At 73.4% G+C, this 56,197-nt stretch carries 50 protein-coding genes and 1 tRNA gene (2 of these 51 only partly in view); 22 read left to right on the top strand and 29 right to left on the bottom strand.

Going from position 1 to position 56,197, the window contains the following annotated elements; translation table 11 throughout:
- A protein-coding gene (locus ACFYNX_RS30620; RefSeq protein WP_388666069.1) for an MFS transporter crosses the window boundary here: on the top strand, positions 1-947 show its 3' portion. 592 nt of this gene lie to the left of the window's left edge; the window shows 947 of its 1,539 coding nt (coding positions 593-1,539); the start codon falls outside the window, past its left edge; its stop codon occupies positions 945-947.
- Between the two features lie 169 nt (positions 948-1,116).
- Here ACFYNX_RS30620 and ACFYNX_RS30615 read toward each other — a convergent pair whose 3' ends face one another.
- The 3 genes from ACFYNX_RS30615 to ACFYNX_RS30605 form a co-directional block, all read right to left on the bottom strand.
- Positions 1,117-2,139 (bottom strand): cellulose-binding protein, encoded by a 1,023-nt coding sequence (locus tag ACFYNX_RS30615; RefSeq protein ID WP_388666066.1) that lies wholly within the window; start codon positions 2,137-2,139, stop codon positions 1,117-1,119.
- Between the two features lie 145 nt (positions 2,140-2,284).
- On the bottom strand, positions 2,285-5,005 hold the full coding sequence (locus ACFYNX_RS30610; RefSeq protein ID WP_388666063.1) for an SUKH-4 family immunity protein: 2,721 nt from the start codon (positions 5,003-5,005) through the stop codon (positions 2,285-2,287).
- Positions 5,006-5,012: 7 nt separating this feature from the next.
- Positions 5,013-6,011, bottom strand: a complete 999-nt coding sequence (locus ACFYNX_RS30605) for an SMI1/KNR4 family protein (RefSeq protein ID WP_125668511.1) — start codon at positions 6,009-6,011, stop codon at positions 5,013-5,015.
- Positions 6,012-6,283: 272 nt separating this feature from the next.
- Here ACFYNX_RS30605 and ACFYNX_RS30600 point away from each other — a divergent pair, with 272 nt between their 5' ends.
- Positions 6,284-6,796: a YwqJ-related putative deaminase gene (locus ACFYNX_RS30600; protein ID WP_388666058.1), complete on the top strand. Its 513-nt coding sequence runs from the start codon at positions 6,284-6,286 to the stop codon at positions 6,794-6,796.
- 10 nt (positions 6,797-6,806) lie between these two features.
- Positions 6,807-7,295: an SUKH-3 domain-containing protein gene (locus ACFYNX_RS30595; RefSeq protein WP_125668513.1), complete on the top strand. Its 489-nt coding sequence runs from the start codon at positions 6,807-6,809 to the stop codon at positions 7,293-7,295.
- 60 nt (positions 7,296-7,355) lie between these two features.
- Here ACFYNX_RS30595 and ACFYNX_RS30590 read toward each other — a convergent pair whose 3' ends face one another.
- The gene (locus tag ACFYNX_RS30590; protein ID WP_388666054.1) at positions 7,356-8,666 is read right to left on the bottom strand and encodes a sensor histidine kinase; all 1,311 of its coding nucleotides are present in this window, start codon (positions 8,664-8,666) and stop codon (positions 7,356-7,358) included.
- Between the two features lie 129 nt (positions 8,667-8,795).
- On the opposite strand from ACFYNX_RS30590, the gene ACFYNX_RS30585 reads away from it, so the two are divergent.
- The 7 genes from ACFYNX_RS30585 to ACFYNX_RS30555 all read left to right on the top strand — a co-directional run bounded on the left by ACFYNX_RS30585 (position 8,796) and on the right by ACFYNX_RS30555 (position 14,498).
- Positions 8,796-9,668 (top strand): hypothetical protein, encoded by an 873-nt coding sequence (locus ACFYNX_RS30585; RefSeq protein WP_388666052.1) that lies wholly within the window; start codon positions 8,796-8,798, stop codon positions 9,666-9,668.
- A gap of 11 nt (positions 9,669-9,679) precedes the next feature.
- Positions 9,680-9,750, top strand: a tRNA-Gln gene (locus ACFYNX_RS30580).
- 109 nt (positions 9,751-9,859) lie between these two features.
- Positions 9,860-11,308 carry a bifunctional UDP-N-acetylglucosamine diphosphorylase/glucosamine-1-phosphate N-acetyltransferase GlmU gene (gene glmU, locus ACFYNX_RS30575; protein WP_388666049.1) on the top strand — a complete coding sequence of 483 codons (1,449 nt, stop codon included), beginning with the start codon at positions 9,860-9,862 and terminating at the stop codon, positions 11,306-11,308.
- Between the two features lie 121 nt (positions 11,309-11,429).
- The gene (locus tag ACFYNX_RS30570; RefSeq protein ID WP_365545013.1) at positions 11,430-12,404 is read left to right on the top strand and encodes a ribose-phosphate diphosphokinase; all 975 of its coding nucleotides are present in this window, start codon (positions 11,430-11,432) and stop codon (positions 12,402-12,404) included.
- A 241-nt stretch (positions 12,405-12,645) separates the two neighbouring features.
- Positions 12,646-13,266 (top strand): 50S ribosomal protein L25/general stress protein Ctc, encoded by a 621-nt coding sequence (locus ACFYNX_RS30565; RefSeq protein WP_365545016.1) that lies wholly within the window; start codon positions 12,646-12,648, stop codon positions 13,264-13,266.
- A 111-nt stretch (positions 13,267-13,377) separates the two neighbouring features.
- On the top strand, positions 13,378-13,974 hold the full coding sequence (gene pth / locus ACFYNX_RS30560) for an aminoacyl-tRNA hydrolase (protein ID WP_365545019.1): 597 nt from the start codon (positions 13,378-13,380) through the stop codon (positions 13,972-13,974).
- A gap of 80 nt (positions 13,975-14,054) precedes the next feature.
- Positions 14,055-14,498: a hypothetical protein gene (locus tag ACFYNX_RS30555; RefSeq protein WP_365545021.1), complete on the top strand. Its 444-nt coding sequence runs from the start codon at positions 14,055-14,057 to the stop codon at positions 14,496-14,498.
- An 80-nt stretch (positions 14,499-14,578) separates the two neighbouring features.
- Here the strand turns inward: ACFYNX_RS30555 and ppc are convergent, their stop codons facing one another.
- On the bottom strand, positions 14,579-17,308 hold the full coding sequence (ppc, locus tag ACFYNX_RS30550; protein WP_365545024.1) for a phosphoenolpyruvate carboxylase: 2,730 nt from the start codon (positions 17,306-17,308) through the stop codon (positions 14,579-14,581).
- A 272-nt stretch (positions 17,309-17,580) separates the two neighbouring features.
- Between ppc and ACFYNX_RS30545 the strand changes: the two genes are divergently transcribed.
- The 3 genes from ACFYNX_RS30545 (at position 17,581) to ACFYNX_RS30535 (ending at position 21,292) form a co-directional block, all read left to right on the top strand.
- Positions 17,581-18,555: an acyl-CoA desaturase gene (locus ACFYNX_RS30545; protein WP_388666236.1), complete on the top strand. Its 975-nt coding sequence runs from the start codon at positions 17,581-17,583 to the stop codon at positions 18,553-18,555.
- Entirely contained in the window at positions 18,552-19,244 is a 693-nt protein-coding gene (locus tag ACFYNX_RS30540) for a TetR/AcrR family transcriptional regulator (RefSeq protein ID WP_030216716.1), read from the top strand. The genes ACFYNX_RS30545 and ACFYNX_RS30540 overlap by 4 nt, the downstream gene beginning before the upstream one ends.
- 314 nt (positions 19,245-19,558) lie before the next feature.
- Positions 19,559-21,292 (top strand): FG-GAP repeat domain-containing protein, encoded by a 1,734-nt coding sequence (locus tag ACFYNX_RS30535; protein ID WP_388666043.1) that lies wholly within the window; start codon positions 19,559-19,561, stop codon positions 21,290-21,292.
- A gap of 76 nt (positions 21,293-21,368) precedes the next feature.
- Here ACFYNX_RS30535 and ACFYNX_RS30530 read toward each other — a convergent pair whose 3' ends face one another.
- The gene (locus ACFYNX_RS30530) at positions 21,369-22,202 is read right to left on the bottom strand and encodes a trans-aconitate 2-methyltransferase (RefSeq protein ID WP_388666041.1); all 834 of its coding nucleotides are present in this window, start codon (positions 22,200-22,202) and stop codon (positions 21,369-21,371) included.
- A gap of 163 nt (positions 22,203-22,365) precedes the next feature.
- On the opposite strand from ACFYNX_RS30530, the gene ACFYNX_RS30525 reads away from it, so the two are divergent.
- A complete protein-coding gene (locus ACFYNX_RS30525) occupies positions 22,366-22,863 on the top strand; it encodes a MarR family winged helix-turn-helix transcriptional regulator (protein WP_125661098.1) in 498 nt (165 codons plus the stop codon).
- Here ACFYNX_RS30525 and ACFYNX_RS30520 read toward each other — a convergent pair.
- The 14 genes from ACFYNX_RS30520 to rsmI all read right to left on the bottom strand — a co-directional run bounded on the left by ACFYNX_RS30520 (position 22,822) and on the right by rsmI (position 39,742).
- Entirely contained in the window at positions 22,822-23,604 is a 783-nt protein-coding gene (locus ACFYNX_RS30520) for a response regulator transcription factor (RefSeq protein ID WP_365545035.1), read from the bottom strand. The two genes, ACFYNX_RS30525 and ACFYNX_RS30520, sit on opposite strands and share 42 nt — an antisense overlap.
- Positions 23,605-23,903: 299 nt before the next feature.
- A complete protein-coding gene (gene galK, locus ACFYNX_RS30515; protein WP_388666038.1) occupies positions 23,904-25,043 on the bottom strand; it encodes a galactokinase in 1,140 nt (379 codons plus the stop codon).
- Positions 25,040-26,011: a UDP-glucose 4-epimerase GalE gene (gene galE, locus ACFYNX_RS30510; RefSeq protein WP_365545041.1), complete on the bottom strand. Its 972-nt coding sequence runs from the start codon at positions 26,009-26,011 to the stop codon at positions 25,040-25,042. Before galE ends, galK begins: the two co-directional genes overlap by 4 nt.
- Positions 26,008-27,051 (bottom strand): galactose-1-phosphate uridylyltransferase, encoded by a 1,044-nt coding sequence (galT, locus tag ACFYNX_RS30505; RefSeq protein WP_388666036.1) that lies wholly within the window; start codon positions 27,049-27,051, stop codon positions 26,008-26,010. The genes galE and galT overlap by 4 nt, the downstream gene beginning before the upstream one ends.
- Positions 27,052-27,163: 112 nt before the next feature.
- A complete protein-coding gene (locus tag ACFYNX_RS30500; protein ID WP_388666233.1) occupies positions 27,164-27,847 on the bottom strand; it encodes a LuxR C-terminal-related transcriptional regulator in 684 nt (227 codons plus the stop codon).
- A 204-nt stretch (positions 27,848-28,051) separates the two neighbouring features.
- Positions 28,052-29,872: a PQQ-binding-like beta-propeller repeat protein gene (locus tag ACFYNX_RS30495; RefSeq protein WP_388666034.1), complete on the bottom strand. Its 1,821-nt coding sequence runs from the start codon at positions 29,870-29,872 to the stop codon at positions 28,052-28,054.
- Between the two features lie 13 nt (positions 29,873-29,885).
- A complete protein-coding gene (locus ACFYNX_RS30490; protein ID WP_388666032.1) occupies positions 29,886-31,721 on the bottom strand; it encodes a PQQ-binding-like beta-propeller repeat protein in 1,836 nt (611 codons plus the stop codon).
- Positions 31,722-31,833: 112 nt separating this feature from the next.
- Positions 31,834-33,639 (bottom strand): ABC-F family ATP-binding cassette domain-containing protein, encoded by a 1,806-nt coding sequence (locus tag ACFYNX_RS30485; protein ID WP_388666029.1) that lies wholly within the window; start codon positions 33,637-33,639, stop codon positions 31,834-31,836.
- Between the two features lie 134 nt (positions 33,640-33,773).
- Entirely contained in the window at positions 33,774-34,823 is a 1,050-nt protein-coding gene (locus ACFYNX_RS30480; RefSeq protein WP_365545055.1) for a 4-(cytidine 5'-diphospho)-2-C-methyl-D-erythritol kinase, read from the bottom strand.
- Entirely contained in the window at positions 34,820-35,692 is an 873-nt protein-coding gene (gene rsmA / locus ACFYNX_RS30475; RefSeq protein WP_388666025.1) for a 16S rRNA (adenine(1518)-N(6)/adenine(1519)-N(6))-dimethyltransferase RsmA, read from the bottom strand. The genes ACFYNX_RS30480 and rsmA overlap by 4 nt, the downstream gene beginning before the upstream one ends.
- Before the next feature lie 85 nt (positions 35,693-35,777).
- Positions 35,778-37,163 (bottom strand): ubiquitin-like domain-containing protein, encoded by a 1,386-nt coding sequence (locus tag ACFYNX_RS30470; RefSeq protein ID WP_388666022.1) that lies wholly within the window; start codon positions 37,161-37,163, stop codon positions 35,778-35,780.
- Between the two features lie 136 nt (positions 37,164-37,299).
- Positions 37,300-38,169 carry a TatD family hydrolase gene (locus ACFYNX_RS30465; RefSeq protein ID WP_125668078.1) on the bottom strand — a complete coding sequence of 290 codons (870 nt, stop codon included), beginning with the start codon at positions 38,167-38,169 and terminating at the stop codon, positions 37,300-37,302.
- Between the two features lie 109 nt (positions 38,170-38,278).
- Positions 38,279-38,695, bottom strand: coding sequence for a hypothetical protein (locus tag ACFYNX_RS30460; protein ID WP_388666019.1), 417 nt, complete (start codon positions 38,693-38,695; stop codon positions 38,279-38,281).
- Positions 38,696-38,833: 138 nt separating this feature from the next.
- Entirely contained in the window at positions 38,834-39,742 is a 909-nt protein-coding gene (rsmI, locus tag ACFYNX_RS30455) for a 16S rRNA (cytidine(1402)-2'-O)-methyltransferase (RefSeq protein WP_388666016.1), read from the bottom strand.
- 52 nt (positions 39,743-39,794) lie between these two features.
- Between rsmI and ACFYNX_RS30450 the strand changes: the two genes are divergently transcribed.
- From ACFYNX_RS30450 to ACFYNX_RS30435, 4 genes are all read left to right on the top strand, one after another.
- Positions 39,795-41,537, top strand: coding sequence for a dolichyl-phosphate-mannose--protein mannosyltransferase (locus tag ACFYNX_RS30450; RefSeq protein WP_388666013.1), 1,743 nt, complete (start codon positions 39,795-39,797; stop codon positions 41,535-41,537).
- A gap of 100 nt (positions 41,538-41,637) precedes the next feature.
- Entirely contained in the window at positions 41,638-43,290 is a 1,653-nt protein-coding gene (locus ACFYNX_RS30445; RefSeq protein ID WP_388666010.1) for a penicillin-binding transpeptidase domain-containing protein, read from the top strand.
- 139 nt (positions 43,291-43,429) lie between these two features.
- Complete coding sequence (locus tag ACFYNX_RS30440) at positions 43,430-43,921, top strand: YbaK/EbsC family protein (protein WP_388666007.1); 492 nt, start codon at positions 43,430-43,432, stop codon at positions 43,919-43,921.
- Positions 43,918-44,769 (top strand): EamA family transporter, encoded by an 852-nt coding sequence (locus ACFYNX_RS30435; RefSeq protein ID WP_388666004.1) that lies wholly within the window; start codon positions 43,918-43,920, stop codon positions 44,767-44,769. Before ACFYNX_RS30440 ends, ACFYNX_RS30435 begins: the two co-directional genes overlap by 4 nt.
- A gap of 39 nt (positions 44,770-44,808) precedes the next feature.
- On the opposite strand, the gene ACFYNX_RS30430 is transcribed toward ACFYNX_RS30435, so the two are convergent.
- On the bottom strand, positions 44,809-46,155 hold the full coding sequence (locus ACFYNX_RS30430; RefSeq protein WP_388666001.1) for a tetratricopeptide repeat protein: 1,347 nt from the start codon (positions 46,153-46,155) through the stop codon (positions 44,809-44,811).
- A gap of 852 nt (positions 46,156-47,007) precedes the next feature.
- Between ACFYNX_RS30430 and ACFYNX_RS30425 the strand changes: the two genes are divergently transcribed.
- The 3 genes from ACFYNX_RS30425 (at position 47,008) to ACFYNX_RS30415 (ending at position 49,104) form a co-directional block, all read left to right on the top strand.
- A complete protein-coding gene (locus ACFYNX_RS30425) occupies positions 47,008-47,142 on the top strand; it encodes a hypothetical protein (RefSeq protein WP_356544069.1) in 135 nt (44 codons plus the stop codon).
- Between the two features lie 2 nt (positions 47,143-47,144).
- Positions 47,145-48,320 carry a methyltransferase domain-containing protein gene (locus tag ACFYNX_RS30420; protein WP_388665998.1) on the top strand — a complete coding sequence of 392 codons (1,176 nt, stop codon included), beginning with the start codon at positions 47,145-47,147 and terminating at the stop codon, positions 48,318-48,320.
- Between the two features lie 115 nt (positions 48,321-48,435).
- Positions 48,436-49,104 carry a YdcF family protein gene (locus tag ACFYNX_RS30415; protein ID WP_388665996.1) on the top strand — a complete coding sequence of 223 codons (669 nt, stop codon included), beginning with the start codon at positions 48,436-48,438 and terminating at the stop codon, positions 49,102-49,104.
- Between the two features lie 12 nt (positions 49,105-49,116).
- On the opposite strand, the gene ACFYNX_RS30410 is transcribed toward ACFYNX_RS30415, so the two are convergent.
- The 4 genes from ACFYNX_RS30410 to ACFYNX_RS30395 form a co-directional block, all read right to left on the bottom strand.
- Entirely contained in the window at positions 49,117-49,581 is a 465-nt protein-coding gene (locus tag ACFYNX_RS30410) for a hypothetical protein (RefSeq protein ID WP_388665993.1), read from the bottom strand.
- 68 nt (positions 49,582-49,649) lie between these two features.
- On the bottom strand, positions 49,650-50,123 hold the full coding sequence (locus tag ACFYNX_RS30405; RefSeq protein WP_388665990.1) for a DUF3618 domain-containing protein: 474 nt from the start codon (positions 50,121-50,123) through the stop codon (positions 49,650-49,652).
- A complete protein-coding gene (locus ACFYNX_RS30400) occupies positions 50,120-50,539 on the bottom strand; it encodes a phage holin family protein (protein WP_388665987.1) in 420 nt (139 codons plus the stop codon). The genes ACFYNX_RS30405 and ACFYNX_RS30400 overlap by 4 nt, the downstream gene beginning before the upstream one ends.
- 105 nt (positions 50,540-50,644) lie before the next feature.
- On the bottom strand, positions 50,645-51,427 hold the full coding sequence (locus ACFYNX_RS30395; protein ID WP_388665984.1) for an SDR family NAD(P)-dependent oxidoreductase: 783 nt from the start codon (positions 51,425-51,427) through the stop codon (positions 50,645-50,647).
- Positions 51,428-51,681: 254 nt separating this feature from the next.
- On the opposite strand from ACFYNX_RS30395, the gene ACFYNX_RS30390 reads away from it, so the two are divergent.
- Positions 51,682-52,299, top strand: a complete 618-nt coding sequence (locus ACFYNX_RS30390; RefSeq protein WP_388665981.1) for a LysE family translocator — start codon at positions 51,682-51,684, stop codon at positions 52,297-52,299.
- A 22-nt stretch (positions 52,300-52,321) separates the two neighbouring features.
- Here ACFYNX_RS30390 and ACFYNX_RS30385 read toward each other — a convergent pair whose 3' ends face one another.
- From ACFYNX_RS30385 to ACFYNX_RS30370, 4 genes are all read right to left on the bottom strand, one after another.
- Complete coding sequence (locus tag ACFYNX_RS30385; RefSeq protein WP_388665978.1) at positions 52,322-53,533, bottom strand: serine hydrolase domain-containing protein; 1,212 nt, start codon at positions 53,531-53,533, stop codon at positions 52,322-52,324.
- A 143-nt stretch (positions 53,534-53,676) separates the two neighbouring features.
- Entirely contained in the window at positions 53,677-54,423 is a 747-nt protein-coding gene (locus tag ACFYNX_RS30380; RefSeq protein WP_125660028.1) for an energy-coupling factor ABC transporter ATP-binding protein, read from the bottom strand.
- A complete protein-coding gene (gene cbiQ, locus ACFYNX_RS30375; protein WP_388665975.1) occupies positions 54,420-55,184 on the bottom strand; it encodes a cobalt ECF transporter T component CbiQ in 765 nt (254 codons plus the stop codon). The genes ACFYNX_RS30380 and cbiQ overlap by 4 nt, the downstream gene beginning before the upstream one ends.
- Position 55,185: 1 nt before the next feature.
- Positions 55,186-56,197: the 3' portion of an energy-coupling factor ABC transporter permease gene (locus ACFYNX_RS30370; RefSeq protein WP_388665972.1), read on the bottom strand. 29 nt of this gene lie beyond the right edge of the window; only the last 1,012 of its 1,041 coding nucleotides appear in the window; its start codon lies off the right edge, out of view; the stop codon is at positions 55,186-55,188.

The following is a 56,197-nucleotide window of genomic DNA, read 5'->3' as shown; positions in this document are numbered from 1 at the left end:
TGGTCGAACCGGAACGGACCGCGCCCCGCGCGCGCGTACGGATCGACTGGGCGGGCGCGCTCTGCGTCTTCGCCACCGGCGTCCTGCTCCTCACCGCCCTCGTCCAGGGAGGCGTCGCCTGGCCCTGGCTCTCCGCTCCCTCCCTCGGCCTCCTCGGCGGGGCCGCCGCCCTCGGCGCCGTGACCGTCCTGGTCGAGCGGCGCGCCGCCGAGCCGATCATCCCCGGCTGGGTCTGGCGCCGCCGCACGATCGCCGCCGTCAACCTCGCGCTCGGGGCCCTCGGCCTGCTCATGGTCGCCCCGACCGTCTTCCTCCCCACGTACGCCCAGTCCGTCCTGGGCCTCGGCCCGATCGCGGCCGGATTCGTCCTGTCGGTGATGACCCTGAGCTGGCCCCTCAGCGCGGCGCTCTCGAACCGGGTCTACACCCGCATCGGCTTCCGGCTCACCGCCGTCCTCGGCATCTCCGGCGCGCTCCTCGTCCTGCTCGCCTTCCCACTGCTGCCGTTCCCGGGGGAACCCTGGCAGCCGGCCCTGCTGATGCTGCTGCTCGGCGCGGCCCTCGGCCTCTTCCAACTGCCGCTGATCGTCGGCGTCCAGTCGACCGTCCCCTACGGGGAGCGGGGCACGACCACCGCGTCCGTCCTCTTCTGCCGCCAGGTCGGCCAGAGCGTCGGCGCGGCCGTCTTCGGCGCCGTCGCCAACGGCGTCCTGGCCGCCCGCCTCGGCGGCGACGGCGACCTGGACGCCCTGGCCCGCGCCCTGGACTCCCCCGGCTCCCTGCCGCCCGCGACGACGGACCTCCTGCGCCGCGCGGTCGACGCGGCGGTGGACTACGTCTACCTCGGCGCGGCGGGAGCGGCCGCCCTCGCCCTCCTGGTCCTGCTCGTCCTGGCGCCCCGCCGCTTCCCGGTGCTGGGGGAGGGGGAACGCCGGGAGGCCCCCTAGGGGGTGGGAGCCGCCCCGCCCGGGATCGTCGGGCAGAAGGGATGCCCGGCCGGGCCCAGGAGGACGCGCCGGCGGTCGGGGCGCGGCTGGTCGGCGGGGACGGTCGCGCCCGGGGCGACGAGCCGGGCCTCCCCGCGCCGTCGCGCCCCAGGCCCGGCGCCCGGGTACGTCACCGGCCGGCCGGAGCCGTCTCCGGGCCCGGGTCCTCGTCCCGGCCGGAGACCGAGGCCGAGTCCGGAGACGGGTCCGGGGCCGGGACCGAGTCCGGGGCCGAGCCCGAATCCTGGTCCGTCTCCGCCCCCGTCCCCCCGGCGGGCGACCGCTCCGGCTCCTCCTCCGGCCCCCGGCCCGTCAGCGCCGCCAGGGAGTCGCGGATGTGCTCCATGTGGGAGTGGATCTCGTCCCGCGCCTCCTCGTGCTCCCGCAGGACCCGTTCCGTCGCGCGCTCGATCCGTTCCGCCTTCAGGCGGGCCTGCGCGAGCAGCTCCGACGCCTTCGCGTCCGCGTCCTCCTGGCCGTGCCGGGCCTGCTCCTCGGTCTCCGACAGGAGCCGCCCCGCCTCCGCGAGCCGCTCCTCCGCGCGGCCGAACAGCTCCTCGTGGCGCGCGTCGAGCTCGGCCGCCCGCGCCTCCTCCCCGCGCTCGGCCTCCTCCCGTACCGCCTTCCGCTCGGCCTCCTGCTCCGCCAGGAGCTCCGCCGCGCGCCGCTCGACCTCCTCGAAGGCCTCCCGGGCCGCCGACCGCAGCTCCTCCGCCTCGCGGCCCGCCTCCGTGGCCAGCTCCTCGGCCCGCCCCCGGGCCGTCTCCAGGGTCGCGCGGGCCTTCGCCTCCGCCGCCTCGCGGACGCCCTCCGCGTACGCCCGCGCCGACTCCGCCGCCTCCCGGGCCGCCGCGTCGGTCGCCTCGGCGAGGGCCTGCGCGTCGGCCTCGGCGGCGCGCACCAGCGCCTCGTCCTCCGCCTCGGCGAACTCCAGGATCTTCCGCGCCCGCTCGCCCAGCGACTCGTACCGCTGCGGCGGCAGCCCCCGGACGAGCTCGCGGAGCCCCGCGAGCTCCGTCTCCCGCTCCGCCACCAGGGCGGTGAGCAGCACGGCCCGCTCCCGGGCGCCGTCGCGCTCGGTGGAGAGCGCGGCGAGGAAGCGGTCGACCTGCTCGGGGCGGTAACCCCGCCCCCGCCCGACAGCGAAACTCATCCCTGGCGTCCCTTCCTCTGGCTCCCGCCGACTCCCTCTGGCCCGAACTTCCAGGATGCGCCATCAGAACGGACAAAAGGCGCCCAACGTGTACACACGCCGAGCGCCTTTCATCACATTCCGTCCGGACGGAGGCCGGAGAAGGTCAGAGCAGGCCGTCCCACATCTGCTCCAGGAGCACCGACCACCAGTTCTCCGGCGACGCGAGCGCCGCCGGGTCCAGCATCGCCAACTGCGCCTGGAAGTCCACCGTCCAGCGGCCCGCCTGCTCCGGGTTCAGCCCGAACCGCAGCCGCCACATCCGGCCCAGCAGCGCCATCGACCGCGTGAACTCCGGAAGCCCGGTGTTCACGAACTGCGGCGGCACCGACTGCCCGCCCGGACCGGCCTCCACCGGCACCGCCACGATGTGCGCGGTCCCGTACTGGACGCACAGCGCCCGCCCGAAGTCCGAGCCGAGCACCAGGTACGCACTCGCGTCCGGCGCGGCCGGGACCTGCCGCTGCGCCGCCAGCTCGGCCAGCGTCGGCACCACCGGCACCGCCGGCTGCGCCCAGAAGAACGGACCGAAGTCCGCCGGCAGCCCCGCCCACACCAGCGTGCGCGCCACCAGCTCCGGCACGCCCTGCCGCGACACCGCCCGCTGGTCGAAGCGGAGGACGCCCGGACCGAACGCCCCGGCCAGCTCCTGCGCGATCGCCTCCGGCGGGACCGGCGGCGCCGGCTGCACCGGCGGCAGCGGCGCCCGCACCGGCGCGGGCCGCGCCGGACCGTCCGCGACCTGGTGCAACTCCCCCTGATGGGTGAGCAGTTGCCGCATGCCCTGCTGCCGGCCCGCGTGATCACGACCGTACGGGGCGATGCTGGTGATCCGCGCCTGCGGCCACGTCTCCCGGATCATCCGCGCGCAGTAGCCGCCCGGCAGCTCGCACGACGCCAGCTCCGTGTGCAGTTCGAGCACCTGCTGCGGCGGCACGTTCATCGCGCGCAGCTCGTGCAGGATCTGCCACTCCGGATGCGGGGTGCCGGGCGCCGAACGCCGGATGATCTGCGCCTCGGAACCGTCCGGCGCCCGGTAGCGCAGCACCGCCTGGTAGCCGGGACCCACCGTCGGCTGCCCCGGCGGCTGCTGCGGATACCCGTACGCGGGAGGTACGGGACCGGCCGCGGGCGGCGGCGTGTGCCCGCCGTGCACCGGCGGCGCCGGAGCGGGCGGGGGCGGCGGGCCCGCCGGACCGCCGGGGCCCGGGTGCGCCAGCATCGTCGCCGCGTGCGCAACACCGCCCGGAGGCGTACCGGGCACGCCCGGCGGCGGCGGGGGCGGCGGAGGCACGCCCGGACCGGCAGGGCCGGGCTGCGCCAGCATCGTCGCCGCGTGGTGCACGGGCTGCGGCGGCGTCACCGGACCCGGCGGCGCGGGCGGCGGACCGGGCGGACCCGGCTGCGCGGGCGCCGGCGGCTGGGGGCCGTCGGGCCCGAGCTGCGACACCAACTGCGTCGGGATGTAGGCGTTGCCGCCCGACGACGCCCCCGGCACGCCCGGGGCGCTCGGCGGAGGCGGCGGACCGGCCGGACCGCGCCCGCTCTTCGGCGGCGGCGTGGCCTTGCTCGTCGCGGCGTCCGCGAGGTCCGCAGCACCCGAGGGCACGGGCGGAGGCGGCGGCACGGCGGGACCGGGCGGGGTGACGCCCGGCGGGGCCGGCGCGGCCGGGTCGAGCCGGGGCGCGACGGCGGTCGGCGGCAGCGCGCTGCCGCCCTTCATCAGGGCCGTCGGCGCGTCGGCACCCACCACCGGCGGCGGGGCGTCCTCGTCGTCCGTCCCCGACAGCGGCGGCGCGAACACGGTCGCGGGCAGCGGCACCGCCCCGCCCGCACCACCGGAACTCGCGTTCGCGTCCACCCAGGGACTGCCCGCGGGAGTGGCCGGAGTCGCCGGGGCGGGCGCGGTGGCCGGAGTCGCCGGGACGCCGTCCATCGCGGTCGGCTCGTAGGCGTCGCCGTCGGAGGCCGCACCGGGAGCCGCTCCGGAGGCGGTCCCCGAGGCGGTCCCCGACGCGGGGGTCCCCTGGGCCGGAGTCCCGGACGCCGGGGCCCCCGGACCGGAAGCCGCAGCCGAGTCCGTCACCTCCGACACCTCCGACGCCTCCGCCCCTTCCGACGCCTCCGCCGAGAACGCGACCGACGACGCGGAGGACGCGGCCTCGGCGGAGGAGGCGGAGGAAGAAGCGGGAGACGCCGAAGACCCGAAGGACTCCGAAGAAGCCGAGGAAGCCGAGGACGCCGAGGACGCCGAGGACGCGGAAGACGCAGAAGACGCGGAAGACGCAGAAGGAACCGAAGACTCCGAAGAGACCGAGGACCCGGACGACGCCACCGACACCGACGACGGCACCGGCCCCGTCCCGCCCGCCCCCTCCACCACGTCCGACACGTCGTCCACCGGACCCGACGCACCCGCGCTCTCCTGCGACGCGTGCGCCTCCTCCCGCGGCAGCCCGATCTTGTCCGCCGCGTCCTGCAACCACTCCGGCGGAGTCAGCAGGAACGACGTCTGGTTCAGATCGATCCGCGCCGCCGGCACCGCCGCCTGCGCCGGCACCTCCTCCGCGGACCCGTACTCCTCCTCGTACCGCCGGATCACCTCGCCCACCGGCAACCCCGGCCACAGCGTCGCCTCACCGCTGTCCCGCGCGATCACGAGCCGCTGACGCCCGCCGTCCGACGTCGGACCGCCCTCGCGGTCCTCCGCCCACACCACGAACCCCAGCTCGAACTCCCGCACCCGCACCTCGCGGTGCTGATAGCCCGGCAGATCGCCGTTGATCCACTCCTCGGCGCGCTCCTGCGCCTGCGCGAACGTCACCACAGCCAGCTCACTCCCCCACCGGGACCACGGGCACGGCGCGCGCGAAGCCGCCGTCCACCATCAGGTTCGCCACCGTCTCCAGCTCCGGCGGATTGCCCGCCAGACGCTGGAGGAACGCGTCGAAGTCCGCGCCGCACGGCAGCAGCAACCGCTCCACCCGCTCGTTCACCGACCAGCCCGCCGCCACCTCACCGGCGTCCCGCGCGTCGTCGTACGCGCAGAACCACACCGAACCGACCCCGCCGCCCCGCACCTTCAGGGCGATCAGACCGCCCTGCACGAACGCGACGCCCAGATAGTCCTTCGTCAGGTGGTCCCGCAGGCACTTGTTCACGTACACGAGGTCGTTGATCCCGGCCTCCTCCCGCACCGTGAAGAACGGCTGGTCCACCAGGAGCCCCAGCTCCGCGTCCAGCGCCGCCCCCACCGGAGCACACCCGCCCGCCGCCTTCAGGAACGAGCGGTACGCCCCCGGAAGCCGGTAGCCCAGGTCCTCCTCGACGCCCTGGAGCTGCTGCTCCGACACCGACACCCGGCCCTTCGGCAGCCCGAAGTGCGCCGGCCGCGTCTCCTGCAACGGACGCGTCCCCCGCTTCGCCTGGTCGACGGCCGCCGTCGCCACCCCGCCGTGGTGCCGCAGCAACGCCTTCACCTCGACCGGCACCAGCTCCATCCGGCGACTGTGCGCCACGTGGTGCCAGGTCCAGCCGTGCGGCGTCGCCACCGCCGAAATCGTGTCCCACAGCTCGTGACCGGTCGCGGCCATCGCCGCGTTCGCCGACACGTAGTCCGTGAGCCGCAGCTCGTCGACGCCGAAGCCCTCCGGCGGATCCGCGATCTCCGCCGCCGCGCGCGCGTACGGCGAGAAATCCGGATAGCCGCGCCCGTCCACCCGCACCCCCCTGGGGTGCCGGGAAGCACGGACCGGATCCGGGAAGTGCACGACCTGCCCGGCGTAGGCCGCGTTCGGTGGCGCGGTGTCCTGGCCGAGCCGACCTGTCGTCATGGCGGTTGCCCCCTGCATGGCGTCGCTGACTGCTGCTACCGACAGCCGGGCCGCTGGCTGCCGCCGACTGATGCCGCACAGCCTATGCGCTGCCACAAGAGGCCGAACCGGCCCGATCCGACGGTGACCAAACGTCACGGCCCCATGACAGACGCACCATGATTCCGACACACCGACAACGCCTTACGGCGCCCCAGCTTCCCCATATGGCTCCCTATTTGGCAGGCTGTCCCCGCAACTCGGGGGAATTGCAGGAGGGGAAGACCAGCACCATGCACGCAGCACCGACGCCCACACAGGGTGACCCACGCCTCAACTGGAGCAGCAGCGCCGAGGCCGGCCGCGCACCCTTACTGCGTCACCGCCGCGACGGAATCCTCCCCACCGTGGGCGCCGCCCTCTCCGTACGCGGCGAGACCCTCACCGGCACCGCGGGCCGCGGCGACCGCCCGCCCGCCCTCCACCCGCTCGTCCAGGACTTCCTGGACACCCTCACCAGCGGCCAGCGGGAACGGTTCACCGGACGATGTCCCGAGGCCATCCTGCTGTCCCGGCACCTCGCCGCCACCGAGGGCGGGCGCTCCAAACGCGCCCAGCGCAGACCGCTCACCCACGGCGAGGCCCGCCGCTCCCTCAAGCACGCCAAGCTCACCGCGCGGCACATCCGCGAGGACGGCGACCCGCTGCACGGAAGCTACGCACCGCCCTGCCGCTCCTGCACGGCGATGCTCGCCCACTTCGGCGTCCGCGCCGTCGACCCCACCGCACCCGTCGAGAACGGCTGACCGCACCCCCATGCCCGACCACAGCACCACCCGGTTCCCGGTCAACGTCGACGCCGCCCTCCGCGAGGCCGGCTGGCAGCCCGGCCGCTGGGACATCAAACTCGCCGAGGAGTGGGCCGATGCCCTGCGCGCCCACGTCTCCCCCGCCGGCCACCGGCACAGCGTCTTCCCCGCCGTCGTCGAGGCCTGGGCGGAGTTCGGCGGCCTGCGCGTCACCGCGCCCGGCCACGGCCGGCAGATAGCGCCCGCCGCCGTCCGCTTCGACCCCCTCGCGGGGCTCCACCTCTCCCGCACCCTCGCCGACCTCGGCCGCGCCCTGGAGACCGAACTCGCCCCCCTCGGAGAAGAGGGCGACCACCAGGCGGTCCTCGCCATGGACGCCGAAGGACGCGTCTACAGCCTCGACCACGCGGGCGACTGGTACCTCGGCAAGGACATCGACGCGGCCCTCTCGACCCTGATCACCGGAGCACAGCCGACACGCCTGACGGCGGGGTAGGACGTACGGGGTAGGACATACGGAGCGGGGCGTACGGGACGGGGCGTACGGGACGGGCGCCTACGCCCCGGAGCCGGAAGCGGCCGGCAGCACCGCCGACACCTTGAAACCGCCCGCCTCCGTCGGCCCCGACACGAACGCGCCGCCCAGCCGCGACACCCGCTCCCGCATCCCGACGAGCCCGTTGCCCCCGCTCGGCAGACCCACGTCGGCCGCCCCCGCGTCCGACGGACACGGACCGTTCTCCACCTGCATCGCGACCTCCGACCCCCGGTGCGCCAGACGCACCACGACCTCGGCGCCCGCCGCGTGCTTGTGGACGTTGGTCAGGGCCTCCTGCACCACCCGGTACGCCGTCCGCTCCACCTCCGGCGGATACGCGCACACCTCCCCCATCACCACCAGCTCCACGACCGCCCCCGCGAGCCGCGACTGCTCGCACAACGCCTCCAGGGCGTCCAGGCACGGCCCGTCCTCGGCCGCGGCCTCCGCCGCCGCGGCGGCCGCCCGCCCGACGGCGGCCAGCGGCACCGGCGCGGACGCCGGCGGAACGGCCCCCTCCCGCAGCACGCCCAGCATCTCCCGCAGCTCCGTCAACGCCTGCCGCCCCATGTCACCGACGAGCGCCGCGTTCTTCACGGCCTTCTGCGGATCCTTCAGGGCCACCGCCTGGAGCGCGGCCGCGTGCACCACCATCAGCGACACCCGGTGCGCCACCACGTCGTGCATCTCGCGCGCGATCCGGGTCCGCTCCTCCTGCCGCGCCCACTGGGCCTGCTGCTCGGCCCGGTCCGCGAGGAGCGACAGCTCCTGCTCCAGGCTGTCGGCCCGCTCCCGCAGGCTCTCCATGAGCCGGCGGCGGGCCCCTATGTAGAGGCCGAGGAGCAGCGGCGGCGCGTTGAGCCCGAGGGTCAGCAGGAGCGCCATGCCCGGCACGTACCACGCGCTCGTCCCCAGCTCGGCCCGGGCGATGTCCTGCCGCAGCGAGACCACCGTCACGACGAACACCGCCGTCGTCGACATCCCGGCCAGCACGACGGTGATCCGGCGCGGCACGTCGGAGGCGGCGAGCGTATAGAGACCGACGATCCCCATCAGGAAGCCCATCTCGGCGGGCGCGACGGCGATCGACACGAGCACGACGGCGATGGGCCAGCGGCGGCGCACGACGAGCACGGAGCCGACGAGCAGCCCGAACACCACGCCCAGGGGCACGGGCAGCGCGGCCTTCTCCGCGAACCCGACCCCTTCGAGCCCGCACTCGAGCGCGGACACGAGCCCGAGCCCCACGTCGAGGACGGCGCTCCGCCGTCTCCCCCACCACCGGCCCCCGACGCCCGCGGCGTCCCGATCTGCCCCCGTTACGGTCATGCCCACCACCCTACGGGCGCCCCCGTTCCCGCCACGCCTCCCGTCAACGCCGCGCACACCAGTCCCTCGAACTGTTGAATCGCCAGAGTTTTCGACGCGGACGTCCGGATTCCGGACGACGGTGTTCGCATGACAACCGAGACGAGCAAGTACGCGGACTTCGAGAACCTGCGCGAGCAGGCGATCGCACTCCGCCGCGAAGGCCTCAGTCGCCGCCAGATCCGGGACCGCCTCCACGTCGACAACAACGACCTCCTCAACCGCCTCCTCGAAGGCGAACCCCCGCCGGAGTGGACCAGCCGCCCGAACGCCAAGGACGACCTGCGGGCCCGCGCCCGCGAGCTGCGCCTGGAGGGCTGGACGTACGACCGCATCCAGGTCGAGCTGGGCTGCTCGAAGAGCTCGATCTCCCTGTGGGTCCGGGACCTGCCGAAGCCGGAACGGAAGCGGACCCCGGAGGAGGCGTCCGCGATCGCCCGGCGGGGCTGGGAGGCGACCCTGCGGCGGCGCGAGGAGGAACGGGAGGCCACCAAGCGCACGGCCGCCGAGGAGATCGGAGCGCTGTCGGAGCGCGAGCTCTTCCTGCTGGGCGTGGGGCTCTACTGGGCGGAGGGCTCGAAGGACAAGCCGTACGACCGCCGGGAACGCGTGGTGTTCGTGAACAGCGACCCCGGCATGATCCGGGTCTTCACCGCCTGGCTCGACCTCCTCGGGGTCGAGCCCGAGCGCCGGAGGTACTGCGTGATGATCCACGAGACCGCCGACGCGGCCGAAGCCGAGAGGTACTGGGGCGACCTCGTCGGCGCCGACCCCTCCGCCTTCAACAAGACGACCGTCAAGCGCCACAATCCCCGGACCAACCGGAAGAACGTGGACGTCGGCTATCACGGCTGCCTCGTGATCCAAATCCTGGGAAGCGTCGATCTGTACCGTCGCATCGAAGGCGCCTGGTGCGGCATAGTAGGGGCCGTCCCGGTTACCTCGATCGGAAGTCGGGCATAGCGGGCGAACCATCCCGGATCGTCTAAGGGCAGGACAAATGGTTTTGGTCCATTGAATGAGGGTTCGAATCCTTCTCCGGGAGCCCCCTGTCGCGGGTCCTGACCTCCACGGTCAGGACCCGCGCTCATGTCCGCCCCCCGACCCCCCGGTATCCTTCGTGCGTCCACCACCCAAAGCCGAAGGGCATTCCCGTGAGCGCCAATCGCCCGGCAGCCGTCGTCGTCCTCGCAGCGGGTGAGGGCACCCGCATGAAGTCGAAGACCCCCAAGGTCCTGCACGAGATCGCCGGGCGTTCGCTCGTCGGGCACGTCGTGTCCGCAGCCCGGGAGCTGGAGCCCGAGCACCTCGTCGTGGTCGTCGGGCACGCCCGGGAGCAGGTGCGGGGGCACCTGGAGGAGCACTACGCCGGCACCCGCACCGCCGTCCAGGAGGAGCAGAACGGCACCGGGCACGCGGTGCGCATGGCCCTGGAGGAGCTGGGCGAGGCGCCCGGGGGGACCGTCGTGGTCGTCTGCGGCGACACCCCGCTGCTCTCCGGGGAGACCCTGCGCGCCCTGGCGGACACCCACGCGGCCGACGGCAACGCCGTCACCGTGCTGAGCGCCGAGGTCCCCGACTCCACCGGGTACGGGCGGATCGTGCGGGACGCGGCGAGCGGTGCCGTGACGGAGATCGTCGAGCACAAGGACGCCTCCGACGAGCAGCGCGCGATCCGCGAGATCAACTCCGGCGTCTTCGCGTTCGACGGGAAGCTGCTCGCCGAGGCCCTGGGCCAGGTGCGGACGGACAACAGCCAGGGCGAGGAGTACCTCACCGACGTGCTGTCGATCCTGCGCGAGGCGGGTCACCGGGTGGGCGCCTCCGTGGCCGCCGACCACCGCGAGATCCTGGGGATCAACAACCGGGTGCAGCTCGCCGAGGCCCGGGGGCTCCTGAACCGGCGTCTTCTGGAGCGGGCGATGCTGGCCGGCGTGACGGTCGTCGACCCGGCGTCGGTGTTCGTGGACGTGACGGTGACCTTCGAGCCGGACGCGGTGCTCCTGCCGGGTACGCAGCTCCTCGGTGCCACGCACGTCGGCGAGGACGCCGTGGTGGGCCCGAACACGCGCCTGAAGGACACCACCGTCGGCGCGGGCGCCCGGGTGGACAACACGGTGGCGGATTCGGCCACCGTGGGCGCGGGCGCCTCGGTGGGTCCGTACGCGTACCTGCGTCCGGGGACGAACCTGGGCGCGAAGGCCAAGGCGGGTACGTACGTCGAGATGAAGAACGCGACGATCGGCGAGGGCACCAAGGTGCCCCACCTGTCGTACGTGGGTGACGCGACGATCGGCGAGTACACGAACATCGGCGCGGCGAGCGTCTTCGTGAACTACGACGGCGAGGCGAAGCACCACACGACGATCGGGTCCCACTGCAAGACGGGCTCGGACAACATGTTTGTGGCTCCGGTCACGATCGGGGACGGTGCCTACACGGCGGCCGGGTCCGTGATCACGAAGGACGTGCCGGCCGGTGCGCTGGCCGTAGCCCGGGGCCAGCAGCGGAATATCGAGGGTTGGGTCGCCCGGAAGCGGCCCGGCAGCGCTGCCGCGCAGGCCGCTCAGGCCGGCTCGGAGGGGTCCGCGGTCGAAAGCTGACCGGAAACAGGTGCGTCGAACTCGGCGTACCGTGATACGTGCACACAAATTCGGCTGGTTCGCTCACGCGCACGGGAGCGCGGGGATCGCGGCCAGGGAACACGTCTGAGGAGACAGTGCTGTGACCGGGATCAAGACGACCGGCGAGAAGAAGCTGATGCTCTTCTCCGGCCGCGCCCACCCCGAGCTGGCCGAGGAGGTGGCGTACCAGTTGGGCGTCGGCCTCGTTCCCACCAAGGCGTTCGACTTCGCCAACGGTGAGATCTACGTCCGCTTCCAGGAGTCGGCCCGTGGTGCGGACTGCTTCCTGATCCAGAGCCACACGGCTCCGATCAACAAGTGGATCATGGAGCAGTTGATCATGATCGATGCGCTGAAGCGGGCCTCGGCCCGGAGCATCACCGTGATCATCCCGTCGTACGGCTACGCCCGTCAGGACAAGAAGCACCGCGGTCGCGAGCCGATCTCGGCGCGTCTGGTGGCGGACCTGCTGAAGACGGCGGGTGCGCACCGGATCCTGACCGTGGACCTGCACACGGACCAGATCCAGGGCTTCTTCGACGGTCCGGTGGACCACCTGTCGGCGCTGCCGGTGCTCGCGGACTACGTGGGTGCGAAGGTCGACCGCTCCAAGCTGACGATCGTCTCCCCGGACGCGGGCCGCGTGCGGGTCGCCGACCGCTGGTGCGACCGTCTGGACGCCCCCCTTGCGATCGTGCACAAGCGGCGCGACAAGGACGTCGCCAACCAGGTGACGGTGCACGAGGTCGTCGGTGACGTGAAGGGCCGCGTCTGCGTCCTGGTGGACGACATGGTCGACACCGGCGGCACCATCTGCGCCGCCGCCGACGCCCTGTTCGCGCACGGCGCGGAGGACGTCATCGTGACGGCGACGCACGGCATCCTGTCGGGTCCGGCGGCCGATCGTCTGAAGAACTCGAAGGTGAGCGAGTTCGTGTTCACGGACACGCTGCCGGTTCCGGGTGCCCTGGAGCTGGACAAGATCACGGTCCTTTCGATCGCGCCGACGATCGCGCGCGCGGTGCGCGAGGTGTTCGAGGACGGTTCGGTGACGAGCCTCTTCGAGGAGCACTGAGCCTCCGGCAGGACGTGAGGGAAGGGCCGTTTCCCCTGGGGGAGGCGGCCCTTCGCCGTGCGCGTGCTGATCCATTTGGGCGGTTCGGGGGCGGCGGGTAGACTGCCGGGGTTGCTCGGCGAGGGAGGCCGTGCCCGTTGAGGGTCACGGCGGTCCGTTATCGACGCGCTCTTCGTAGCAGGCCATCGCCAGTCGTGGCCGGGTGACTTCGTCTTCCGTCACCTTCTACGAGGAGTGCCACATGTCCGAGGTCAAGATCGCCGCCTCCGTCCGTTCGGAGTTCGGCAAGGGCGCCGCCCGCAAGATCCGCCGTGACAACAAGGTCCCCGTCGTCCTCTACGGCCACGGCACGGACCCGGTCCACCTGACCCTCCCGGGCCACGAGCTGCTGCTCGCCCTGCGTACGCCGAACGTCCTGCTCTCCCTGGACATCGACGGCAAGGGCCAGGAGCTGGCGATCCCGAAGGCCGTGCAGCGCGACCCGCTGAAGGGCTTCCTCGAGCACGTCGACCTGATCCTGGTGAAGCGCGGCGAGAAGGTCACCGTCGAGGTTCCGGTCCAGGCCGAGGGCGAGCTGGCCGCCGGCGGCAACCTCCTGGAGCACGTCCTGAACACGCTCTCCGTCGAGGCCGAGGCCACCCACCTGCCCGAGTCCTTCTCGGTCTCCGTCGAGGGCCTGGAGGCCGGTGCCTCCGTCCTCGCCAAGGACATCGAGCTGCCGAAGGGCACCACCCTGGTGACCGACGCCGACGCCGTCGTCCTGCAGGTCCTGGCCGCGCAGGCCGAGGAGCCGGCCGCCGAGGGCACCGAGGACGCCGAGGGCGAGGCCGTCGAGGCCGCCGCCGAGGGCGACGAGGCCTGAGCCGTAGGCTCTGCCTGACGTGACGGGGTGACGGGCCGTGCGGCCCGTCACCCCGTTTCTCTTGTACGGGTACGGATGTACGGGTTACGGATACGAGGAGACCTGACGCACATGACGGACGACGCCAACGCCCCCTGGCTGATCGTCGGCCTCGGCAATCCGGGGCCGGAGTACGCGGCCAACCGCCACAACATCGGCTTCATGGTCGTGGACCTGCTCGCGGAGCGGATGCGCGGTTCGTTCAAGCGGGCGCAGAAGGCGCAGGCGCAGGTCGTGGAGGGCCGAATGGGTCCGCCGGGGCCTTCGAGCCGCCGGGTGGTGCTCGCGAAGCCGATGTCGTACATGAACCTGTCGGGCGGTCCGGTGACGGCGCTGCGCGACTTCTACAAGGTGCCGACGGCGCACGTGGTGGCGGTCCACGACGAGTTGGACGTCGACTACGGGGTGCTGCGGCTGAAGCTGGGCGGCGGGGACAACGGGCACAACGGTCTGAAGTCGATGACGAAGGCGATGGGGGCCGACTACCACCGGGTGCGGTGCGGGATCGGGCGTCCGCCGGGCCGGATGCAGGTGGCGGACTTCGTCCTGAAGGACTTCTCGTCGACGGAGCGCAAGGACCTGGACTGGTTCGTGGACCGGGCGGCGGACGCGGTGGAGTGTCTGGTGGCGGAGGGCCTGGAGCGGGCGCAGTCGGCGTACAACTCCTGAGGCCGGCGTACGCACTCCTGGGACCGGCGTGCGTACTCCTGGTCCGGTGATACGGGCGTACGACTGTACGATCGCGGGTCATGACGCACGTCCGTAACGCCGCCCTGGCCCTGGTCGCCCTGCTCCTCGTCGTCGCGGGCGTGTGGGCCTCGTGGGCCTCGGCCCAGCACGTGCTACTGGGCAAGGGGCGCGAGCACGGGACGCTGACGGTGACGGCCTGCGGCGAGGACGCGTGCAGCGGGCGTTACGTGCCGGGGGTGCCGGGTTCGGAGCGCAGGACGCTGTCGATAGGGCGTTCGGTGGCGGCGGGGCCGGGGATGACGATTCCGGTGGTGGTGAAGCCGGGTACGGACGAGGGCGTGCGGACGGGCTGGGGCGGCGGGTTGCACGCGTGGCTGCCGCTGGGCGGGGCGCTGCTGCTCGCGGCGCCGCTGGTGGGCGGGGGGCTGCGGTCGCCGCGGACGGCGTGGTCGCTGGCGGGACTGGGCGCGGGGCTGCTGGTGGCGACGTTCTTCGCGCTCTGAGCCCTCTGCGCCGTACGTACGGGGAAGCCCCCGCCGGGATCTCTCCCGGCGGGGGCTTCGCCGTGTCCGTGCGGGTGGGGTCAGCCGGTGTTGCGGAGGCCGGCGGCCACGCCGTTGACGGTGAGGAGCAGGGCCCGGGCGAGGAGCGGGTCCGGGTCCTCCTCGTTCTCGGCGGCGGCGCGCTGGCGGGCGAGGAGGGCGACCTGGAGGTAGGAGATCGGGTCCAGGTAGGCGTCGCGGATGGCGAAGGTCTGCTGGAGGACCGGGTTGGAGTCCAGGAGCTTCTCGCCGCCGGTGACCTTGAGGACCTCGGCGACGGTCAGCTCGTGCTCGGCCTCGATGGTGTCGAAGACGTGCTTGAGGTCGTCGGGGACCAGGGTGTCGACGTAGTGGCGGGCGATGCGCAGGTCGGTCTTCGCGAGCGTCATCTCCACGTTGGAGAGGAAGTTGCGGAAGAAGTGCCAGTGCTCGTACATCTCGCCGAGGACGGGGTCGAGTCCGGCCTCGCGCAGGGCCTTGAGGCCGGAGCCGACGCCGAACCAGCCGGGGACGATCTGGCGGGACTGGGTCCAGCCGAAGACCCACGGGATGGCGCGGAGTCCGTCGAGGGAGACGCCGGAGCCGGGGCGGCGGGAGGGCCGTGAGCCCAGGTGCAGGTCGGCGAGCTGGTCGACGGGGGTGGAGGCGAGGAAGTACGCCGGCAGGCCGGGGTCCTCGACGAGCTTGCGGTAGGCGGTGTGGGCGGCGTCGGAGACGGTGTCCATGGCCGCGTCCCAGCGGGCGAGGGCCTCGTCGGACTGGCGCGGCGCGGTGTGCAGGGCGGAGGCCTGCAGGGTGGCGGCGACGGTCAGTTCGAGGTTCTCGCGGGCGAGGGACGGGATGAGGTACTTGTCGGAGATGACCTCGCCCTGTTCGGTGACCTTGATCTCGCCCTCCAGGGTGCCCCAGGGCTGGGCGAGGATCGCGTCGTGGGAGGGGCCGCCGCCGCGGCCGACGGTGCCGCCGCGGCCGTGGAAGAGGCGGAGGCGGACGCCGTAGCGGTGGGCGACGTCGCGCAGGCGCCGCTGGGCGCGGTGGATCTCCCACTGGGAGGTGGTGATGCCGCCGAACTTGGAGGAGTCGGAGTAGCCGAGCATGACCTCCTGGACGTCGCCGCGGAGGGAGACGAGGCGCCGGTAGGAGGGGTCGGCGAGCATGGCGTCGAGGATGACGTCGGCGGCCTTGAGCTCGTCGGTGGTCTCCAGGAGCGGCACGATGCCGATCTTGGCCCAGCCGGCGTGCAGGTCGATCAGGCCGGCCTCGCGGGCGAGGACGGCGGCGGCGAAGACGTCGTCGGCGCCCTGGCACATCGAGATGATGTAGGACTCGATGACCTCGGGGCCGAAGCGCTCGAAGGCTTCCTTGACGGTGTGGAAGACGCCGAGGGTCTTCTGTCCGGCGGCGTCGAGCGGGGCCGGGGTGGGGGCGAGGGGGCGGCGGGAGCGGAGCTCCTTGGCGAGGAGCTTCTGCCGGTAGTCGCGGGGCATGTCGGCGTACCGCCAGGACTCCTCGCCGAGGCGGTCGAAGAGCTGGCCGAGGGCGTGGTGGTGGGCCTCGGCGTGCTCGCGGACGTCCATGGTGGCGAGCTGGAGGCCGAAGGCGGAGAGGGTGCGGATGACCCGGTCCATGCGCCCGTCGGCGAAGAGCGCGCCGCGGTGTTCGCGCAGCGAGGTCTGGATGAGGGTGAGGTCGTCGATCAGCTCGGCGGTGCCGAGGTAGTCGCGGCCCTCCTGGTGGGCGGTGCCGGTGGCGAGGCGCTCGCGGGTGTTGACGAGCTTCTGCCGGACGCAGGTGGCCTTGAGGCGGTAGGGCTCCTCGGCGTTGAGGCGCTTGTAGCGGGGGCTGATCTCCGGGAGGAGGTCGAGGTCGCGCCGGAGGGACTCCAGGAGCTCCGGGGTGGCTCCGGTGTAGCGGATGGAGTTGGAGAGGAGTCCGCGCAGGAAGTCGACCAGTTCGAGGGCGTCGGTGATGCCGTGCTCGTGCTGGAGGATCAGGATGTCGCGGGTGACCTGGGGGGTGACGTTGGGGTTGCCGTCGCGGTCGCCGCCGATCCAGGTGCCGAAGGTGAGGGGGCGGGTGCCGGCGGGCAGCTCGACGCCGACGCGCTCCAGTTCGGCGGCGAGGTCCTCCAGGACGTCGCCGACGGCGCCCGCGTGGAGCTCGTCGAGGTAGTAGATGGCGTTGCGGGCCTCGTCGGCGGGCTCGGGGCGGACGACCCGGAGCTCGTCGGTCTGCCAGATGAGGTCGATGTTCTCGGCGAGGCGCAGGTCGGTGCGGCGCCGGTCGCTCTGGCCGACCGGGGTCTCCAGGAGGGCGGCGATCCGGCGCAGCTTGTTGAGGACGGAGCGGCGGGCGGCCTCGGTGGGGTGCGCGGTGAAGACGGGCCGCACGTTGAGGTTCTTGACGGTCTCGCGGACGTGCTCGGGGTCGCCGTCCTTGAGCATGTCGACGGTGCGGGCGAGGAGGCCGCCCTCGGCGGCGCGCCTCTCGCGCAGTTCGCGGCCGCGGTGGACCTGTTCGGTGACGTTCGCGAGGTGGAAGTAGGTGGAGAAGGCGCGTACGAGCTTGGCGGCCGTCTCGAGTTCGACGCCGCGGAGCAGCTCGGCGGCGGCCTCTCCGTCCTCGCGGGTGAGGCCGCGGACGCGCTCGACGAGGTCGAGGAGTTCGTGGCCCTCCTGCCGGACGAGGGTCTCGCCCAGGAGGTCGCCCAGTCGGCGGATGTCGGCGCGCAGCTCGGCGCTGGCGGTGGGGGTCTGGTCGGCACTGCTCACAGGTGCGGGCTCCTTGCAGTGTTTGAGCACGTCTGGAGGTGTTCTGGAGGCTTGCGGACCGCGCTGTCCGACGCATCAAGGATAGGTGGCCGTCCCTCCGGTGGCGGCCGGGCCCCTCTCGTGCCCTCTTGCCGCGCGCCACGACGCTGCCATACTTACGACACCGTAGGTTACGGAGCCGTAGCCACGGGGCCGTTCACGTGCGCGTTTCCGCGCGCGTCACCCCTTCTGCCCTCACCCCCCAAGGGAGACCCATGACCATGAGCCCCGAGATGACCTCGGCGCCCGAGGCGCCGGACGGACCGGGCGGCGCCGGGGCGCCGCCCTTCGGCACGCTCGGCGGTGACCGGAAGGGGTCGGTCGAGCAGATCGCCCTGACGCTGTTCATCGTGGTGCCGTTCCTGGCGATCCTCGCGGCGGTGCCGCTGGCGTGGGGGTGGGGGGTGAGCTGGCTGGACCTCGGTCTGATGGTGGCGATGTACTTCATCGGCTGCCACGGGATCACGATCGGTTTCCACCGGTACTTCACGCACGGTTCGTTCAAGGCGAAGCGGCCGCTGCGGATCGCGCTGGCGGTCATGGGGTCGCTGGCGGTGGAGGGGCCGCTGGTGCGCTGGGTGGCGGACCACCGCAAGCACCACAAGTTCTCGGACGCGGAGGGCGACCCGCATTCGCCGTGGCGGTTCGGGGAGACGGTTCCGGCGCTGATGAAGGGCCTGTGGTGGGCGCACATCGGCTGGATGTTCGACGAGGAGCGGACGCCGCAGCACAAGTACGCGCCCGATCTGATCAAGGATCCGGCGCTGCGGGCGATCTCGCGCCAGTTCGTGCTGTGGACGGTGGTGTCGCTCGCGATCCCGCCGCTGGTGGGCGGTCTGGTGACGTGGTCGTGGTGGGGCGCGTTCACGGCGTTCTTCTGGGGTTCGCTGGTGCGGGTGGCGCTGCTGCACCACGTGACGTGGTCGATCAACTCGATCTGTCACGCGGTGGGCAAGCGTCCGTTCAAGTCGCGCGACCGTTCGGGGAACGTGTGGTGGCTGGCGGTCCTGTCCTGCGGCGAGTCGTGGCACAACCTGCACCACGCGGACCCGACGTCGGCGCGGCACGGGGTGCTGCGCGGTCAGGTCGACTCCAGCGCGCGGCTGATCTGCTGGTTCGAGAAGGCGGGCTGGGCGTACGACGTGCGCTGGCCGGCGAAGTCCCGCATCGAAGCCCGCCGCCAGAGCGTGTCCGCAGACGCGGCATGATGGAAGACGTGGCGATCGAGGGCAGGACCGGTGGCAGTGGCGGCAGCGGCGGAGAGCAGAAGCCCCGGCGCGGGCGCCGGGTGCGGATGACGGGCGCGGAGCGCCGGGAGCAGTTGCTCGACATCGGCCGCACGCTGTTCGCCGCGAAGGGCTTCGAGGGCACGTCGGTGGAGGAGATCGCGGCGAAGGCCGGGGTCTCCAAGCCGGTGGTGTACGAGCACTTCGGGGGCAAGGAGGGGCTGTACGCGGTGGTGGTCGACCGGGAGATGCGCCAGCTCCTGGACGGGGTGACGGGGGCGCTGACGGCGGGGCATCCGCGGGAGCTCCTGGAGCAGGCGGCGTTCGCGCTGCTCGACTACATCGAGAACTACACGGACGGTTTCCGGATCCTCGTGCGGGATTCGCCGGTGGCGCAGTCGACGGGCACGTTCGCCTCGTTGATCAGTGACATCGCCACGCAGGTGGAGGACATCCTGGGCCTGGAGTTCAAGGCGCGGGGGTTCGATCCGAAGCTGGCGCCGCTGTACGCGCAGGCGCTGGTGGGCAGCGTGGCCCTGACGGGCCAGTGGTGGCTGGACGTCCGCAAGCCGAAGAAGGCGGAGGTCGCGGCGCACCTGGTGAACCTGGCGTGGCACGGTCTGGACGGCCTGGAGCAGAAGCCGCGGCTGATAGGGCACCGGAAGAGCTGAGCCGGGCGGGCCGGGTGCGGCGGGCGGAGGGCCGGAAACCGGCGGGGCAGAGGGCCGGGCGCGGCGGATGGGCCGGGCGCGGCAGGTGGGCCGGATACGGCGGATGGGCCGGGCGCGGTGGATCCGGTCGGGAGGTATTCCCTCTGGCGCCGGGAGCGCTCACAGGTAGACTCGCGTTCAACATCCGGGGGGGTGTTCCGCCGTTCGGGCGAGGTCGTCTTCACGCGTGTCCTCACGCGCCCTGACGCCGTCCGGCGTCCGCGTGAGCCCCGACCCGGGTTCCGTACGCACTCTGATCCCTGGGGGGGATCTCCATGTTCTCTTCGCGTTTCACCCGTGCGCGCCGCCTGGCGGCGTGCACGGCCCTCGCCGTCTCCGCGGGCATGCTGCTCGCGACGCCCGCGTCGGCCGGTGCGCCGATGTCGGGCTCCGGTGGCGGGACGGACCGTCCGGCGGCCGCGCAGCCGCTGATGCCGAGCACCCCGCAGGCCGCCGCGGAGGCCGGCCCCCGCGCGGGGGCCCACACCACCACCGCCCCGTTGGGCGCCGGCCCCCGCTCCGACGTCGACAACGACGGCAAGAGCGACCTGCTCGTGCGGGACCTCAACGGCAAGCTGACGTTCGTCACGCGGACCCAGGCGGTGGAGTTCGCCCGCGCCGGCGACTCGAAGGACTTCGTCAAGGAGATGGTCCCGCTCGGCGACCTGGACCTGGGCGACGGCCGGCCGGAGATCCTGACGGTCTCGGTGGTCGGTGGGGTGGAGCTGTACGGCAACGCCTCCACGACCGGCTTCTCGCAGAGGCGTTGGAGCAGCGGTGGCTTCCACATCTACAACAAGGTGTTCTCGCCGGGCGACGTGAACGGCGACCGGCGCGCGGACCTGATGGCCCGCACGTACGGCGGCGACCTCTACATCTTCCTGGCGACCGGCGACCCGTCGTACCCGTTCATGGGCCGGGTCCTGGTCGGTCACGGCTGGCAGGTCTACGACCAGATCGTCGGCCTCGGCGACAACGACGGCGACGGCAAGGGCGACGTCCTGGCCCGTACGCCCGACGGCGCCCTGAAGTTCTACGGGAGCACCGGCGACGCGCTGAACCCGTTCAAGGCGCCCGTCCACATGGGACATAGCTGGAACAGGTTCAACCAGATCGTGCCGGTGGACGACCAGGACGGCGACGGCGACACCGAGGTCTGGGCGCGCGAGAAGGACGGCACGCTGCGGGCTTACGGCGGCTCGGGCACGGGGACCTACGACACGATCGAGACGATCAGCAAGCCCGGCGCCTGGGCCGGCGTCTCCCAGTTCGCCGGCGCGGGCAACCTCCCGGCGACCGGCAAGGAGGAGCTGCTCGCGCGCGACAAGGCGGGCCGCCTCTACTGGTACTACTCGCTCAACAACGGCAGGCTGAGCGCGCGCGAGTACCTCGAGAACGCCGGCAACTGGGCGGGGGCGAACATCACCAACGCGTCCTCGTTCGACCCGAACGGCGAGTCCGACATCCTGGACGTCTGGAACGGGCACCTGTACGTCGAGAACAAGGACTTCGGCGGCGGCTGGGGCGTCTACAACCTGCTCGCCGGTCCCGGTGACCTGAACGGCGACGGCTCGGGCGACCTGCTCGCGCGGGACCGGTCCGGCAACCTGTACCTGTACCAGACGCACTGGCGGGGGACGAAGCTGTACAACCGCGTCCACGTGAGCCGCGGCTGGGACACGTACAACTGGATCTTCGGCGCGGGCGACTACACCAACGACGGCCGTACGGACGTCCTGGCGCGGACGAAGACCGGCACGCTGTACCTGTTCCCGGGCACGGGCAAGCCGGACAGGCCGTTCGACTCCAGGATCAAGCTGGGCGAGGGCTTCAACGCCTACAGCAAGCTCGTCGGCACGGGCGACCTGACCGGTGACGGCAAGGGCGACTTCGTCGCCGCGACCCCCTCCGGCGACCTGTACCGCTTCGACGGCGGCGCGGCGAAGAACTACTTCGCGCCGCGGGCCAAGATCGGTTACGGCTACCAGGTCTACAACGGCATGTACTAGTCACATCCTGCGCACAGCGGACGCCCCGCACCGGAGTTCCGGTGCGGGGCGTCCGCGCGTCCGGTCCGCCGCGCGGTCAGTCCGGCCTGCGGGCGACGGCGAAGATCCGCCGGAAGGGGAAGACGGTCCCGTGCGGGCCGGGCGGGTAGGCCTCGCGCAGGAGGGCGCGGTACTGGCCGAGGAAGGCGTCGACCGCCTCCCGGTCGTCGCCCAGGGTGGTGAGGACGGGGCGCAGGGCGGTGCCCTTGACCCAGTCGAGGACGGGGTCCTCGCCCTGGAGGAGCTGGCAGTACGTGGTCTCCCAGACGTCCGCCTCGCAGCCGAGGTCGACGAGGCGGGTGAGGTAGTCGGCGGTGTCGAGGACGTGGACGAAGCGGCGGCCCTGGTCGCCGAGGCGGGCGCGCCACTCGGGGGCGTCGCAGAGTTCGCCGAGCAGGGCGTGGCTGGGCGAGACGAAGTTGCCGGGGACCTGGAAGGCGAGGGTGCCGCCGGGGCGGAGCCCGGCGATCCAGGGGGCGAAGGACTCGGGGTGATCGGGCACCCACTGGAGGGCGGCGTTGGAGACGATCAGGTCGTAGGGTTCGTCCGGGACCCAGTGGGCCGCGTCGGCGGACCGGAAGTCGATCCAGCCGCCTCCCCGGGTGGTCCCCGCCCAGTCCTTCTCGGCCCGTTCCAGCATCTCGGGCGAGAGGTCGAACCCGGTGATGTGCGCGTCGGTCCACCGGTCGGCGAGGAGGACCGTCACGTTGCCGGGGCCGCAGCCGAGGTCGGCGATGCGGGCGGGCCGGTCCTGGGCCGGCAGGTGCGGTATTCGGGCGAGCAGGTCGAGGAAGGGCCGGGCGCGGTGTCCGGAGTGGCGGAGGTACTGCTGTGGATCCCAGGTTGGCGCGGCGGATTCCACGGAATGCATCTTCGAAGCCCCCTTGCTGGAACGAATGGCCGAAACGGAACGGTGTTCCGGCCGGGTCCCTTCCCCACCGCACGGGTAAGTATATCTTGAGAACAAGAATCTTTAGGTAAAGAAACTTGACCTGAAGAGACTTTATGTCAACAGACCCTCTACACTGATCGTCATGGAGGACGAGGTCGACCGACTGGTCGCAGCATGGCGCCGCGAGCGCCCCGACCTCGACGTGGAACCGCTCGAGGTGCTCAGCCGCGTCTCGCGGCTCGCCCGGCACCTCGACCGCGCCCGTCGGCTCGCCTTCTCCGAGCACCAGCTCGAACCCTGGGAGTTCGACGTCCTCACCTCGCTGCGCCGCGCCGGAGCGCCCTACCAGCTCTCCCCCGGCCAGCTCCTCACCCAGACCCTGGTCACCTCCGGGACCATGACCAACCGCATCGACCGGCTCACCAAGAAGGGCCTCGTCGAGCGGCTCCCCGACCCCAGCGACCGCCGCGGGGTCCTCGTCCGGCTCACACCCGAGGGCCGCGACCGCGCCGACGAGGCGCTCGCCGGGCTCCTCGCCCAGGAGCGCGCCATCCTGGCCCGGCTCTCCGGCGCCCAGCGCACCGAACTGGCCGCCCTGCTACGCCGGCTGACCGCCCCGTTCGACAACATCCCCGGCTAGGACGACCGCGGCCGCGGGCAGCGGTTCCGCGGGCCCCACGCCCGCCCGGCGGGCCAGGGCCACCGCCGCCAGGGTCGAGTGCACGCCCAGCTTCCCCAGCACGTTCTGCATGTGGGTGCGGACGGTGTGCGGGGACAGGAAGAGGCGCTCGGCGACCGCCTTGCGGCCCAGGCCCGCGACCATGCAGCGCAGCACCTCCCGCTCGCGCGGGGTCAGCGACTCCACGAGCCGCTCGCTGTCCGTGCGGTGCTTGCGGGCCGCCGTCAGCTCCCGCAGGACGCCCGTGAGCAGGGCGGGCGGCAGGTGCGTCTCGTCCCGCAGGACCCCCCGCACCACCGCGAGCAGCCGCTGGAGCGAGCAGTCCTTGGCGACCCAGCCCGACGCCCCGGCCTGGAGGGCGAGCGCGGCCCGGTGCGGGTCGTCCTTCTCCGCGAGGACGACGGTGCGGAGGGCGGGCTGGGCCCGGCGCACCCCCGCCACCAGGGAGATCCCGTCGACCGCGCCGTCGTCGGGCACCGCGCGGGCCGGGGCCGACCCGGGCGGGCCGGCGCCCAGCTCGGCGTCGACGAGCAGCACGTCGAACCTGCGCCCCTCCGCCGCGCCGCGCTCCAGACAGCGCAGGGCGGCCGGACCGCTGCCCGCCGCGGCGACGTCGACGTCCGGCTCGGCCGCGAGGGCGGCGGCCAGCGACTCGGCGAAGATCCGGTGGTCGTCCACCACCAGGACCCGGATACGGGCCACGGACACCCCCATGCGTCGAGGAACGGACCGGCGCGGGCACGGCGCCGGAGGCGGGTCCGTCGTGGGCACGGCCGCCGCCGTGCGTGGATGGATACCCCGCTCACGGCGCCGTACCCCGCGGGCCTCGCCCCCTGAACGGCGCCGGCCCCCGCCGGCGCTGCCCCTCAGGGTAGGGGCGGGGCGCCATGGCGGGGGCCGAATCGCGGAACTGCCGGGAGCGGGCGGCCGGAACCACCGGGGACCGTGCCCGGAAAGGGCTCCTCGAAGCCGGCGGACCCTCCCGGCGGCGGCAGGTCTCCTCAGAGGCGGCGGGCGCCCGCCGAGGGGAGGGCCGGGAAGACGCCCGGGGCCGTGTGCCCGGCGGCGGCGAAGGCCTCCTCGACGGCGGCGGTGACCTTCTCCGCCCGGTCGGCCTCCACCAGGACGACGGCCGAGCCGCCGAAGCCGCCGCCGGTCATCCGGGCGCCGAGCGCCCCGGCCGCGTTCGCCACCCCGACCACCAGGTCCAGTTCGGGGCAGGAGACCCGCAGGTCGTCCCGGAGGGAGGCGTGGCCCTCGGTGAGGACCGGGCCGACCGCCCGGGGGTCCCCGGCGTCGAGCAGCGCGATCGTCCGCTCCACGCGCGCGTTGTCCGAGACGACGTGGCGCACGTACCGCCGGACCTTCTCGTCGTCCAGCCGGGCGAGGGCCTCGGGCAGGTGCGCCGCGTCGACCTCGCGCAGGGCGCGCACGCCGAGCGCCCGCGCGCCCGCCTCGCACCCGGCGCGCCGCTCGGCGTACGCGCCGTCCCCGAGCGCGTGCTTCACGCGGGTGTCGACGACGAGCAGCGTCAGCCCCTCGGCGGCCGGGTCGAAGGGGACGTGACGGTACGACAGGTCGCGGGTGTCCAGGTGGAGGGCGTGGCCCTCCCCGGCGCAGGCGGAGGCCATCTGGTCCATGATCCCGCAGGGCACGCCGACGAAGGCGTTCTCGGCGCGCTGGGCGATCCGGGCCAGCTCCGGCCGGGAGAGGCCGAGTCCGAACAGGTCGTTCAGGGCGAGCGCGGTGACGACCTCCAGGGCGGCCGAGGAGGAGAGCCCGGCGCCGGTCGGCACGGTCGAGGCGAGGTGCACGTCGGCCCCGGTCACCGGATGCCCGGCCTCCCGCAGCGCCCAGACGACCCCGGCGGGGTAGGCCGCCCAGTTGCCGCCGGAGAGCGGCTCCAGGGCCGCCGCGTCGAGCTGGACGACCCCGCCGTCGACGTCGGCCGAGTGCAGCCGCAGGACGCCGTCGTCGCGGCGGGCGACGGCGGCGACGGCGGTGTGCGGCAGGGCGAACGGCAGCACGAAGCCGTCGTTGAAGTCGGTGTACTCCCCGATGAGGTTGACCCGCCCGGGGGCCGCCCAGACCCCGTCGGGGGTCTTCCCGTAGAGGCTCTCGAATCCGGCCGCGACGCTCACGGGCGCTCTCCTTCCCCGCTCCGGGCGAAGGCCCAGGCGTCGGTGACGACGTCCGCCAGGTCGGGGCGGGAGGGGGTCCAGCCGAGCCGTTCGCGCGCGGTGCCGGCGGAGGCGACGAGGACGGCCGGGTCGCCGGGGCGGCGCGGGGCGACGACCTCGGGGACCGGGTGGCCGGTGACCTTCCGTACGGTCTCGACGACCTCGCGGACGGAGAAGCCGTTGCCGTTGCCCAGGTTGCAGATCAGGTGCTCGCCCGCCGTCATGGCGTCGAGGGCGAGCAGGTGGGCCTCGGCGAGGTCGGCGACGTGGATGTAGTCGCGGACGCAGGTGCCGTCCGGGGTCGGGTAGTCCTCGCCGTACACGGAGATCGCCTCGCGGCGGCCCAGGGCGACCTGGAGGACGAGCGGGATCAGGTGCGACTCGGGTTCGTGTCGCTCGCCGTACGGGCCGTACGCCCCGGCCACGTTGAAGTAGCGCAGCGAGACGGCGGCCAGGCCGTGGGCGGTGCACTCGCCGCCGATCATGTGGTCCACGGCGAGCTTGCTCGCCCCGTAGGGGCTGGTGGGGGCGGTGGGGGCGGTCTCGGGGATCGGCACGGTCTCCGGCTCGCCGTAGGTGGCGGCGGTGGAGGAGAAGACGAGCCGGCGGACCCCGGCCGCGCGCATCGCGGCGAGCAGGGCCATGGTGCCGCCGACGTTGTTCTCCCAGTACTTCTCCGGCTTGGCGACGGACTCGCCGACCTGGGAGGAGGCGGCGAAGTGCAGGACGGCGTCGTAGGAGCCGTCGAGCCACGCCGCGGCGTCCTGGACGCGTCCCTCGACGAACTCGGCGCCCTCGGGGACGGCTTCGGCGAAGCCGGTGGAGAGGTCGTCGAGGACGGTGACCCGGTGGCCCCGTTCCAGGAGGTGGGCGGCGACGACGCTCCCCACGTATCCCGCCCCGCCCGTCACCAGATACCTCTCGGTCATGCGCGTGCCACCTCTCGGAGTCGTCGGGCCGCGTCCTCCGGCCGTACGTCGTTCATGAACGCGCCCATGCCGGACTCGGTGCCCGCGAGGAACTTGAGCTTGCCGGGGGCCCGGCGGACGGTGAAGAGCTCCAGGTGGAGCCCGAAGTCCTCCCGCCGCCCGTCGGTGAACGGCGCCTGGTGCCAGGCGGCGATGTAGGGGGTCGGCGGCTCGTCCGGGCCGAAGATCCGGTCGAAGCGCCCCAAGAGTTCCAGAAGGACCTGTGGGCACTCTGTGCGGGCGGCGTCGTCGAGGGCGAGCAGGTCGGGCACCCGCCGCTTGGGGTGGAGGTGCACCTCGTAGGGCCAGTGGGCGGCGTACGGCACGAAGGCGATCCAGTGGTCGGTCTCCAGGACCACCCGTTCGCCGTCGGCCTTCTCCCGGGCGACGACGTCGTCGAAGAGGTTCCGTCCGGTCGCCTCCCGGTGCGCGTCGATCCGGCGCCGCACGGCGGCCGTCCGGGGCGTCACGTAGGGGAAGGCGTAGATCTGGCCGTGGGCGTGGGGCAGGGTGACGCCGATCTCGGCGCCCCGGTTCTCGAAGCAGTAGACCTGCTCGACGCCGGGGAGGGCGGAGAGTGCGGCGGTGCGGTCGGTCCAGGCGGCGAGGACGAGGGCGGCCCGTTCCTCGGTGAGGTCGGCGAAGGAGTCCGTGTGGTCGTCGGTGAAGCAGACGACCTCGCAGCGGCCGACGCCGCCGGAGAGGGAGGGGAAGCGGTTCTCGAAGACCGCCACCTCGTAGCCCTTCTCGGGGATCTCGCTCTCGCGGCCGTCCCGGGAGGGGCAGAGCGGGCAGGCGTCGGCCGGCGGGAGGTAGGTGCGGTCCTGCCGGTGGGAGGCGACGGTGACCGGGTCGCCGGTCAGCTCGTCGTACCGGATCTCGGAGCGGGAGACGACGCGGGTGAGGGGGCGGGGGTCGACGGCGTCGCGGACGGTGTCCTCGCGCGCGTCGTAGTAGATGAGCTCGCGCCCGTCGGCGAGCGTGGTGACGGTCTTCTTCACGGGATGCCCTCCGGGCAGGACCAAGCGCGATCAAACACAACCACGCACAAAGAATCACATTCAAACATCGGCGTCAATGGCGAGGTCCGCCCCGGTCCCGTTCGCACATCCCCTAGGAGGCGCCCCGGGCGCGGGGGACCGCCCGGTCCAGGAGGCCCGTGCGGGCCGCCAGGGCCGCCGCCTCCAGGCGGGAGCCGACCTCCAGCTTCATCAGGACCCGCTGCACGTGCGTCCGGGCCGTGCTCGGCGCGATCCCCATCCCCCGCGCGATCAGCCGGGTGTCCTCCCCCTCCGCGACCCGCACGAGGACCTCCACCTCCCGCCGCGTCAGGAGCCGCAGCAGCCGCTGCCCCTCGTCGTCCGGCTGCTCCGAGGGGTGCAGCAGCTCCGCGAAGGCGCCCTGGAGCAACTGCGGCGCCACCGCCGTCTCCCCCGCCCTGGCCTTCACCAGGGCCCGCTCGACCCCCTCGATGCGCTCGTCGTGGCGGACGTACCCGGACGCCCCGGCCGCGAACGCCGCCGCGATCCCGCGCGGCGACGGCACCGGGCCGAGCACCACCACGGCCACCTGCGGCCGCTCCCGCTTGATCCGCGCGACCGGGTCGAAGACCCCCGGCCCGTCCGGCGCCGCCGTGCCCAGGAGGCAGACCTCCGGCGCCCGGCTCACCACCAGCTCCGCCACCCCCGCCACCGGCGCGGCCGCCGCGAGCACCCGGTGCCCGCGCAGCTTCAGCGCCGAGGCCAGCGCCTCCGCGTGCAGCCGGTGGTCGTCGACCACCACGAGGCGTACGCCCATCCCGGTCATTCCCCCTCCTCCGGACCCGCCGGAGGTCCGGCGGGCCTGAACCCGGCAAGCTACACGCTCCCCCGCCCCGTATCCCGCCAATCCCGGACACAGGCCGCCCGAACGACGGACCGGACGGCGGACCGGGGGCGCCGGAAACGGCCGACGGGCCCCTCCGGATCACCGGAGGGGCCCGTCGGCCGTGCGGAACCGCCGTCAGCGCGGGACGGCGAAGGAGACCAGCAGGTACTCCTTGGGGCCGGTGCCCGACTCCCTGGGCTTGCTGATCAGCCGGTCCGAGATGAAGAACCGGCCGTCCCGGTACCGGAGTTCGGCACCGTTCAGACTGAAGCTGCGCTCCGGGTTCCCGGTCGTCCGGTCCGCCGGGTTCTCCAGGAGCAGCGTCTCCTTCATGGTGGCCCCGTCGACCGAGACGATCCGGCCGCCCTTGTCGTACGGCGCCTCCTTGTAGGCGATGATGTTGGCGCCGTCCATCCGCATCGGGACGTAGGTGTACTTGTCGCCCGCGTCGGCCTTCTCCGGCACCGTGCGCCCGGTGGCCAGGTCGAAGGCGATGATCTCGTTGGTCTCGTCGCCGTACTCGCCGCTGCCGCCCTCGTGCTCCTCGGTCGGCACGTACAGCTTGCCGTTGCCGACGAGCGCCTGCTCGCAGGACTCGACCTGGGTGGTGCGGCAGCGGGCCGCGTACTGCTCCGCGTCCGCCGTGATCTTCGCCTTGAGCTTCCCGGTCCTCTCGTCGATCGAGAAGAAGTCCGAGATGCCGCTGCCGTCGCCGGCGGTCTCGCCGACGTCGGCCGCGACGACCAGCGGCTTGGTGGAGACGACCGAGGCGTACTTGACGCCGGCCGGCATCTTGAACTGCGAGAGCGGCTTGCCCGACACCGGGTCGAGGTTCTGGATCAGCACGCTCGGGCTGTCGTACGTGCCGCACTTGCGGACCGCGACGAGGCCCTCGCCACCGCCGTAGCCCAGGTCGTAGCAGTGGTCGTCCTCGGCCTTGGGCTTCCAGCGCGGGTTGCCACTGGCGAGGTCGAAGGCCGCGCCGCCGTCGGTGCCGCCGGCCGCGACGGTGGTCCCGCTGAGCGTGACCTCGCTGAAGCGCGCCTTGTCGTCGCCGACGGAGACCGCGTCGGACCACACCAGCTTGCCGGTGTTCAGGTCGACCACGCCGACCTGGGTGCACTGCTGGAAGTAGCGCGGCGCGACCCGCTTGGCGGCCTCGAAGAGGATCGGCACCTTGTTGTCGGCGCTGACGTGGCGCGAGGCGCCGCACACCTGGCCGGTCAGCGGCAGCGTCCACAGGACGCCGCCCTTGTCCAGGTCGTAGGCGACCAGCGAGTTGAGGCCCGGCTTCACGAACGCCTTGTCGGTGACCCAGGAGCCGGAGACGTCGGTGACGTCCGGGACCTTCGGCTGGGCGACCGTGTAGGCCACCTTCGCCCCGGTGTCGGCGGGCGCCTTCTCCTTGCCGCCCCCACCGCCCTTGCCGCCGGTGTCGCCGGTGTCGCCGCCGCCGCCGGCCGTGGAGCCCTGCGCGGTGCCGTCGGGGCCCTTGGCCTCCTCGGAGCCGTCGCCGGACCGGGCGTACCAGATGCCGAAGCCGACGATCAGGGCGATCGCGACGACCGCCGCGATGACGATCTGGAGCTGCGCGGACAGCTTCTTGCCGCCGGGCGCCGGCGGGGCGGGCTGCTGGTACCCGCCGTACTGCGGCTGCTGGGGCTGCGTCGGGTAGCCGTACGGGGCCTGCGGCTGCTGCGGTTGCGCCGGGTAGCCGTACCCCTGGTCGGGCTGGGGCTGCCCGGGGTAGCCGTACGGGGGCTGCTGCGGGGGCGCCGGCGGCTGCTGCGGATGGCCGTGGCCCTGGTCGGCCGGGGGCTGCTGCGGGTAGCCGTAACCGGGTCCGGGCTGCTGCGGGTAGCCGTAGCCGGGCTCCTGCGGCGGAGGCGTCGGGGCCCCGAAGCCGCCCTGTGGGTCCGGCGGTTGGTTCGGCGGGGGCGGGGGTGGCTGCGTCATCGGTCCGTGTACCTCACTTGCTGAAGGCCATCATCGTCTTGACCAGCTTCTCTTCCTTGTCGTTGGAGGCGGAGACGCGTCCGCTCGCCAGGACGAAGGTGCCGTTGCCGTAGGCGTAGGCCGCATCGTAGAAGTTGTTCTCGATCTCGGCGGTGGAGGCCGGGTGCTGGAGCAGGACCTTCGGCGCGCCGCCGGTCGGGGCGAGGGTGGCGACGGCGCCGCCCTTGCCGTACGCGGCCTCCACGTACAGCAGGACCTCGGAGCCCTCCATGCGCAGCGGCTTCATGGTCTGCTCGCCGGGGGCCTTGGAACGCCACTTGGCCTTGCCGGTGTTCAGGTCGAAGGCGACGACCTCGTTGGGCGTGCCGTACTTGGTCTCGGTCGCCATGTAGAGGTTGTTCGCGTCGGCCGCGACGCCGGTGCAGCCCTGGAGGTTCTTGCCGAAGACGACGAAGCCGCCGCCGCACCGGGGGCCGAACTTGTCGTTCTTGCCGCCCTGGACGTTCGAGCGGAGCCCGCCGTCGGGGCGGAGCGAGAAGATGGCCCACTGCTCCGGCTCGCGCTGGCGGGCCGAGACGACCAGCGGGTCGACCGAGTAGACCTTGTCGATCTCCCAGTTCGCCTTCAACTGGTAGGTGTACTTGGGCTTTCCGGTGTTCGGGTCGACCTCGCCGATCGCCTGGACCTTCTTGGAGGCGTCGCCCGAGGGGCAGTTCATGGCGGCGAACAGCTTCTTGCCGCCCGCGTAGGCGAAGGGCTTGCAGCCGGTGGTGGCGCCCTTGAAGAGCTGCCGGCCGTCGGTGAGGGAGAAGCCGTACGCGCTGCTGCTGCCGGCCGCGGTGAGCGTGTTGCCGCTGATGGCCAGGGTGTGGTCGGAGAAGGCGAAGAGGCCGGTGGGCTTGGGGATGGACTTCTTCCAGCCGGCCTTGCCGGTCTTGAGGTCGATCTGCTGGAGCTCGGTGCAGTCGGCGCCCTCCTTGGCGCTCTGCTGGTACCCGAAGGCCATGAGGCCCCCGGCGGAGGGCTCCGGCGGGGCCGCGCACAGCTCGAACGGCAGGTCGACGGTCCACTTCACGGCGCCGGTGTTCAGGTCGTAGCCCTGGACGCTCTTGTACATGGCCTTGACGACGGTGTCGCCGGCGATCCAGGGGCCGTGGACGTCGGCGCCGTTGCGGGGCAGGTCGACGGTGTTCTTGAGCAGCCAGTTCACCTTGGCCTCGCCGGCCTGGCGGCCCGCGTTGAGGTCGTCGTCGCCGTTGCTCCCGTCGCCGGAGCCGTCGCCCTCGTCCACCGACGCGGTGGGCTTGGGGGCGCCGGAGGTCGGGGCGGCCGTGGCGGTGGGGCCGGCCACCGGGTCCTTCTCGTCGTCCCCGCCGCCGACGACGGCCCAGGTCGTGACGGCGGCGATCAGGACGGCGGCGGCGGCCACACCGGCGACGAGGGCGGTCCGGTTCTTGGAGGGACCGCCGCCGCCGGGCGGGGGCGGGGTCGGGGCGCCGGGGTAGCCGGGCTGGGTCGGGTAGCCCCCGTAGGGGTTCGGCTGCCGGCCGTACGGACCGGGCTGCGGCTGTCCCTGCTGCGGGTAGCCGTAGGGCGGCGGCACCGGCTGCCCGTACGGGCCGGGCTGCTGGCCGGGCTGCTGCGGGTAGCCGTACCCGGGCGCGGGCTGCTGCGGGGCCTGCCCGTAGGGGCCGGGCGCGGTCGGCGGGGCGGGCGGGACCGGCGGCGCCTGCGGCGGAACCGGCGGTACGGGCGGCTGTCCCGGCTGCGGAGTCCGGCCCGGGGGCTGGTCCGGGTCCTGGGGGGCTCCGAAGCCCCCCGGCGGCTGGTTGCTGGGCGGCTGCGTCATGACTGGTTCCCCCTAGGCGTGAACGGGTTTTCTTTCTACCACTCACGCAATGGCGCAAAAGCGACCGGTCCACCCCTTGTTCCCAAGGGAGGACCGGCCTGTAATGCCCTCGTTATGCGTCCTCGGCCAGTTCCAGCCAGCGCATCTCCAGCTCCTCGCGCTCCGCGGCCAGGTCCCGCAGCTCCGCGTCGAGCTTGGCGACCTTCTCGAAGTCGGTGGCGTCGTCCGCGATCCGCGCGTGCAGCTTCGTCTCCTTCTCGGAGACCTTGTCGAGCTGCCGCTCGACCTTCTGCAGCTCCTTCTTCGCGGCGCGGGCGTCCGCGGCCGAGACGCCCGGCTTCTGCTGCGCGGGCGGGGCGGCGGGCGCCGGGACGGACGCCTCGACGGCCCTGCGGCGCCGCTCCAGGTACTCCTCGATGCCGCGCGGCAGCATCCGCAGCGTCCGGTCGCCGAGCAGGGCGAACGTCTTGTCCGTGGTGCGCTCGATGAAGAACCGGTCGTGGGAGATGACGACCATGGAGCCCGGCCAGCCGTCGAGGAGGTCCTCCAACTGGGTCAGGGTCTCGATGTCGAGGTCGTTGGTGGGCTCGTCGAGGAAGAGGACGTTCGGCTCGTCCATGAGCAGGCGCAGCAACTGGAGGCGGCGGCGCTCGCCGCCGGAGAGGTCCGCGACCGGCGTCCACTGCTTCTCCTTGGAGAAGCCGAACTGCTCGCAGAGCTGGCCGGCCGTCATCTCGCGGCCCTTGCCGAGGTCGACCCGGTCGCGGATCTGCTGCACGGCCTCCAGGACGCGCAGGGTGCCGGGGAGTTCGGTGACGTCCTGGGAGAGGTAGGCGAGCCGGACGGTCTTGCCGACGACGATCCGGCCGGCGGCCGGCTGGACCTCGCCGCCGCTGGCGGCCGCGTCCGCGAGGGCCCGCAGGAGGGAGGTCTTGCCCGCGCCGTTGACGCCGACCAGACCGACGCGGTCGCCGGGGCCGAGCTGCCAGGTGAGGTGCTTGAGCAGCTCCTTGGGTCCGGCGGTGACGGTCACGTCCTCCAGGTCGAAGACCGTCCTGCCCAGGCGCGCGTTGGCGAACTTCATCAGCTCGCTGGTGTCGCGCGGCGGCGGCACGTCGGCGATCAGCTCGTTGGCGGCCTCGATGCGGTAGCGCGGCTTGGAGGTGCGGGCGGGGGCGCCGCGCCGCAGCCAGGCCAGCTCCTTGCGCATCAGGTTCTGCCGCTTGACCTCCTCCGTGGCCGCGATCCGCTCGCGCTCGGCGCGGGCGAAGACGTAGTCGGAGTAGCCGCCCTCGTACTCGTGCACGTCGCCGCGCTGCACGTCCCACATGCGGGTGCAGACCTGGTCGAGGAACCAGCGGTCGTGGGTGACGCAGACGAGCGCCGAGCGCCGGTTCTGGAGGTGCTGGGCGAGCCAGGCGATGCCCTCGACGTCGAGGTGGTTGGTGGGCTCGTCGAGGACGATGAGGTCCTGGTCCTCGATGAGGAGCTTGGCGAGCGCGATCCGGCGCCGCTCGCCGCCGGAGAGCGGGCCGATGACGGTGTCCAGGCCGTGCTCGAAGCCGGGCAGGTCGAGCCCGCCGAAGAGGCCGGTGAGCACGTCGCGGATCTTGGCGCTGCCGGCCCACTCGTGGTCGGCCATGACGCCGATGACCTCGTGCCGGACGGTGGCCTTCGGGTCGAGCGAGTCGTGCTGGGTGAGGACGCCCAGGCGCAGGCCGCCGCTGTGGGTGACGCGGCCGGTGTCGGCCTCCTCCAGCCTGGCGAGCATCCGGATGAGGGTGGTCTTGCCGTCGCCGTTGCGGCCCACGACCCCGATCCGGTCCCCTTCGGAGACGCCGAGCGAGACGCCGTCGAGCAGGGCACGGGTGCCGTACACCTTGCTGACGTTCTCGACATTGACCAGGTTGACGGCCACGTTGACTCCTGTACGGGGTGATCGATCGACGTCCAGGGTACGTCGGCACGGCCGCTCGCCCGCCGGGTGTCCGTGACGGGCCCGGCGGCGCTCGGACCGCCCGTGCGGGCGGCCGTCCCGCCGGGACGCGGGCGTCAGGGCGCCAGGATCGTCGCGCCCGCCGCCGGGGACGTCGCCGTGCGGGCCGTGCGGCAGGTGCCCGAGGCGGTCAGGGCGGCGGCGACCGTCCTCGCCGCCTCCGCGTCCTTCACCAGGAACGCGGTCGTCGGGCCCGAGCCCGAGACCAGTGCGGCGAGGGCGCCCGCGTCGGTGCCGGCCGCCAGGGTCGCGGCGAGCGAGGGGCGCAGGGAGAGCGCCGGGGCCTGGAGGTCGTTGGCGAGGGTGCCCGCGAGGGCGGTGGTGTCGCCGGTGCGCAGGGCCTCCAGGAGGGCGGGCGGGGCGGCCGGTTCGGGGACGTCCGTGCCCTCGGTGAGCCGGTCGAACTCGCCGAAGACGACCGGGGTCGAGAGCCCGCCGTCCGCGAGGGCGAACACCCAGTGGAAGTCGCCGCCCACCGGCAGCTCCGTCAGCCTCTCGCCCCGGCCGGTGCCCAGCGCCGCCCCGCCGACCAGGCTGAACGGCACGTCGGAGCCCAGCTCGGCGCAGATGTCGAGGAGTTCGGCGCGGGGGGTGTCCAGGCCCCAGAGCGCGTCGCACGCGAGCAGCGCGCCCGCCCCGTCCGCGCTGCCGCCGGCCATGCCGCCGGCCACCGGGATGTCCTTGGCGATGTGCAGGTGCACGTCCGGGGCGATGCCGTGCCGGGCGGCGAGCAGCTCGGCGGCGCGGGCGGCGAGGTTGGTGCGGTCGAGCGGCACCTTGTCGGCGTCCGGACCCTCGCAGGTGACCGTCAGCGTCTCGGCGGGGGTGGCGGTCACCTCGTCGTGGAGGGAGACCGCGAGGAAGACGCTGGCCAGGTCGTGGAAGCCGTCGGGGCGGGCGGCGCCGACCGCGAGCCGGACGTTGACCTTGGCGGGGACGCGGACGGTGACGGAGCGCGGCCCGCCGCCGCCGTGTGTGCCGCCGCCCTGTGTGCCGCCGCCGACCGGGTCCGTACTGCCGGTAGCGCCACGCACCGGCTCCACAGCGGCCTCCACCGGCTCCGTACCGCCGGCACCGCCGTCCACCGCCTCCGTACCGCCGCTCATGCCTTCGCCTCCGCGATCCGCGCGAACTCCTCCACCGTCAGGGCCTCGCCGCGCGCCTGCGGCGAGATCCCGGCCTTCACCAGGGCCTCCTCGGCCGCCGCCGGGGAGCCCGCCCAGGTCGCGAGGGCCGCGCGGAGGGTCTTGCGGCGCTGCGCGAAGGCCGCGTCGACGACCGCGAAGACCTCCCGCCGGGTGGCGGTGGTCGCGAGCGGCTCGGCGCGGCGGACCAGGGAGACCAGGCCGGAGTCGACGTTCGGCGCGGGCCAGAAGACGTTGCGGCCGATGGCGCCGGCCCGCTTCACCTCGGCGTACCAGTTGGCCTTCACCGACGGCACGCCGTACACCTTGTTCCCCGGCCGGGCGGCGAGCCGGTCCGCGACCTCGGCCTGGACCATGACGAGGGTCCGCTCGATGGTCGGGAAGCGCTCCAGCATGTGCAGCAGGACGGGCACGGCCACGTTGTACGGCAGGTTCGCGACGAGCGCGGTCGGCGCCGGGCCCGGGAGCTCCCGGACCAGCATGGCGTCGGAGTGCACGAGCGCGAAGCGGTCGGCGCGGGCGGGCATCCGGGCCTCGATCGTGGCGGGCAGCGCGGCGGCGAGCACGTCGTCGATCTCGACGGCGGTCACCCGGTCCGCGGCCTCCAGGAGGGCCAGGGTGAGGGAGCCGAGACCGGGGCCCACCTCCACGACCACGTCGTCGGGACGCACCCCGGCCGTGCGGACGATCCGCCGGACGGTGTTGGCGTCGATGACGAAGTTCTGGCCCTTCTGCTTCGTGGGGCGCACGCCGAGGACGGCGGCCAGCTCACGGATGTCGGCGGGGCCGAGGAGGGCGTCGGGGGTTTCGGAACCGGTGGTGTCGCTCACCGGTACAGACTAGGGCTTGCCCGGTGGGGACCCCGCCCGCCGCGGGGTCGGCCGCTCACGCGTGCGGCCCGCCCGCGCGGCCCGCTCACCCCCGGAGCCTGCGCCCGCAGTGGGGCCACGGGCTCGCCCCCCGCTGCACGTACAGCTTCTTCGCCCGGAAGGTCTGCTCGGCGGCGGGCGCGTCCTGGGCGGTGCCGGTGCCGCCGAGCGCGCGCCAGGTGGCGGGGTCGAACTGGTAGAGCCCGCCGTACGTCCCCGAGGGGTCGACGGCGTCCGGCCGGCCGCCGGACTCGCAGGCGGCGAGCGCGCCCCAGTCGAGGCCGTCGGCGCCGGAGACGGAGGCGGGCGGGCGCCGGGTGCCGATCCGCACCGTGCGGCTGACGGGCTCGCGGACGATCTCCTCGCCGATCCGGCGGGGCCGCCCCTGGACGCCGTTGACCGAGCGCAGGGCGTACGTGACGCGGCGGACGCCGTGGACGCCCTGCCGTTCGACGACCTCGGTCCCGGCGAACAGCTCCGGGTCGCGGATCCGCTCGACGGCGTACGGGACGGTCTCCTCGCGCACCCGCCTGCTGTCGGTGATCCGCAGCACGGTGACCGTCTGGCCGTCGCGGGGGAAGGAGCCGGGGTCCACGGAGAGGGCGTCCTGCCCGGAGAGGGTGATCCCGGTCTCGGCGAGCGCCTCGCGGACGGTGGCGGCGTTGGTGCGGACGGTCCGCTCGCGTCCGTCGGCGAGGAAGGTGACGGCCCGCTCGGTGCGCACGTCGAGGGCGAGGCCGTGCCGGGAGATGGCGGCCGAGCGGGAGACCGAGAGGTGGGCGCCCTCCGCGCGGACCCCGAACTGGCGCAGCGCCTCCTCGACGCTGCGGGCCGTCGTCCACACCCGGTGGCTCCGGCCGTCGAGGGTGAGGGCGACCGGGCGTCCGTAGCGGACCACGACCTCGTCGCCGTCGGCGAGGGGCTCGCCGGGGGCGGGGGCGACGATGTCGTGCCCGTCGACGGCCAGGCCCTCGTCGGCGAGGAGTTCGCCGACGTCGTCGGCGAAGGTGTGCAGGGTGCGGGGGACGCCGTCGACGGAGAGGCGGACGGCCTTGTCGTCGGCGACGAAGGCGGTGGTGCCGCCGGCGAGGAAGGCGACGACGAGGGCCTGCGGGACGAGTCGGCGCAGGCCGTCTCCGGCGGACTTCGCGAGGCCGGGGGCTCCGGAGGAGCCGGTGGCGGATCCGGAGGTCCTGCGGCGGCGGGCGGCCCGGCGGGCCCCGGCGCGGGTGCCCTGGCCGGGGACGGCGCCGGGGGCGGCGCCGGGAGCGGGCGCGGCGCCGGGGGCTCCCGGGGAGGACGGCACGACCAGCGGGGCCGCCTGCGTCGGCTGCTCGTGGACGGAGAGACCGGGAGGGGCGGCGGGGCCGGGGAGAACGGCGGGGGTGGCGCCCCGGCGTCCGGCCCGGTGACTGCCCTGGGAAGTGCTCACGAGGCCGGGACCCTAGCCCCGGCCCCGGTCACGCTCCAAGACGACCCGACCACTTCCCGTAACCGTTATGGATCGGTGACCGCCGGGATGGGCACCGGGTCGGGTGCCGGGGTCGGCGGTCGGGTCGGCAGCCGGATCAGTAGTCGAACGCGCGGGCGGTGTTCACCGCGATCGCCTCCGCCAGCTCGTTCTCCCCGATCCCGCGCACCTCCGCCATGGCCCGGACGGTGACCGGGATCAGGTACGGGGCGTTGGGGCGGCCCCGGAAGGGCGCCGGGGTGAGGAAGGGGGCGTCGGTCTCGACGAGGACCAGCTCCAGGGGGGCGACCGCGAGGGCGTCCCGGAGCGGCTGGGCGTTCTTGAAGGTGACGTTGCCGGCGAAGGACATGTAGTAGCCCTTGGCCGCGCAGATCTCCGCCATCTCCGCGTCGCCGGAGTAGCAGTGGAAGACGGTCCGCTCGGGGGCGCCCTCCTCGTCCAGGACGCGCAGCACGTCGGCGTGGGCCTCGCGGTCGTGGATGACGAGCGCCTTGCCGTGCCGCTTGGCGATCTCGATGTGGGCCCGGAAGGAGCGCTCCTGCGCGGCGACGCCCTCGGGTCCCGTGCGGAAGAAGTCGAGGCCGGTCTCGCCGACCCCGCGCACGTGCGGCAGGGCGGCGAGCCGGTCGATCTCGGTGAGCGCGTCGTCGAGGGCCGCGTCCCCGCCGCCCTCCCTGGCCCCCTGCCGGGACCGGCCGTCGGGGTCCCCCAGGACGATCCGGGGGGCTTCGTTGGGGTGCAGCGCGACGGCCGCGTGCACGTTCTCGTGGGCGGCGGCCGTCTCGGCGGCCCACCGGGAGCCCTTCACGTCGCAGCCGACCTGCACGACCGTGGTGACGCCGACGGCGGCGGCCTTCACCAGGGCCTCCTCGACGGTCCCGGACTGGAGGTCCAGGTGGGTGTGCGAGTCCGCGACCTCCACGAGGAGGGGTTCGGGCAGCGGCGGCGGGGCGTCCTTGGCACTCATGGCCCCGATCGTACGAGGGTCGCCCGTACGGGGGCCACGAGCTCCGGCGTCCGGCCCTTCCCGGCTCCTCGCGCTGCCGGCGTTGTCCGCGCTGTCCGCGCTGTCCGCGCTATCCGCGCTTCCGGAAGGGGTGCAGGAGGTCCGACAGGTGCCAGTGGTGCGGCACCGGCGGGACGTCGGGACCCTCGGTCAGTTCCTGCCCGATGGGCCCGGCGGGCCCGACCGGCTTGGTCTCCTTGGACCCGCGCCCGTGCTTCTCCGTCGCGGCGATCAGGTCGAGCACCGAGGACACCTGTCCCGCGCGCATGATCCTGACGACGTGGCCGCCGCAGTTCATGCAGGTGGGTCGGGACAGCGGGGACGGGACCCGCTCTCCCCCGGCCTTGTAGACGACGAATTCCTGGCCGGCGGCGTCGACGTGGTGCTCGATGTCGTACGCCTGCTCCCAGCCGTATCCGCAGCGCATGCAGGCGAAGGCGTACGCCTCGTGTGCGACGGATATGCCGGTGCCGGTGATCTCGCTCATGCCAGCTCCTCTCCACTGATCAGTGGACGCCTTTTCGGGCCGGAGCGCATCAGCGCGGGTCGAACCATGGAAGGCTTTTGGCGCTTCCCTTGCCAAGCGCCCCGTGAAGAGTCCCGGCGCCGGTTTCGGCTTTGCCTTTCAGATTAGCTCTTTACCGTTTCCGGGGCCCCGCGCAGCCTTTCCGGGATCCTGTGCGGCCGCGTTCTTTGCCGCGACGACGGCATCGAACACCTCCCTCTTGGGAAGGCCCGCCTCGGCCGCGACGGCGGCGATCGCCTCCTTGCGCCGCTCCCCCGCCTCCTCGCGCACGCGCACCCTGCGCACCAGCTCCTCCGCGTCGAGCGCGGCGGGTCCGGTCTCCGGAGCGCCCTCGACGACGACGGTGATCTCGCCCCGTACGCCCTCGGCCGCCCAGGCCGCCAGGTCGGCCAGCGGGCCGCGCCTGACCTCCTCGTACGTCTTGGTCAGCTCGCGGCAGACGGCGGCCCGGCGGTCGGCGCCGAAGACCTCGGCCATCGCGGCGAGGGTGTCGTCGAGCCGGTGCGGGGCCTCGAAGTAGACGAGGGTCCGCCGCTCGTCCGCGACCTCGCGGAGCCGCCCGAGGCGCTCGCCGGCCTTCCTGGGCAGGAAGCCCTCGAAGCAGAAGCGGTCGACGGGCAGCCCGGAGAGGGCGAGGGCGGTGAGGACGGCGGACGGGCCGGGCACGGCCGTCACCCTGACGCCCTCCTCGACGGCGGCGGCGACGAGCCGGTAGCCGGGGTCCGACACGGACGGCATGCCCGCGTCGGTCACGAGCAGCACCCGCGCCCCGCCGACCAGCGCCTCCACCAGCTCGGGCGTCCGGGCGGACTCGTTGCCCTCGAAGTAGGAGACGACGCGCCCGGAGGTGTGGATGCCGAGCGCCCGGGTCAGGCCGCGCAGCCTGCGCGTGTCCTCGGCGGCCACGATGTCCGCGCCCTGCAGCTCGGTGGCGAGGCGGGGCGGGGCGTCCGCGATGTCGCCGATGGGGGTCCCTGCGAGTACCAGCGTTCCTGTCACGGGTGCCATCCTCCCAGCCCGGACGGGCGACGCGCACAGGCGCGTTCCCTACGATGGCGCGGTGACCAGTACCGCACCCGAGACCCTGGAGGGCCGGCAGTCCGTGGCAGAGCCCTCTTCGTGGCAGCAGCGGCTCCGGCTCTTCGGCTACGAGCCGCCCGCCGGACGCGCCGCCCCCATCGGGCTGCGGGAGCGGCTCGACCCCCCGTACACCCGTCCCTCCGCGCGCGTGTGGTCGTTCCTCGGCGTCGGCCCCGACGGGGCCGAGAAGCTGTGGCGGCTCCTCGCCTGGGGCGGTCCGCTCCTGGTCACGGCGGTCGCGGGCCTGCTCCGGTTCTGGAACCTGGGCAAGCCGAACGCGGTGATATTCGACGAGACGTACTACGCGAAGGACTCCTGGGCGCTGATCAACCAGGGGTACGAGGGGGCCTGGCCGAAGGACATCGACAAGACGATCCTGAAGGACCCGGGGTCGGTCCTCGTGCCGACCGACCCGGGCTACGTCGTGCACCCGCCGATGGGCAAATGGGTGATCGGCGCCGGCGAGAAGCTGTTCGGCTTCGAGCCGTTCGGCTGGCGCTTCATGGTGGCCCTGCTCGGCACCCTGTCGGTGCTCATGCTGTGCCGGATCGGGCGGCGCCTGTTCCGCTCGACGCTCCTGGGCTGTCTGGCGGGCCTGCTGCTCGCCGTCGACGGGCTGCACTTCGTGATGAGCCGCACCGCGCTCCTCGACCAGGTGCTGATGTTCTTCGTGCTCGCCTCCTTCGGCTGCCTCGTCCTGGACCGCGACCGGGTCAGGAAGCGGCTGGCGGCGGCGCTCCCGGAGGACGAGGAGGGGGTGCTGCGGCCGGACGGGGAGGTCGCGGAGTCCCTGCGGCTCGGGTGGCGGCCGTGGCGGATCACGGCCGGCGTGATGCTGGGGCTCGCGGCGGCGACCAAGTGGAACGGCCTGTACGTCATGGTGGCCTTCGGCCTGATGACGGTGCTGTGGGACGTCGCCGGGCGGCGCACGGCGGGCGCGGTCCGCCCGTACGTCTCGGTGATCAGGAAGGACCTGGTCCCGGCGTTCGCCTCGGTGGTGCCGGTGGCGATCGCGACCTACCTGGTGACCTGGACCGGCTGGATCGTCGGCGACAAGGGCTACTTCCGCACGTGGGCCGCCGACCAGGACAAGCTGGACGGGGGCGGGACCTGGAGCTGGCTGCCGGACTGGCTGCGCAGCCTGTGGCACTACGAGACCGAGGTCTACTCCTTCCACGTGGGCCTGACCTCGCCGCACACGTACGAGTCGAACCCCTGGTCCTGGATCGTCCTCGGCCGCCCCGTCTCGTACTTCTACGAGTCCCCGGCGCCCGGCACGAAGGGCTGCCCGGCCGACGCCGGCGAGAAGTGCGCCCAGGAGGTCCTCGCCCTCGGCACCCCGCTCCTGTGGTGGGCCGCCTGCTTCGCGATCCTGTACGTCCTGTGGCGCTGGGCCTTCCGCCGCGACTGGCGAGCGGGCGCGATCGCCTGCGGCATCGCGGCCGGCTGGCTTCCCTGGTTCCTCTATCAGGAACGCACCATCTTCCTTTTCTACGCGGTCGTCTTCGTGCCTTTCCTGTGCCTGGCGGTGGCCATGATGCTGGGCGCGCTCATCGGGCCCCGCGGTTCCACGGAAAGGCGCCGCACTTTCGGCGCGGTGGCGGCGGGATGTCTCGTCCTCCTCATCGTCTGGAATTTCATCTATTTCTGGCCCATCTACACGGGCACGCCGATTCCGCTGGAGGACTGGCGGGGGCGGATGTGGCTGGACACGTGGGTGTGAGGGTGCCGGTGCCGGAGTGACGGACATGACGGAAGGTGCTCGACACGCCCGGGAGCCCGCTGCTTGACTGGACGGCCGTCTGGGGGAGGGGAACGCAGTCATGCGCAGTGGAGCCAAGGTCGCGGTCGTCGGAGGGGTCTTCGCGGTCGTCGCGGGCGGGGTCGGCTACGGGGGCTACAACCTGTGGAACGGCGTCACGGGCGGCGACTCGACCGTGAGCACCCGGAGCGAGGCCGTGCCGGAGAAGAGATCCGGGCCCGTCACCCCCGAGGAGACGACGGCCACCGCGAAGGACTTCCTGGCGGCCTGGGCGGCCGGGGAGTCCGACAGGGCGGCCCAGCTCACGAACGACCCGGTCACGGCCGGCCCCGCGCTGCTCGCCTACAAGGAGGGCGCGAAGGTCTCGAAGGCGGTCATCACCCCCGGGACGCCGGTCGGCACGAAGGTGCCGTTCACGGTGCGGGCGACGGTCTCGTACGAGGGCGTGTCCAAGGACCTGTCGTACGCCTCCGAGCTGACCGTGGTCCGGGGGACGACCACCGGCCGGCCGCTGGTGCGGTGGCGGCCGGCCGTCCTGCACCCGAAGCTGACCGCCGGCGCGACCCTGCGCACCGGCACCGCGAAGGTCGCCTCCGTGAAGGCCGTCGACCGGAACGGGGTCGAGCTGACCGGGCAGAAGTACCCCTCGCTCGGCCTGATCATCGACACCCTGCGGCAGCGGTACGGGGCGCGGGCGGGCGGCACGACCGGGGTCGAGACCTGGATCGACTCGGGCAGCGAGACCGTCGCCGACACCCCCCTCCTGGTCCTGCGGAAGGGCAGGCCCGGCACGATAGAGACCACCATCGACGCGGGGGTGCAGGCGGCGGCCGAGAAGGCGGTCACGGCGTACTCCCGGGCCGCCGTGGCGGCGGTCGAGCCGTCGACGGGCGCGATACGGGCGGTCGCCAACAGCCCGGCGGGGGGCTTCAACACGGCGTTCCAGGGGGCGCAGGCGCCGGGCTCGACGATGAAGATCGTGACGTCGGCGATGATCATGCAGCACGGGCTCGGCGGCCCCGGCAGCCCCGTCGAGTGCTCCCCCGAGGCGAGCTGGAAGGGCGTCACCTTCCACAACCTGGACCACTCCTCCTTCAAGGGCGGCACGCTGGCCAAGGCCTTCAGGACGTCCTGCAACACCGCCTTCCTGAAGAAGGCGCTCGGCCCGCTCGGCGAGAAGGACCTGGAGGACGGCGCCCTCGGCGAGACCGCCCGCCGCTACTTCGGGATCGGCCTCACCTGGCAGGTGGGGGTGCAGGCGTGGGACGGCAGCGTGCCCGTGTCGCAGGGGGGAGAGACGGCCGCCTCGTACATCGGCCAGGGCAAGGTCACGATGAGCGCCCTGAACGTCGCCTCGCTCTCCGCGACCGTGCGGGACGGCGGCTTCCGCCAGCCGTACCTGGTGGCGAAGGAGTACGGCGACCGGGAGTTCGCCACGGCCGAGCGGCTGCCCGGGGAGATCGCCTCGGGCCTGCGGCAGATGATGAAGGAGACGGCGACGGAGCCGGACGGCACCGCGACCCGGGCGATGGCGGGGGTGCCCGGCCCCAAGGGCGCGAAGACCGGTTCGGCGGAGGTCGACGGCCAGGGCACGTCCAACAGTTGGTTCACCGGCTACTCGGGCGACCTCGCGGCGGCGGCGGTCGTCGAGGCCGGCGGGCACGGGGGCGACGCGGCGGGGCCGGTGGTGGCGAGGGTTCTGAAGGCGGGCTGAGGCGGGGTGGGACGGGGCGGGATGAGCCGCGCCCGGACGGGCCGGGGGTGGCGGAGGTCCGAAGCCGGGCCGGGCCGGGGATGTCCGCACGGCGGAAGCGGGTCGCGTGGCCCCTGCACCTACCACTACCGTGCGGGCCATGACTCCTGACGAGACGTCCCCCGCCCACCCCCTCTTCGCCGCCGCGCTCCAGGAGCTGGGGCTCGGCGTCGAGGTCCGTCGCTTCCCGGACGAGACCCGCACGGCGCAGCAGGCCGCCGACGCGATCGGCTGCGCGGTCGCGGAGATCGTGAAGTCGCTGGTCTTCGCGGCGGACGGGGTGCCGGTGCTCGTCCTCGTGGACGGCGCGTCGCGGGTGGACGTCGAGCGGGTGCGGGAGGAGTTGGGCGCGCGGGAGGTGACCCGGGCCGACGCGAAGGTCGTCCGGGAGACGACGGGGTACGCGATCGGGGGCGTCCCGCCGTTCGGCCACCGCGTCCGGACCCGGGTCCTCGCGGACCGGGGGATCCTCGACCACGAGGTGGTGTGGGCGGCGGCGGGCACCCCGCACACGGTCTTCGCGATGGACCCGAAGGCGCTGGTCGCGCAGGCGGGCGGCACCCTGGTGGACGTCCGGGAGCCGTCGGCGTGACCCCGCTCGTCACGTTCGCGGTCCTGGTCGCGGCCGTCACGCACGCCGGCTGGAACGCCCTCGCGCACCACATCAAGGACCAACTGCTCTCCTTCACGCTGATCGCGGGCGGCGGGGCGCTGATCGGCCTGCTCCTCGCCCCCTTCGCCCCCTTCCCGGCGGCGGGGGCGTGGCCGTACCTGATCGTGTCCGCGCTCCTGCACGTCGGGTACTACGTGCTCCTGATGCGCTCGTTCACGCTGGGCGACTTCGGGCAGATGTACCCGATCGCGCGCGGCACGGCCCCGCTGATCGTGACCCTCCTGGCGGCCGTCTTCCTCGACGAGGTCCCGGACGGCCGGCAGTTGCTCGGGGTGGCGGTGGCCTGCGCGGGCCTGACCGGGCTCGCCCTGTGGGGCATCCGGGGCAAGGGCGCGCGGCCGCACGGCCCGGCCCTCCTGGCGGCGGGCGCGACGGGCGTCTCGATCGCCCTGTACACGGTCGTCGACGGCACGGGCGTCCGCGCCTCCGGCACCCCGCTCGGCTACATCGCGTGGCTGATGGTCCTGGAGGGCCTGGCGATCCCGGCGTACGCCCTGTGGCGCCGCCGCGCCGCCCTCCTCCCCCAGCTCCGCCCGTACGCCGCCCGCGGCCTGCTGGGCGCGGCCCTCTCGGTCGCCGCGTACGGCCTGGTCCTCTGGGCCCAGACGCAGGCCCCGCTCGCCCCGATCGCCGCCCTCCGCGAGTCCTCCATCATCGTGGGCGCGGCCATCGGCGCCCTCCTCTTCAAGGAACGCTTCGGCGCTCCGCGCATCGCGGCGGCGGCGCTGATGGCGGTGGGGATCGGGCTGATGCTGCACGTGGGGTGACGGGGCGGCGCGTCGACGGGACCGGGGGCTCGCTTCCCCTCACCGGGGGAGGAGGCCGACCGGCGTCACCCCTCGCGCCCGCTCGAAGAGGTCTCGCGCCACGGGATTCTTGATGTGGGGCTTGATGCGGCTGTGCATGACCTTGATGCGCTCGTCCGCCCGCCCGGACTGAAGGCTCGGGTAGTCCTCCAGCGCGAGGGTCCATGTGGCGCATGCCGCTTCGAGGTGCCCCAGGTCGAGCTGCCTCTCGGCCAGGGTGCAGCGATGCCGGACGCGAGCGCGCCGGTAGACGCTCTGGCGGACCTTGTCCGATTCCCGCATGGCCGCGATCGACCCGGCGACGTCGCCGAGTTCGAAACGTACTTGGCCGGCGTGGTAGAGGAGCGAGGAAGGATCGTAGGAACCGAAGGCCTTGGACTGCGACTCGGCCTTCTCCATGGCCACTTCGGCTTCCTTGAGGTACGTCAGCGCCGCGCCCCGCGCCCCCGTCTGTGCCGCCGCGTGGGCCTGCTGGCCGGCGAGGAAGGCCCGCATCCGGGGGCCCGCTTGCGGCGAGGCGGCGGCAGCGGCGTCCGCGAGGCGCATCGCCTCCGCGCCGTGCCCCAGGTCGACGGCCTGGACGCTCATGCCCCGCAGGGTGGTGCAGAACGTCAAGTGGTCCTCGGCGGCCCCGGCGAGTTCGAGCGCCTTGAGGTAGTACCGCTGCGCCAGTCCGTGCAGCCCCTCGTCCACCGCCATGTACCCCGTGAGGTAGCAGAGGTCCGAGACGGCGCCCATCATCGCCTTGCGCACGCCTTCGGGGGCTTCCGCGCGCAAGTACGGGGCCGCCGTGTTCACGAGGAACGCCGCGGCCATGGGGCGGGCGGTCCGTCCGCCGAACTGGTCGTCGAGGTCGGAGATCCGCTCGGTCATGGCGGCGACGGCCTGGACGTCCGCCGTTCCTATGCGCCGCACATGACCCTTCTGCGCAGCTTCCATTCGACCGATGACGTCAGGCCAGTGGGGAATGGTCAGCGCGACGGAGAAGAGGCCGACCCCGAGAACGCTGCGACGGGACGGATCCATGTCTTGCCTCCCCAGGTCCAACAGTCCTTCCACGGTACTGGGGAGCGTGCTGGTCTCTTCGGCGGGAGGAGACGGAAAGCCCGTCTCGCCGTACGGCACGGGCCGGCGCAGCCTGCGGGCGAACGCCTCCAGGATCAGCGGCCGGACCGCTTCCTTCGGCAGGTGGCCCCTGAGCCACTGGTGGACCGAGGGCTCCCGGTACCGGAGGGGCGTGCCCCGCTCCGTACCCAGCCGGTTGATCTCCTGCGCGAACTGCCGCAGCGTCCAGCCGGTCTCCCGGTATAGGCGCACGAGTCCTTCGTTCGGCTTCGGGTCGGCCACAAGTAATCAACTCCCCGTGAGGTGAACGCACTTAAAGCTCTTAAGTCCCGCCCCCTTCGCAACAGTACCGCTGTCGGTAGTCACGCGGTTGCCTAGAGCGAGCAGGGATCACCACAAGGAACGACGTCACCGTGAGGGACCGAACCATGGACGAGAGAGCCGCTCCCGAGCAGGGCAGCGTGACGGAGCTCGGCGCGCAGGTGGATGCGGGAGCGTTCTGGCGGCTCGTTCCGGAGTCCGTACCGCGCGAGTACGCGGAGCCGACACGGGCCTTGGTCGAGCGGGTGCACGCGGGGCTCAAGCGGCTGGTGGGCGACCCCGGCGGGGCTACGGAGCACCCGCGCCACTGGGAGCCCGGGGACGTCGCCCGGGACACCCGTACGGACCGCGTGGGGCGCGTGATGGGTCACGTGGGGCCCTGTTATCAACTTCGGCCACTGACAGGGGGAAGGGAATGGGAAGCGTACGCCGGCGACATGGTGCCGGCCCGGCAGTCCGACGCGATGTCCCCCCGGGTTCGCGAGCTGAACCGCCGGAGCCGGGATCACGCCCCGCGTTCCTGGTGAACGGCTCCCCCGTCTTCGACCCCGGCGCGGAGGTGGTGGGCGTGGTGCGGTCCGTGACGGGATCGCTCGCCTCCCTCGAACGGCCCTCCGGCTACCGGTGGCAGGCAGCCGTTTCGCGACTTCGTCCCACCACGCCGTACCAGCGCCGACAGCTCGAAGCGCTGGCGCGCCACTCGCGGCAGGTCCGCCGCGCCGAGACTCCCGCCCCGGGTGGGGAAGGACAGCACCGCCCGGGGCGGGTTCCACAGAAGGACCGTGAAGGTCCATGACCGAGAGGGGAAGCAGTATGGGATGGGGAACGGGCAAGGGCGGAAGCGGCGGCACCGGGCAGCACTCCGGTGGTAAGGACCCGGGGACGTCCAAGCCGTCCTCCGACACGGTCAAGCCGAAGGACCCGCCGAAGCACAAGAAGGAAAAGTGACGGTGACGGAAGACTTCGCGGCGGCCGAGCGGACCGCGCTCCGCGGTCTGCTCGACGCGCTGAAACGGGAAGGGCTCGTGCCGCCCGCGTGGGAGCGTGCCGCACGGGCCGTGCCCCGCTCCGCGTACGTGCCCGAACGCATCTACCTGGGCGACGACTTGGAGCCGTGCCACCGCGCTGACGAACCGGAGGCGTGGTTGCGTGCGGTGTACGCCGACGACTCCGTGGTGACGCAGGTCAACGACGGCGAGGATCCCGGGGAGGACGGCGAACGCTGGGCGTCGTCGTCCGCGAGCGCGCCCGGCATCGTGTTCCGCATGCTGCGCATGGCGGACGTGGGCGAAGGACACAGGGTCCTGGAGATCGGCACCGGCACGGGCTGGAACGCGGGGCTGCTGTCCCACGTGGTCGGCGCGGAGAACGTGACGACCGTCGAAGTGGACCCCGTGTTGGCGGCCACGGCCAAGGACCGGCTGTGGAGGGAGGGGCTCAGGGCGGAGGTGGTCGCCGGGGACGGTGCCCTGGGCCACGCGGGCGGCGCTCCGTACGACCGGCTCGTGGCCACGTGCTCCGTGCGTTCCTTTCCCCGCCCGTGGCTCGAACAGGTCAAGCCCGGGGGCGTCGTCCTGACCCCCTGGGAAAGCCCCTGGACCTGTTACGGGCTGCTCCGCATGACCGTGGACGACGCCGGCGCCGCGTCGGGCCGTTTCTCGCCGCACTCCGCGTTCATGCTCATGCGGGCGCAGCGCACCGACCTGCGGATCTTCCGGGACGTGGTGCGCGACGCCCACCGGCCCGACGAGTCGAGCACCGGCCTTCCGCCGTGGCGGGTGACGGGGGACGACCTCGCCGTGCGGTTCGCCATGGGGCTGCTGCTCCGTGACGTGTGGTGGACGTGGCACGACGACCCCGACGTGGAGGGAGTGGCGTCCCGGCTCTGGGTCGCGACGACCGACGCGACGTCGTGGGCGGCCGTGGACCGGGACGGGACGTCGGACGACCGGTTCACGGTCTGGCAGCACGGACCCCGGCGCCTCTGGGACGAGACGGAGGCCGCGTACGCGTGGTGGACGTCGCACGGCCGCCCCGGCCCCGAACGGTTCGGTCTGACCGTGACGGCGACGGGTGAGACCCCGTGGCTGGACGACCCCGGCCGACCCGTCCCCGCGACGGGCTGATGGATGAACCGCCCCGTCCGTGCGCCTGTCTTCTCGTGGCGCACGGCCGGGGTCCCGGCCCGCACGGTGACCGCTCCGGGCGTGTTCGCCGGCCCGCTGGTGGAAGGCTGAGCGCATGGCACGGACCGAGTACGAGAGCAACAGCATGGTCATGGCCGACGCCCGACTCCTCTGGGACTTCCAGCGGATGGGCCACGAGCCGCGCCCCTGTTCCGTGGCCGTCGGGCTCGGGAGTCACGACCTCGGGGTGGCCGACGTGACGGTGGAGCTGTACCGGCGGGGCATGGCGCCGATGATCGTGTTCACCGGGGCCAGCAACCCGACCACCCGGGACCGGATGCCGCGCGGCGAGGCCGTGCACTACCGGGAGCGGGCGCTGGAGAGCGGGGTGCCCGGGGGGATCGTGCTCGTGGAGACGCGGGCGCGGAACGCCGGGGAGAACATCCGGTTCTCGCGGGAACTGCTCGCGGAGCACGGGGTGGACGTGTCGTCCGTGCTGCTCGTCAGCAAGCCGTACGAGGAGCGGCGGGCGTACGCCACCGCCCGGCGGCTCTGGCCGGAGGTGGAGGTCGTCGGCGCGTCCGCTCCCCTGGCGCTCGACGCGTACGTCGAGTCCATCGGGGACGCCCGGCTCGTCCTCGACATGCTCGTGGGAGCCGTACAGCGGTTGATCGTCTATCCGGCGCGGGGATTCATGATCGAGCAGGAGATCCCCGGGACCGTGGTCGCCGCCTGCGAGCGCCTTCGGGACGCGGGGTTCACCGGGCGGCTCGTGCCCGGGTGAGCGGGCCGGCCATCACCCGGCGTGGGCGCAGAGCGGGCCCGGGTCCGTCGTCGGGATGCGCATCCGGCGCAGGAGGTCGCGGGTGGCGCGGAGGGTCAGGGTGCTGTGCCAGGCGGTGCCCGGGTGGCGGGCGCGCAGGTGGGAGAGGGCCCGGGTGCCCAGGCCGCTGCCGTGGAAGCGCTCGTCGAGCGTGACGTCGGTGATGACGCCCCGGGCGCACCGGGCGCACATCCGGTAGTGGACCTCCCCGACGACCTGGCGGGTGTGGACCAGGAGCAGGCACTCCTCGCCGGGGCCCGGGTCGTCCGGGACGTGCGTGGACAGGAACTCCACCGCCCCGTACACCAGGAACCGGCGGCGGAGGCGGGTGGCGATCCTGCCCGGTCGCGAGTGCCTGCCCGCGGTCCGGTCGGACGACGGGGCGGAGGACGAGCCGAACAGGGTGCTGCTGCTGGGGCGCGCATGGTGTCCGTGCATGGATCCCGTGTGCCCCGGGCCCCGGGAGGTATCCCCCGGGGCGGCGGCGTCGGCCGTTCCGGTGACGCTCAGCGGCGTCCGCGGCGGTTCCGGCGGGTCCGGCGCACGAGCAGGAAGGCGACCAGGGCGGCGACCCCGGCGAGCAGCGGGGTGCGGTTGGCCTTCGCCTTGTCCGCGACCGCTCCGGCCTTCTCCAGGACCGGGTCGGGGGTCTTCTCCTGGACCAGGTCGGACGCGACCGCGGCCTTCTCCTTGGCCTTCTCGGACGCCACCGCCGCCTTCTCCTTGACCAGGTCGGACGCGACCGCGGCCTTCTCCTTCACCAGGTCCGTGGCGACCGCCGCCTTCACCTTGGCCTTCTCCGTCGCGACCGCCGCCTTCTCCCGCGCCGCGGCCACCTTCTCCCCGGCCTGCGCCTTCACGTCGGCCTTGGCCGCCAACGCCTCCACCGTACGGCCCAGTTCCTCGCGGGTGTGCTCGGCCTGCTCGCGCAGTTCCCCGAGGTCGTTCGCGGTCTTCTCACGCTGCGGCTGGTGGTTCATCGGTGGGCCCTCTCCTTGATCTCGGCCACGTCGGCCTTGACGTTGTCGATGGTCTGCTCGGGGGTCGGCGCGCCCGCCTCGTCGATCTGCTTCTTCCCGGCCACGGCCATGCCCGCCGCGCCCGCCGCGAGCAGCACGGCGACGATCAGGGCCGAGGCCCAGACCGGGAGGACCAGGGCGAGGGCCGCGATCACGGCGACGACGAGGGCCTGCGCGGCCAGGACGCCGACCAGGCCGGCGCCGCCGAACAGGCCGCCGCCCACGCCGTAGCGCTTGCCCTTCTCGGTCATCTCCGCCCGGGCGAGCCGCATCTCGTCGCGGACCAGCTCCGAGATCTGCTGCGACGCCCGCGAGACGAGGTCGCCCACCGACGCGTCGGCGGTGCTGCCGTGGACCGGTCGTTGGATGGTGCTCATCGCGTCCTCTCTCCGTCCGTCTCCCTTGACTTCCCTTCCCCTTCACCTGCTCGGCCGGAGCGATTTCACACGGGCCCGTTCGCCCCCGGCGCGGGGCGGCGCGCCTCAGTCGCCCAGCACCTCCCTGAAGTGACGGTTCACCGCGAGGAGTCCGCCGTCGACGCGGAGGACCGTGCCGGTGATCCAGGACGCGTCCGGGGAGGCGAGGAAGGCGACGGCGGCGGCGATGTCGTCGGGGGTGCCGACGCGGCCCAGGGGGTAGACCCGCTCGGCGAGGGCCGCGAGCCCCTCCTCCTTCCCCTCCCAGGCCCTGGTCGCGATCGTGCCCGGGTTGATCTGGTTGACCCGGACCCCGCGCGCCGCCGCGTCCCCCGCCAGGGTGCGGGTGAGGGAGGCGAGACCGGCCTTGGCGGCGCTGTACGCGTGGTTGCCGAAGTCCGCCTCCGCGTTGACCGAGCCGATGGTGACGATCGCCCCGCGCCCGCCCGCCGCCGCCAGGTGCGGCAGCGCCGCCCGCGCGCAGCGCACGGCCCCCAGGAACGTGACCTCGTGCTGGACGGCCCAGCCCTCCTCCGGCTCGTCCTCGAAGCGGTCCCGGTCGGGCGCCACGGGGCCGAGCGCGTTGTTCACGAGGACGTCGAGACCGCCGAAGGCCTCCACCGCGTACGCCACGGCCGCGTCCACCGAGCCCTGGTCGGACACGTCGCAGCGTACGGACTCCGCCCCCGGCAGCTCCGCCGCCGTGGCGCGGGCCGCCTCCCCGTCCACGTCCGTGACGAGGACCCGCGCGCCCTCCGCCGCGAGGCGCCGCGCGGTGGCCGCGCCGATGCCGCGCGCCGCGCCCGTGATCAGCACCCCGTACCCGTCGAGTCTCTTCCCGAGATCCATGCGATCCGTGTGTTCCGCGTGTTCCGTGTGTTCCGTGTGTTCCGTGCGCTCCTTGTGTTCCATGGAGTGATCACAACACCCGGTCCGCCGCCCGCACCAGGGGGAACACCCGCGCAACGGGCCGGAGAACGCGGGTCCGTGGCGGGAAGACCCCTCGCGCACCGCTCCGGTGATCACCTACTGTCGCAGGCTCCGGTGCCCGGCGCGGATCCCCGCCCTCCCGGCCCGGACCAGCGGAGGGGGACGTCGGGAACATGGGTCAGCTCGTCGCCGTGGCGGTCATCACCGTCCTGGCCGTCATCAGCCCCGGAGCGGACTTCGCGATGACCGTCCGCAACAGCTACCTGTACGGGCGGACCGCCGGGGTCCTCGCCGCCGTCGGCATCGCCCTCGGCGTCCTGGTCCACGTCACGTACACCATGCTGGGCGTCGGGCTCCTGGTGTCCCGGAGCCCGGCGCTCTTCACGGCGATGAAGCTGATCGGCGCCGCGTACCTGGTCTACGTCGGGTACAAGACCTTCGTCACCAGGGCCCGGGTGGACGTCGACCTGTCGGACGGCGAGGGCCTGTCGAAGGCCGGCGCGCTGCGCACCGGCCTCCTGACGAACGCGCTCAACCCGAAGACGATGCTGTTCGTCCTGAGCACCTACACCCAGGTCGTCAGCGCCGACACCCCCGTGCCCCAGCAGATCGGCTACGGCCTGTTCATGTCGTTCGCGCACCTGGTGTGGTTCGCGCTCGCCGCGCTGCTCTTCTCCCGGCAGGGCCTGCGGGACCGGCTGTTGCGGCGGCAGACCGTGCTCAACAAGGCCATCGGCGCCGTGCTCGTGGGCCTCGGGGTGGTGCTCGCGCTGACGCCGTCGGCGGCCTGAGCCGGGCCCGACGGCGAGGCCGTCAGGCCGTCACCGCTCCCACCGCCCGGACGAGGGCCTGGGCGCGCGGGTCGGCCGTGACCGTCTTGCGCATGCCGTTGGTGACGTACCCGAAGGCGATGCCGGAGTCGGGGTCCGCGAAGCCGAGGGAGCCGCCGCGGCCCGGGTGGCCGAAGGAGGACGGGCCGAGGAGCGGCGAGGCCGGGCCGTGCAGCATGTGGCCGAGGCCGAAGCGGGTGCCGACGAGCAGGACGCGGTCCGTGCCCGCGGACTCCTCGGTACGGGCGAGGGTGAGGGTCGCCGGGGCGAAGAGGCGCTCGGCGCCGTCGACGGGGCCGAGGGTGGCGGCGTAGAAGCGGGAGAGCGCGCGGGCGGTGGCGACGCCGGCCGAGCCGGGGAGTTCGGCGGCCCGGTAGACGGGGTCGTTCTCGTCGGGCGCCGGGTCGATGACGCCGAAGGCGCGGCGGGTGAGGGAGTCCGGGTCCCGGTAGGCCTCGGTGACCGCGCGCTTGGGGCGGAGCCGGAGCGCGCCGCTCCCGGCCGGTTCGACCTCCTCGACGGGTCCGATGCGGCCGACCCGGTGGGCCTCCGCGTCCGGGAGCCCGATCCACAGGTCGAGGCCGAGCGGGCCGGCGATCTCCTCCGCCACCCAGCGGCCGACGGTCCGGCCGGTGACGCGGTGGACGAGGCCGGAGAGCAGCCAACTGAAGGTGTGGGCGTGGTAGCCGTGGGCGGTGCCGGGCTCCCAGACGGGGGCCTGGGCGGCGACGGCGGCGGTCGCCGTCGGCAGGTCGACGGCCTCGGCGAGGGTGAGCGGCCGGTCGAGGACGGGGACGCCGGCCCGGTGCGCGAGGAGGTCCCGCACGGTCGCGCGGTCCTTGCCGGCCGCCTTGAACTCGGGCCAGTACGTGGCCACGGGGGCGTCCAGGTCGAGCAGGCCGCGCTGGTGCAGGAGCAGGGGCACGGCGGCGGCGACGCCCTTGGTGGCCGAGCGGACGACCTGGGCGGTCTCCCCGGTCCAGGGCGCCCCGCCGTCGACGTCCCCGCCATCGGCGTCCTCGCCGTCCGCGTCCTCGCCGTCGACGTCCTTGGTGCCCGCCCACAGGTCGACGACCCGCACGCCGTCCCGGTGGACGGCGACGGCCGCCCCGCGCTCGCCGCGCTGCTCGAAGTTGCGCAGGAACGCGTCCCGGACGGGCTCCCAGCCCGCCGCCACCGTGCCCTGGACGTCCACGTTCCCGCTCCTCGTCTCTCCGTGTCTCTCCGTGTCTCCGACCCTCCATGGTGCAACGCGGCACGTGGAGGGCCGATTCCGGGGCCTCGGAACGCCGGAGGACGGGCCCTCGGAAACGCTGGGGGACGGGCCCTCGGAGGGGCTCAGGCCACCGACTGCGGGACGAAGCCGAACGGCAGCTCCAGGCGGTGCCGGGCCATCAGCTCCTCGTCCGCGAGGAGTTCGCCGGTCCGCCCGTCGGCGGCGATGACGCCCTCGCTGAGCACCACCGCGCGCGGGCAGAGCTCCAGGGCGTACGGCAGGTCGTGGGTGACCATGAGGACGGTGACGTCCAGGGAGCGCAGGACGTCCGCGAGCTCGCGGCGCGAGGCCGGGTCCAGGTTGGAGGACGGCTCGTCGAGGACGAGGATCTCCGGCTCCATGGCCAGGACGGTCGCCACGGCGACCCGGCGGCGCTGCCCGAAGGAGAGGTGGTGCGGCGGCCGGTCGGCGTACTCGGCCATCCCGACCCGCTCCAGGGCCCGGCGCACCACGGCGTCGAGCTCGGCGCCGCGCAGTCCGGCGGCGGCCGGGCCGAAGGCCACGTCCTCGCGGACGGTCGGCATGAAGAGCTGGTCGTCGGGGTCCTGGAAGACGATGCCGACCTTGCGGCGGACCTCGGCCATGTGCTTCCTGCCGACCGGGAGCCCGGCGACGGTGACGGTGCCCGCGCCGCCGGTGAGGATGCCGTTGAGGTGGAGGACGAGGGTGGTCTTGCCGGCGCCGTTGGGGCCGAGCAGGGCGACCCGCTCGCCGCGCCCGACGGTCAGGTTCACCCCGAAGAGGGCCTGGTGGCCGTCGGGGTAGGCGTACGCGAGGCCGCGGACGTCGAGGGAGGGCGGAGGGGTCATCGGAAGGTCCATCCCAGGAGGCAGATCAGGAGGGCGGTCAGCGGCAGCGCCGCGGCGCGCGTCCACTGGGCGCGGGTGGCGGTCACCTCGTCGAGGACCGGGATGGTGCCGGTGTAGCCGCGGCTGACCATGGCCAGGTGGACCCGTTCCCCGCGCTCGTACGAGCGGATGAAGAGCGCGCCCGCGGACTTGGCGAGGACGCCCCAGTGGCGCACGCCCCGCGCCTCGAAGCCGCGCGAGCGGCGGGCGACGGACATGCGGCGCATCTCGTCGGTGATGACGTCGCCGTACCGGATCATGAAGGAGGCGATCTGGACGAGCAGCGGCGGCAGCTTCAGGCGCTGGAGGCCGAGGAGCAGGGAGCGCAGCTCGGTGGTGGCGGCCAGGAGCACGGAGGCGGCGACGCCGAGGGTGCCCTTGGCGAGGACGTTCCAGGCGCCCCACAGGCCGGGGACGCTCAGGGAGATCCCGAGCACCTCCGTCTGCTCGCCGGGCACGACGAACGGCATGAGCAGCGCGAACGCGACGAACGGCACCTCGACGAGCAGCCGCTTGCACAGGAAGCCGGCCGGCACCCGGGCCTTCGCCGCCACGACCGCGAGGAGCGCGGCGTACGCGGCGAAGGTCCAGACGGCCTCGCGGGGCGTCGAGACGACCACCACGACGAAGCCGAGGACGGCGACGAGCTTGGTGTGCGGGGGCAGCCCGTGGACCGGCGAGTGTCCGTGCCGGTAGAGCTTGTGGGCGTGGCCCGCACCCATGTCAGACGCTTTCCGGTACGGCGGTGCGGCGGCGGCGCACGACCCAGAAGGCTCCGGTGCCGACGGCCAGGGTCGCGCCCACGCCGATGACGCCGGCCAGACCGCCGGAGAGGCGCGCGTCGGTGATGTCCCTGACGCCGTAGTCGGCGAGCGGGGAGTCGGCGGTGGCGTGCTCGTACTGGTCGGCCTTGGCGTCGATGCCCTTGTCGGCGGCGACCTTCTCCAGGCCGTCGGGGCTGGCGGAGGCGTAGAAGGAGACGAAGCCGGCGAGGACGAGGGCGGTGACGACGCCGGCGGTCCACAGCTTCTTCGGGGAGCCGGAGGAGACCGGGACGGGGGCGGTCGCGGGCTCGGCGTCGACCAGCTCGCCGTCCACCCGGAGCTTGAGCGGGGCGGTCAGGCCGCGCGCGCCGTACACCAGGTCGGGGCGGACGGCGACGACCGCGCCGACGGTCAGCATGGTGATGACGGCCTCGCCGACGCCGATGAGGACGTGGACGCCGACCATGGCCGTGAGGACCTTGCCGACGGGGACGTCGGTGGTGCCGCCGATCGCGTAGATCAGCGTGAAGGCGACGGCCGCGGCCGGTACGGAGACGAGCGCGGCGGCGAAGGAGGCGACGGTCACCGAGCGGCGGGTGCGCGGCAGGACCAGGACGAGGCCCCGGACGAGCGCGTAGGCCACGACGACGGTGACGACGCCCATGACGGTGATGTTCACGCCGAGGGCGGTGAGGCCGCCGTCCGCGAAGAGGATGCCCTGCATGAGCAGGACGACCGCGATGCAGAGGACGCCGGTCCAGGGGCCGACGAGTATCGCGGCGAGCGCGCCGCCGAGGAGGTGTCCGCTGGTCCCGGCGGCGACCGGGAAGTTCAGCATCTGGACGGCGAAGATGAAGGCCGCGACGAGGCCGGCGAGCGGCGCCGTGCGCTCGTCCAGTTCGCGGCGGGCTCCGCGCAGGCTGACGGCGACGGCGCCGGCGGCGACGACACCGGCAGCGGCCGATACGGGG

It is taken from the genome of Streptomyces sp. NPDC007872 (assembly GCF_042868165.1).
Lineage (GTDB): Bacteria > Actinomycetota > Actinomycetes > Streptomycetales > Streptomycetaceae > Streptomyces.
Note: the sequence above shows the minus strand (reverse complement) of the source record. Positions and strands in the feature narration are given on the sequence as shown.

Coding starts and splice junctions, on each gene's coding strand:
- ACFYNX_RS30615 (WP_388666066.1), bottom strand. CDS start 2,139: ATGAGTTTCGCTGTCGGGCGGGGGCGGGGTTACCGCCCCGAGCAGGTC.
- ACFYNX_RS30405 (WP_388665990.1), bottom strand. CDS start 50,123: ATGAACCACCAGCCGCAGCGTGAGAAGACCGCGAACGACCTCGGGGAA.
- ACFYNX_RS30490 (WP_388666032.1), bottom strand. CDS start 31,721: ATGACGCAGCCGCCCAGCAACCAGCCGCCGGGGGGCTTCGGAGCCCCC.
- ACFYNX_RS30535 (WP_388666043.1), top strand. CDS start 19,559: ATGTTCTCTTCGCGTTTCACCCGTGCGCGCCGCCTGGCGGCGTGCACG.
- pth (WP_365545019.1), top strand. CDS start 13,378: ATGACGGACGACGCCAACGCCCCCTGGCTGATCGTCGGCCTCGGCAAT.
- ACFYNX_RS30565 (WP_365545016.1), top strand. CDS start 12,646: ATGTCCGAGGTCAAGATCGCCGCCTCCGTCCGTTCGGAGTTCGGCAAG.
- cbiQ (WP_388665975.1), bottom strand. CDS start 55,184: ATGGGTGCGGGCCACGCCCACAAGCTCTACCGGCACGGACACTCGCCG.
- ACFYNX_RS30525 (WP_125661098.1), top strand. CDS start 22,366: ATGGAGGACGAGGTCGACCGACTGGTCGCAGCATGGCGCCGCGAGCGC.
- ACFYNX_RS30395 (WP_388665984.1), bottom strand. CDS start 51,427: ATGGATCTCGGGAAGAGACTCGACGGGTACGGGGTGCTGATCACGGGC.
- ACFYNX_RS30415 (WP_388665996.1), top strand. CDS start 48,436: ATGGCACGGACCGAGTACGAGAGCAACAGCATGGTCATGGCCGACGCC.
- galE (WP_365545041.1), bottom strand. CDS start 26,011: ATGACCGAGAGGTATCTGGTGACGGGCGGGGCGGGATACGTGGGGAGC.
- ACFYNX_RS30500 (WP_388666233.1), bottom strand. CDS start 27,847: ATGGGCGTACGCCTCGTGGTGGTCGACGACCACCGGCTGCACGCGGAG.
- ACFYNX_RS30590 (WP_388666054.1), bottom strand. CDS start 8,666: ATGACCGTAACGGGGGCAGATCGGGACGCCGCGGGCGTCGGGGGCCGG.
- ACFYNX_RS30605 (WP_125668511.1), bottom strand. CDS start 6,011: ATGACGACAGGTCGGCTCGGCCAGGACACCGCGCCACCGAACGCGGCC.
- ACFYNX_RS30400 (WP_388665987.1), bottom strand. CDS start 50,539: ATGAGCACCATCCAACGACCGGTCCACGGCAGCACCGCCGACGCGTCG.
- ACFYNX_RS30555 (WP_365545021.1), top strand. CDS start 14,055: ATGACGCACGTCCGTAACGCCGCCCTGGCCCTGGTCGCCCTGCTCCTC.
- ACFYNX_RS30445 (WP_388666010.1), top strand. CDS start 41,638: ATGCGCAGTGGAGCCAAGGTCGCGGTCGTCGGAGGGGTCTTCGCGGTC.
- ACFYNX_RS30495 (WP_388666034.1), bottom strand. CDS start 29,872: ATGACGCAGCCACCCCCGCCCCCGCCGAACCAACCGCCGGACCCACAG.
- ACFYNX_RS30545 (WP_388666236.1), top strand. CDS start 17,581: ATGACCTCGGCGCCCGAGGCGCCGGACGGACCGGGCGGCGCCGGGGCG.
- ACFYNX_RS30380 (WP_125660028.1), bottom strand. CDS start 54,423: ATGACCCCTCCGCCCTCCCTCGACGTCCGCGGCCTCGCGTACGCCTAC.
- ACFYNX_RS30440 (WP_388666007.1), top strand. CDS start 43,430: ATGACTCCTGACGAGACGTCCCCCGCCCACCCCCTCTTCGCCGCCGCG.
- rsmI (WP_388666016.1), bottom strand. CDS start 39,742: ATGGCACCCGTGACAGGAACGCTGGTACTCGCAGGGACCCCCATCGGC.
- ACFYNX_RS30600 (WP_388666058.1), top strand. CDS start 6,284: ATGCACGCAGCACCGACGCCCACACAGGGTGACCCACGCCTCAACTGG.
- ACFYNX_RS30595 (WP_125668513.1), top strand. CDS start 6,807: ATGCCCGACCACAGCACCACCCGGTTCCCGGTCAACGTCGACGCCGCC.
- ACFYNX_RS30585 (WP_388666052.1), top strand. CDS start 8,796: ATGACAACCGAGACGAGCAAGTACGCGGACTTCGAGAACCTGCGCGAG.
- ACFYNX_RS30480 (WP_365545055.1), bottom strand. CDS start 34,823: ATGAGCGGCGGTACGGAGGCGGTGGACGGCGGTGCCGGCGGTACGGAG.
- ACFYNX_RS30425 (WP_356544069.1), top strand. CDS start 47,008: ATGGGATGGGGAACGGGCAAGGGCGGAAGCGGCGGCACCGGGCAGCAC.
- ACFYNX_RS30410 (WP_388665993.1), bottom strand. CDS start 49,581: ATGCACGGACACCATGCGCGCCCCAGCAGCAGCACCCTGTTCGGCTCG.
- ACFYNX_RS30530 (WP_388666041.1), bottom strand. CDS start 22,202: ATGCATTCCGTGGAATCCGCCGCGCCAACCTGGGATCCACAGCAGTAC.
- ACFYNX_RS30390 (WP_388665981.1), top strand. CDS start 51,682: ATGGGTCAGCTCGTCGCCGTGGCGGTCATCACCGTCCTGGCCGTCATC.
- ACFYNX_RS30540 (WP_030216716.1), top strand. CDS start 18,552: ATGATGGAAGACGTGGCGATCGAGGGCAGGACCGGTGGCAGTGGCGGC.
- ACFYNX_RS30465 (WP_125668078.1), bottom strand. CDS start 38,169: ATGAGTGCCAAGGACGCCCCGCCGCCGCTGCCCGAACCCCTCCTCGTG.
- ACFYNX_RS30460 (WP_388666019.1), bottom strand. CDS start 38,695: ATGAGCGAGATCACCGGCACCGGCATATCCGTCGCACACGAGGCGTAC.